The sequence below is a fragment of the Archangium violaceum Cb vi76 genome (assembly GCF_000733295.1).
In the GTDB taxonomy this organism is placed as follows: Bacteria; Myxococcota; Myxococcia; order Myxococcales; family Myxococcaceae; genus Archangium; species Archangium violaceum.
Genome location: NZ_JPMI01000275.1, coordinates 1 through 56055, shown reverse-complemented (window position 1 = coordinate 56055; position 56055 = coordinate 1). Strand labels below are relative to the sequence as shown.

At 68.5% G+C, this 56055-nt stretch carries 52 protein-coding genes, 1 tRNA gene and 2 pseudogenes (1 of these 55 only partly in view); 30 read left to right on the top strand and 25 right to left on the bottom strand.

The window, feature by feature from the left end; translation table 11 throughout:
- On the top strand, positions 1 to 162 hold the final stretch of the coding sequence (locus tag Q664_RS37580; RefSeq protein ID WP_043407284.1) for a DEAD/DEAH box helicase. It extends 1224 nt beyond the left edge of the window; only the last 162 of its 1386 coding nucleotides appear in the window; its start codon lies off the left edge, out of view; the stop codon is at positions 160 to 162.
- The gene (locus Q664_RS37575) at positions 156 to 1340 is read left to right on the top strand and encodes a DUF790 family protein (RefSeq protein ID WP_043407281.1); all 1185 of its coding nucleotides are present in this window, start codon (positions 156 to 158) and stop codon (positions 1338 to 1340) included. Before Q664_RS37580 ends, Q664_RS37575 begins: the two co-directional genes overlap by 7 nt.
- Positions 1341 to 1354: 14 nt before the next feature.
- Here the strand turns inward: Q664_RS37575 and Q664_RS37570 are convergent, their stop codons facing one another.
- Positions 1355 to 1726 carry a helix-turn-helix transcriptional regulator gene (locus tag Q664_RS37570; RefSeq protein ID WP_043407280.1) on the bottom strand — a complete coding sequence of 124 codons (372 nt, stop codon included), beginning with the start codon at positions 1724 to 1726 and terminating at the stop codon, positions 1355 to 1357.
- A gap of 125 nt (positions 1727 to 1851) precedes the next feature.
- Between Q664_RS37570 and Q664_RS37565 the strand changes: the two genes are divergently transcribed.
- Positions 1852 to 2220 carry a response regulator gene (locus Q664_RS37565; protein ID WP_043407277.1) on the top strand — a complete coding sequence of 123 codons (369 nt, stop codon included), beginning with the start codon at positions 1852 to 1854 and terminating at the stop codon, positions 2218 to 2220.
- 27 nt (positions 2221 to 2247) lie between these two features.
- On the opposite strand, the gene Q664_RS37560 is transcribed toward Q664_RS37565, so the two are convergent.
- Both Q664_RS37560 and Q664_RS37555 read right to left on the bottom strand, forming a co-directional pair.
- Positions 2248 to 2463 (bottom strand): MbtH family protein, encoded by a 216-nt coding sequence (locus Q664_RS37560; RefSeq protein WP_043407274.1) that lies wholly within the window; start codon positions 2461 to 2463, stop codon positions 2248 to 2250.
- A gap of 180 nt (positions 2464 to 2643) precedes the next feature.
- Complete coding sequence (locus Q664_RS37555) at positions 2644 to 5859, bottom strand: AAA family ATPase (protein ID WP_075207628.1); 3216 nt, start codon at positions 5857 to 5859, stop codon at positions 2644 to 2646.
- 116 nt (positions 5860 to 5975) lie between these two features.
- Between Q664_RS37555 and Q664_RS37550 the strand changes: the two genes are divergently transcribed.
- The 4 genes from Q664_RS37550 (at position 5976) to Q664_RS37535 (ending at position 10908) form a co-directional block, all read left to right on the top strand.
- On the top strand, positions 5976 to 6800 hold the full coding sequence (locus Q664_RS37550) for a metallophosphoesterase family protein (protein ID WP_043407272.1): 825 nt from the start codon (positions 5976 to 5978) through the stop codon (positions 6798 to 6800).
- Between the two features lie 176 nt (positions 6801 to 6976).
- Entirely contained in the window at positions 6977 to 7945 is a 969-nt protein-coding gene (locus Q664_RS37545; RefSeq protein WP_084610614.1) for a TraB/GumN family protein, read from the top strand.
- A 66-nt stretch (positions 7946 to 8011) separates the two neighbouring features.
- Positions 8012 to 9718, top strand: a complete 1707-nt coding sequence (locus tag Q664_RS37540; protein WP_043407269.1) for a serine/threonine-protein kinase — start codon at positions 8012 to 8014, stop codon at positions 9716 to 9718.
- A 77-nt stretch (positions 9719 to 9795) separates the two neighbouring features.
- The gene (locus tag Q664_RS37535; protein WP_043407266.1) at positions 9796 to 10908 is read left to right on the top strand and encodes a sensor histidine kinase; all 1113 of its coding nucleotides are present in this window, start codon (positions 9796 to 9798) and stop codon (positions 10906 to 10908) included.
- Positions 10909 to 10929: 21 nt separating this feature from the next.
- Here Q664_RS37535 and Q664_RS37530 read toward each other — a convergent pair whose 3' ends face one another.
- Positions 10930 to 11364, bottom strand: a complete 435-nt coding sequence (locus Q664_RS37530) for an organic hydroperoxide resistance protein (RefSeq protein ID WP_043407263.1) — start codon at positions 11362 to 11364, stop codon at positions 10930 to 10932.
- Between the two features lie 136 nt (positions 11365 to 11500).
- Positions 11501 to 12511, bottom strand: coding sequence for an LLM class flavin-dependent oxidoreductase (locus Q664_RS37525; protein ID WP_043407260.1), 1011 nt, complete (start codon positions 12509 to 12511; stop codon positions 11501 to 11503).
- 109 nt (positions 12512 to 12620) lie between these two features.
- On the opposite strand from Q664_RS37525, the gene Q664_RS37520 reads away from it, so the two are divergent.
- From Q664_RS37520 to Q664_RS37495, 6 genes are all read left to right on the top strand, one after another.
- Positions 12621 to 13112 (top strand): MarR family winged helix-turn-helix transcriptional regulator, encoded by a 492-nt coding sequence (locus Q664_RS37520; protein WP_043407257.1) that lies wholly within the window; start codon positions 12621 to 12623, stop codon positions 13110 to 13112.
- Positions 13109 to 14293 (top strand): metallophosphoesterase, encoded by a 1185-nt coding sequence (locus Q664_RS37515; protein WP_052519162.1) that lies wholly within the window; start codon positions 13109 to 13111, stop codon positions 14291 to 14293. Before Q664_RS37520 ends, Q664_RS37515 begins: the two co-directional genes overlap by 4 nt.
- A 28-nt stretch (positions 14294 to 14321) precedes the next feature.
- On the top strand, positions 14322 to 15344 hold the full coding sequence (locus Q664_RS37510) for a pirin family protein (RefSeq protein ID WP_043407254.1): 1023 nt from the start codon (positions 14322 to 14324) through the stop codon (positions 15342 to 15344).
- Between the two features lie 81 nt (positions 15345 to 15425).
- Positions 15426 to 16145 (top strand): hypothetical protein, encoded by a 720-nt coding sequence (locus Q664_RS37505; RefSeq protein WP_063934832.1) that lies wholly within the window; start codon positions 15426 to 15428, stop codon positions 16143 to 16145.
- Between the two features lie 298 nt (positions 16146 to 16443).
- Complete coding sequence (locus Q664_RS37500; protein ID WP_043407251.1) at positions 16444 to 16866, top strand: GtrA family protein; 423 nt, start codon at positions 16444 to 16446, stop codon at positions 16864 to 16866.
- Positions 16856 to 17917, top strand: a complete 1062-nt coding sequence (locus Q664_RS37495; protein WP_235217033.1) for a glycosyltransferase family 2 protein — start codon at positions 16856 to 16858, stop codon at positions 17915 to 17917. Before Q664_RS37500 ends, Q664_RS37495 begins: the two co-directional genes overlap by 11 nt.
- Before the next feature lie 64 nt (positions 17918 to 17981).
- Here the strand turns inward: Q664_RS37495 and Q664_RS37490 are convergent, their stop codons facing one another.
- Positions 17982 to 20087 (bottom strand): prolyl oligopeptidase family serine peptidase, encoded by a 2106-nt coding sequence (locus tag Q664_RS37490; RefSeq protein ID WP_043407463.1) that lies wholly within the window; start codon positions 20085 to 20087, stop codon positions 17982 to 17984.
- Between the two features lie 261 nt (positions 20088 to 20348).
- Between Q664_RS37490 and Q664_RS58370 the strand changes: the two genes are divergently transcribed.
- Positions 20349 to 21245 carry a hypothetical protein gene (locus Q664_RS58370; RefSeq protein WP_043407246.1) on the top strand — a complete coding sequence of 299 codons (897 nt, stop codon included), beginning with the start codon at positions 20349 to 20351 and terminating at the stop codon, positions 21243 to 21245.
- A gap of 300 nt (positions 21246 to 21545) precedes the next feature.
- Here Q664_RS58370 and Q664_RS37475 read toward each other — a convergent pair whose 3' ends face one another.
- Entirely contained in the window at positions 21546 to 22142 is a 597-nt protein-coding gene (locus tag Q664_RS37475) for a hypothetical protein (RefSeq protein WP_043407243.1), read from the bottom strand.
- A 106-nt stretch (positions 22143 to 22248) separates the two neighbouring features.
- Here Q664_RS37475 and Q664_RS37470 point away from each other — a divergent pair, with 106 nt between their 5' ends.
- Positions 22249 to 22710 (top strand): tetratricopeptide repeat protein, encoded by a 462-nt coding sequence (locus tag Q664_RS37470; RefSeq protein WP_084610610.1) that lies wholly within the window; start codon positions 22249 to 22251, stop codon positions 22708 to 22710.
- 59 nt (positions 22711 to 22769) lie between these two features.
- On the top strand, positions 22770 to 24005 hold the full coding sequence (locus Q664_RS37465) for a cytochrome P450 family protein (protein WP_052519161.1): 1236 nt from the start codon (positions 22770 to 22772) through the stop codon (positions 24003 to 24005).
- Here Q664_RS37465 and Q664_RS37460 read toward each other — a convergent pair.
- The gene (locus Q664_RS37460) at positions 23982 to 24965 is read right to left on the bottom strand and encodes a GlxA family transcriptional regulator (RefSeq protein ID WP_052519160.1); all 984 of its coding nucleotides are present in this window, start codon (positions 24963 to 24965) and stop codon (positions 23982 to 23984) included. The two genes, Q664_RS37465 and Q664_RS37460, sit on opposite strands and share 24 nt — an antisense overlap.
- Before the next feature lie 86 nt (positions 24966 to 25051).
- On the opposite strand from Q664_RS37460, the gene Q664_RS37455 reads away from it, so the two are divergent.
- Positions 25052 to 25756: a DJ-1/PfpI family protein gene (locus Q664_RS37455; RefSeq protein WP_043407240.1), complete on the top strand. Its 705-nt coding sequence runs from the start codon at positions 25052 to 25054 to the stop codon at positions 25754 to 25756.
- A gap of 161 nt (positions 25757 to 25917) precedes the next feature.
- Positions 25918 to 26559 (top strand): annotated as a pseudogene (locus tag Q664_RS63145) (8-oxoguanine DNA glycosylase); the annotation flags it as partial.
- Between the two features lie 100 nt (positions 26560 to 26659).
- On the opposite strand, the gene Q664_RS63045 reads toward Q664_RS63145, so the two are convergent.
- From Q664_RS63045 to Q664_RS37440, 3 genes are all read right to left on the bottom strand, one after another.
- Positions 26660 to 27175, bottom strand: coding sequence for a nitroreductase family protein (locus tag Q664_RS63045; RefSeq protein WP_075207626.1), 516 nt, complete (start codon positions 27173 to 27175; stop codon positions 26660 to 26662).
- Between the two features lie 145 nt (positions 27176 to 27320).
- Positions 27321 to 27917 carry a 7-cyano-7-deazaguanine synthase gene (locus Q664_RS37445; protein ID WP_043407451.1) on the bottom strand — a complete coding sequence of 199 codons (597 nt, stop codon included), beginning with the start codon at positions 27915 to 27917 and terminating at the stop codon, positions 27321 to 27323.
- Positions 27914 to 29104, bottom strand: a complete 1191-nt coding sequence (locus tag Q664_RS37440; protein WP_043407237.1) for a PfkB family carbohydrate kinase — start codon at positions 29102 to 29104, stop codon at positions 27914 to 27916. The genes Q664_RS37445 and Q664_RS37440 overlap by 4 nt, the downstream gene beginning before the upstream one ends.
- A 716-nt stretch (positions 29105 to 29820) precedes the next feature.
- Between Q664_RS37440 and Q664_RS37430 the strand changes: the two genes are divergently transcribed.
- Together Q664_RS37430 and Q664_RS37425 are read left to right on the top strand one after the other, a co-directional pair.
- Complete coding sequence (locus tag Q664_RS37430; protein WP_152622571.1) at positions 29821 to 30798, top strand: hypothetical protein; 978 nt, start codon at positions 29821 to 29823, stop codon at positions 30796 to 30798.
- A gap of 21 nt (positions 30799 to 30819) precedes the next feature.
- Positions 30820 to 32532: an SNIPE associated domain-containing protein gene (locus tag Q664_RS37425; RefSeq protein ID WP_152622570.1), complete on the top strand. Its 1713-nt coding sequence runs from the start codon at positions 30820 to 30822 to the stop codon at positions 32530 to 32532.
- Between the two features lie 557 nt (positions 32533 to 33089).
- Here Q664_RS37425 and Q664_RS37420 read toward each other — a convergent pair.
- The 5 genes from Q664_RS37420 to Q664_RS60260 form a co-directional block, all read right to left on the bottom strand.
- Entirely contained in the window at positions 33090 to 33830 is a 741-nt protein-coding gene (locus Q664_RS37420) for an Imm49 family immunity protein (RefSeq protein ID WP_043407229.1), read from the bottom strand.
- Positions 33831 to 33847: 17 nt separating this feature from the next.
- Complete coding sequence (locus Q664_RS37415) at positions 33848 to 34432, bottom strand: imm11 family protein (protein WP_043407227.1); 585 nt, start codon at positions 34430 to 34432, stop codon at positions 33848 to 33850.
- 3 nt (positions 34433 to 34435) lie between these two features.
- A complete protein-coding gene (locus Q664_RS37410; protein WP_052519158.1) occupies positions 34436 to 35470 on the bottom strand; it encodes an AHH domain-containing protein in 1035 nt (344 codons plus the stop codon).
- 20 nt (positions 35471 to 35490) lie between these two features.
- A complete protein-coding gene (locus tag Q664_RS37405) occupies positions 35491 to 36585 on the bottom strand; it encodes a hypothetical protein (protein WP_052519157.1) in 1095 nt (364 codons plus the stop codon).
- A 644-nt stretch (positions 36586 to 37229) separates the two neighbouring features.
- Positions 37230 to 37499, bottom strand: coding sequence for a hypothetical protein (locus tag Q664_RS60260; RefSeq protein WP_052519156.1), 270 nt, complete (start codon positions 37497 to 37499; stop codon positions 37230 to 37232).
- Positions 37500 to 37583: 84 nt separating this feature from the next.
- On the opposite strand from Q664_RS60260, the gene Q664_RS61620 reads away from it, so the two are divergent.
- The 3 genes and pseudogenes from Q664_RS61620 (at position 37584) to Q664_RS61615 (ending at position 39414) form a co-directional block, all read left to right on the top strand.
- Positions 37584 to 37850, top strand: coding sequence for a hypothetical protein (locus tag Q664_RS61620; protein ID WP_052519155.1), 267 nt, complete (start codon positions 37584 to 37586; stop codon positions 37848 to 37850).
- A gap of 551 nt (positions 37851 to 38401) precedes the next feature.
- Positions 38402 to 38632: pseudogene (locus Q664_RS37390) on the top strand (transposase); the annotation flags it as partial.
- A gap of 50 nt (positions 38633 to 38682) precedes the next feature.
- Entirely contained in the window at positions 38683 to 39414 is a 732-nt protein-coding gene (locus Q664_RS61615) for an SMI1/KNR4 family protein (RefSeq protein ID WP_235217031.1), read from the top strand.
- 322 nt (positions 39415 to 39736) lie between these two features.
- Here Q664_RS61615 and Q664_RS37375 read toward each other — a convergent pair whose 3' ends face one another.
- Both Q664_RS37375 and Q664_RS37370 read right to left on the bottom strand, forming a co-directional pair.
- Positions 39737 to 40738, bottom strand: coding sequence for an alpha/beta fold hydrolase (locus Q664_RS37375; protein WP_063934830.1), 1002 nt, complete (start codon positions 40736 to 40738; stop codon positions 39737 to 39739).
- 588 nt (positions 40739 to 41326) lie between these two features.
- Positions 41327 to 41403 (bottom strand) — tRNA-Pro (locus Q664_RS37370).
- A 251-nt stretch (positions 41404 to 41654) separates the two neighbouring features.
- Here Q664_RS37370 and Q664_RS37365 point away from each other — a divergent pair.
- Entirely contained in the window at positions 41655 to 42035 is a 381-nt protein-coding gene (locus Q664_RS37365; RefSeq protein ID WP_043407218.1) for a response regulator, read from the top strand.
- Positions 42036 to 42050: 15 nt separating this feature from the next.
- Here Q664_RS37365 and rpe read toward each other — a convergent pair whose 3' ends face one another.
- Positions 42051 to 42704, bottom strand: coding sequence for a ribulose-phosphate 3-epimerase (gene rpe, locus Q664_RS37360; RefSeq protein ID WP_043407215.1), 654 nt, complete (start codon positions 42702 to 42704; stop codon positions 42051 to 42053).
- 142 nt (positions 42705 to 42846) lie between these two features.
- On the opposite strand from rpe, the gene Q664_RS37355 reads away from it, so the two are divergent.
- A complete protein-coding gene (locus Q664_RS37355; RefSeq protein ID WP_043407212.1) occupies positions 42847 to 44361 on the top strand; it encodes an HD family phosphohydrolase in 1515 nt (504 codons plus the stop codon).
- 126 nt (positions 44362 to 44487) lie between these two features.
- On the opposite strand, the gene pyk is transcribed toward Q664_RS37355, so the two are convergent.
- The 6 genes from pyk to dusB all read right to left on the bottom strand — a co-directional run bounded on the left by pyk (position 44488) and on the right by dusB (position 50463).
- Positions 44488 to 45918 carry a pyruvate kinase gene (pyk, locus tag Q664_RS37350; RefSeq protein WP_043407210.1) on the bottom strand — a complete coding sequence of 477 codons (1431 nt, stop codon included), beginning with the start codon at positions 45916 to 45918 and terminating at the stop codon, positions 44488 to 44490.
- A gap of 101 nt (positions 45919 to 46019) precedes the next feature.
- A complete protein-coding gene (locus Q664_RS37345; protein ID WP_043407207.1) occupies positions 46020 to 46913 on the bottom strand; it encodes a hypothetical protein in 894 nt (297 codons plus the stop codon).
- A gap of 75 nt (positions 46914 to 46988) precedes the next feature.
- On the bottom strand, positions 46989 to 47225 hold the full coding sequence (locus Q664_RS37340) for a hypothetical protein (RefSeq protein ID WP_043407204.1): 237 nt from the start codon (positions 47223 to 47225) through the stop codon (positions 46989 to 46991).
- 37 nt (positions 47226 to 47262) lie between these two features.
- Positions 47263 to 48723: an NFACT RNA binding domain-containing protein gene (locus tag Q664_RS37335; protein ID WP_043407200.1), complete on the bottom strand. Its 1461-nt coding sequence runs from the start codon at positions 48721 to 48723 to the stop codon at positions 47263 to 47265.
- A gap of 85 nt (positions 48724 to 48808) precedes the next feature.
- Entirely contained in the window at positions 48809 to 49009 is a 201-nt protein-coding gene (locus Q664_RS55540) for a hypothetical protein (RefSeq protein ID WP_198956048.1), read from the bottom strand.
- Positions 49010 to 49449: 440 nt separating this feature from the next.
- Positions 49450 to 50463, bottom strand: a complete 1014-nt coding sequence (gene dusB / locus Q664_RS37330) for a tRNA dihydrouridine synthase DusB (protein ID WP_043407197.1) — start codon at positions 50461 to 50463, stop codon at positions 49450 to 49452.
- A gap of 91 nt (positions 50464 to 50554) precedes the next feature.
- On the opposite strand from dusB, the gene Q664_RS37325 reads away from it, so the two are divergent.
- From Q664_RS37325 to Q664_RS37305, 5 genes are all read left to right on the top strand, one after another.
- Positions 50555 to 52012: a site-2 protease family protein gene (locus Q664_RS37325; protein WP_043407194.1), complete on the top strand. Its 1458-nt coding sequence runs from the start codon at positions 50555 to 50557 to the stop codon at positions 52010 to 52012.
- Positions 52013 to 52174: 162 nt separating this feature from the next.
- Complete coding sequence (locus tag Q664_RS37320) at positions 52175 to 53119, top strand: acyl-CoA desaturase (protein ID WP_425117458.1); 945 nt, start codon at positions 52175 to 52177, stop codon at positions 53117 to 53119.
- 160 nt (positions 53120 to 53279) lie between these two features.
- Positions 53280 to 53804: an RNA polymerase sigma factor gene (locus tag Q664_RS37315; RefSeq protein ID WP_043407191.1), complete on the top strand. Its 525-nt coding sequence runs from the start codon at positions 53280 to 53282 to the stop codon at positions 53802 to 53804.
- Entirely contained in the window at positions 53801 to 54556 is a 756-nt protein-coding gene (locus Q664_RS37310) for a DUF1109 family protein (RefSeq protein WP_043407188.1), read from the top strand. The genes Q664_RS37315 and Q664_RS37310 overlap by 4 nt, the downstream gene beginning before the upstream one ends.
- A 95-nt stretch (positions 54557 to 54651) precedes the next feature.
- Positions 54652 to 56055 (top strand): chloride channel protein (locus Q664_RS37305; protein ID WP_052519153.1); only part of this gene is annotated, 1404 nt, incomplete at its 3' end.

Genomic DNA, 56055 nt, shown 5'->3' with positions numbered 1-56055 from the left:
GTGCGCGAGCACGTGCAACGGCTGGGAAGAATCCTGCGCCAGCGCCCGGGCAAGCGCGCGCTGCTGTACGAGGTGTGCTCGGCGCAGACGGCCGAGGCCTCCATCAGCGAGCGGCGGCGCCAGCACCGCGCCTACCAGGAAGAGGAGGGCGAGGCGTGCTGACGCGCGAGCTGCTCCTCTTCCGCGTGCGCGACGGGAAGCTGCGCCCCTCCTTCGTGAAGCGGGAGGACCTGGCGCTGCGGACCCTGGCCACGGAGCTCATCGCCGAGGTGGCGGCGGGAGCCGGACGTTCGCGCGACGACATCGAGGAGACGCTCGCGCTGCGGGCCGGTGCGCACACCCGTCCCAAGGTGGCGCGGGGGCTGGTGAAGCTGCTGGTGGACCGGATGCTCTTCGACGAGCCCTCGGAGGGCATCGCCGAGGCGCGCGCCACGGCCTTCCGCGAGGCGGCCCGGGTGCTGCGCTCACTGCCCTCGGACGCGACGGTGGAGGCCTACGAGGCCCGGCTGTCGGAGGCCTTCCCGCGCCCGCTGCCCGAGCTGCGCGAGGCCCTCTACGCCGACCTTCCAGGCCATCGCAGGTTGCGGGGCTGGGAGGCACTGACGTCCGCGGAGCTGCTGGATCGCTACAACCTGGCGCTGGCACAGGGCCCCCTCTTCGACGCGCGGCGGCTGACGCTGCGGGCGAAGGCACCGGAGCTGCTGCGGGTGCGCAAGGTGCTGCGCTGGCTGAAGTTCTGCCGGCTGGTGGCCGAGGTGCGGCGCGAGGGCGAGGACTGGGTGCTGGAGGTGGAGGGCCCCGGGGCCATGCTCGCGCTCCAGAAGAAGTACGGGCTGCAACTGGCGAGCTTCCTGTCCGTGGTGCCCGTGCTGGAGCGCTGGCAGCTCACCGCCTCCCTGGAGAGCCCCCGGCGGAGGGTGACGCTGGTGCTGGACGAGAAGGATCCGCTGGTGTCACCCCACGGCTCCGCGCTGGGCCACATCCCGCCCGAGGTGGCCACGCTGGCCGGGGGCTTCGACGACGCGGACTGGGAGCTGGACCTGCTGCCCCTGCCCCGCCACACGGGAGCAGCCGGGTTGTGCGTGCCGGATCTCACGTTCCGTCACAAACAGACGGGACGCGAGGTGGCACTGGAACTCTTCCACGCATGGCATGCGGGCCCGTTGTCGAGGAGAATGGAGGAGCTGCGCTCGCGTCCAGACGCGGGACTGCTGCTGGGGGTGGATCGGGCGCTGGCGAAGGATGCCCAGGAACGCGCGCTGTTGGAGGCACATCCACAAGTGGTGCTCTTCCATGGATTCCCATCGGCGAAGCGGCTGCGCGCGAGGCTCTCACCGTGAGACAGGCTCCCTCCCTACCCCAACTTCTGCCCCAGATGCGCGGCCACGAGGCTCAGCACCCGGAGCGAGTTGCGATCCAACTGGCGGGCGCGCCGCAGCAGACGGCGCAGCTCCGCGGGCTCACTCGCCTCGGGAGAGGGAGCCGGAGGCGTCCAGGGCAGGGGATTCTCGTTGGTGAGACCCAGGGCCTCGTCCGCGGACAGGCCGAGCACGGCGCACAGCTTGCGAAAAGTGGGAACGCTCGGAAGCATGTTGCCTCGCTCCAGCCGCCCGTACACCTCCGTGGCGATACCTATGCGCTCCGCCACGTCTTCCTGTGTGAGGTTGAGGCGCTGCCGGGCTGCGCGCGCGCTCTCTCCCAACCTGGTTGCGAGCTTTTTTGCCATTGTCCCGGGACCCGAGTGGTTCACCGGTGGCAATATGACTCGGGAGGTTGGTTTCCCAGGACGACTGGGGTAGTATCTACGTCCGAGGACCCGTCACGTTACATACCGGGTCCTGGAGGTCCCGGATGACCGTGGACACCCTGCCCTCCTACCTCTTCGTCGACGAGGATCCGCTCCAGCTCTCCGCGCTGCGCCGGCTCCTGCGGGACATGCCGGGCACCAAGCGCATGGCGACCAGCGGTGAAGAGGCGCTGCGGATGGCGGAAGAAGAACCGCCCTCGGTCGTCATCGCCGCGTACATCCTCCCGGGCATGGACGGGCTGTCCTTGCTGGCCGCCTTGAGGGCCCGCACGCCCCACCTGCGCTGCGGCCTGCATACCACCCAGCTGCCCTCGCGGGACATCATCCCGCCCCACGTCACCGTGCTGCTCAAGCCCTGCCCTCCGGAGCGGCTGCGCGCCTTCCTGATGTCCGGCACCGCCACTCCGAAGTGAACCCGGAAGCGAGCCCGGGCGGGCGCGTCAGGAGCCCTTCTGCGCGTCCATCTTCTTGCGCAGGCTCAGCGGACGCATGTCCGTCCACACCTGCTTGATGTGCTCGAGGCACTCGGCCTTGGTGCCCGACTTGCCGGCGTCCTTCCAGCCGGGGGCGTTCTCCCGGTCGGCCGGCCAGATGGAGTACTGCTCCTCGTGGTTGACCACGACCTTGTACTGCTGGGTGTCCTCGGTATCGCTCATGGCCTCAATTTCACCCGGCGGCCCCCGGGGGGTCAATGTGCGTCTGAGCGACCGGGAAGGGGTACCCCCCGCCAACCTCAAAGGTTGGGCCGGAAGCGCGGAGGGCCGCGAAAACCTGGGACCTACCAGGTCGGAAACGGGCAGAAAACCAAGATGCACCTGGCAGGTCTTGTCGGGGGCTCACCGGACACCGCGCGCGAGCGCCCGCGCGTACGCGAGTGACGTCCGTGTGAAGCGAGCCCCGGCGAGCCCGCTCACGTACTGGCGCACCATGGCCCGCGTGGCTCCCACGTAGAAGAGCGCGCGGCGCGTGCGCTCCAGCTCACGCTCCGTGCGCCCCGGCTTCGTCTCCAGCCACGACATGTCGTCCAGCGCGTCCACACCACAGAAGAACACCACCGGGCTCTCGTGCCCCTTGCACGAGAAGGCCGTCGTCACCCGGATGTAGTCCACCTTCCCCACGCTGAAGCCGGACACGTCCTGGCCACTCCGCCCGCCGAAGGCCACCGCCTTCAAGCCCTCGCGCTCCAGCGCCTCGGCCAGCCGCGCGGGCCGCACCGGCGCCACCACCAGCACGTCCGAGGGCTGCACGCCCTCCTCCTGGCTCAGCCGCTTCACCTCGCGCACCAGCCAGGCCTCCTCCGCCTGCGCCGAGTCGAAGACCTTCACCACCGGCAGCACGCCCTCGCGCTCGGTGGCTTGCAGCCGGTACAGCCCATCCACTCCCGGTACCGGCTCCTCCAGCAGGCCCTGCTCGCGCAGCTCGTGGGCGCGCATGAACTCGCGCATGCCGGGGTTGGCCACCCGGTGCAGGCCGAGGGGATCCAACACCACGTTGAAGGCCAGCTCGGACACCTGGCGCGTGGAGCGGAAGGCCTCGTGCAGCACACGCACCCGGCCGGTGAAGTCGAGGTCCGGCAGCTCCTTGCGCAGGGCCTCCACGGAGCTGTTGCCGTACACGTTCTGCGAGTCGTCCGCGAAGAGCAGGAAGGCCTTGAGCGGAGGCCCCTCGCCACGCGAGAGCGGACGGGCCAGCGAGTACAGGTGCGCGAGCTCCGGGGCGCTCAGGTCCTGCGCCTCGTCCACGAAGACGGCGTCGAAGCTCTCCGGCGCGAAGGAGCCCGTGCCCGTCATGTGCATGAGCGTCACCCGCTGTGTCATCAGCGGCGCCCGCTTGCCGAGCCGCTGCCGCATCGCCGCCACCAGCAGCCGCGAGAGCAACGGCGTCAGCGCCTTGTTGAAGAAGGACACCAACACCCGCGCGTCCGGGTGCTCGGCGAGGTAGCGCGCCACCCACTGCGCCAGCACGTACGTCTTCCCACTGCCCGCCACCCCGCGCACCAGGTGGTGCCCCTCGTCGAAGCGGCGCTCGAAGAGGGCCACCTGCTCCTGGGTGAAGAGCGGCCCCATGCCCCGCAGTGAGTCGATCTCCTGCCCCAGCCCCTCGGGCCGCTTCGCCACCCGCGCGCGCACGCCCGGCATCACCAGCAGGGGTTGCAGCGAGAAGCGCGGCTCCAGGCTGGGAGCCACGGGTGTCAGCAGCTCCAGCAACTGCGAGGGGATGGCCGCCTCGGACTCGGCGCGCGAGGAGAGGACGAAGAGGTACTCACGGGCGCGGCTGGCCGCCACGTTGAGCATGGGGGTGAGCTCGCTCGGCGGGAAGGGGCGCCCGGCGGCCACGGTGTCCACCACGACGACGTCGTACTCGGTGCCCTGCTGCCGGTGGATGGTGGAAGCCTGGAAGCGCGACTCGCTCCACCCCTTCTGCTGCGCCAGCGCCCGCAGCAGCGCCGCCTGCGCCCGGTACGGCGTCACCGCCAGCACCTTGAGCCCCGCCTTCAGCGCGGGCGCGGCCAGGGCCACCAGCAGCTCCGCCGAGAAGGGCCTCCGGTAGCCCCGGCCCGACTCGCCCCGCTCGTGACAGACGCGGCGCGCGTCCCGCGTGGCCTCGTCCAGCACCACCCAGCACGCTCGCGCCGCCGGGTACACGTCCACCGTCTTCGGCTGCCGGGTGCGCGGGCCCTCACCGTCCTCCAGCATCCCCGCGTAGCTGAAGTGGCTCACCACCGAGCCGATTTGAGGGTGCATGCGGTGCTGCGTCCGCAACAGCAGCACGTGCGAGGACTCCACCGCCGCCTTCGCGTCCTCCAGGTGCGACAGCGGCGAGCCGCGCATCCACGTCTGCACCGGCCGCTCCACGCCCTCCAGCGCGCGGCTCACCGGGCCGATCTGCTTCGGGTCCCCTCCCAGCAACACCTTGCGCGCCATCGGCGCCAGCAGCCCCACCGCGGCGCGCGACACCATGCCCGCCTCGTCCACCACCAGCCGGTCGAAACGCTCGGCGCCCTCCAGCTCGGACACGAGCCGCAGCGCCCGGTGCACGGTGAGCACCATGAGGGTGGCGTGCCCCTCGCGAGCGACGAAGAGCGTCTCGTCCGTGAGGCCGTCGCGCACCTTGCGCAGCTCCGCCTTCACGGTGGCCAGCCGCGAGGGAGGCGCCCCCTCGAGGTACTCGCGGCGCACGCGCTCCTCCATGTACTCGATGCGCGCCGCCTGCTTCTGGTAACGCGAGTCCTGGAGGACGGCGGGAAAGGCGTTCGTCAACTCCGGGCCCACGCCGATGCCACCCCGGAAGATGCGGCACGTGGTGTCCGGCGCGTGCAGGGCCCCGGCCTTGGACAGCATGCGCGCCACCCGCAGCGCGAGCGTGTCCGCGGCACGGTTGGTGGGCGCCACCGCGAGGATGCGCTCCTTGGGGTTGCGTTGAATGGCCTGCGCGAGCAGCCGCGCCACCGTCTCCGTCTTGCCCGTGCCCGGAGGCCCCCAGAGGAGCGCCCACGGCTTCTCCCAGAGGTCCTCGGGCCCGGGCGAGGGACCGGCGCCATCGTCGGGGATGGTGCCGCGGACCCGGTCCAGCGCCTCGCGCACCCGGGGCCCGCGCGAGTCGTAGGCCCGCGAGGCCGCCAGGAGCGCCTCGGAGAAGTCATAGGGCTGGAAGGCCCAGCGCTCGGCGGAGAGCACCTCGGGAGGGATGTGGCTCAACGAGCGCGTGGAGAGGAAGACGCGCCCGTTCGTGGGGTCCACGTGGACGATCTCCCCCACGAATTTGCGCTCGTCCGGGAGGAAGCCGATGAGCTGTCCCCCACCCCAGCTCGCGTCCGCGGCGGGCTGGGGGGTGAGGCCGAGCATCGACTCGTCCTCCAGCCGCACGTCCTCGGCGCCCTTGAGCATCACCCAGCGGTACAGGGAGCGCTCGCTCTCCAATGCCACCAACAGGTCCTCCGGCAGCACCGAGCGCACGATGAGATCGGCGGGCTCGGGGGTGGGAGCCGGGGACTGCGGAGCCTGGGAAGCAGGCTTCCGGGCATGACGTGCCTGGGCTGACTCGTTCGTCATTCGGAAGGCCGGAGCGCGAGCCCCATGGTGCCCTGAGGACGCCCGAAGGAAAAGCGCACGCGAAACGACCACGCCGCCCGGGAGTCCAGTAATGTGGACGGTCCGCGCCCCCCACCATGAAGCTCTTCGCCCTCAGTGATCTCCATGTGCGCTACGAGCACAACCGCAAGGCGCTCGAATCGCTCGCCCCCCACCCCGAGGATTGGATCATCGTCGCCGGAGACGTGGGCGAGACGCTGGAGCACATGGAGTTCGCCTGGCGCACGCTGACGGCGCGCTTCCAGAAGGTGGTGTGGGTACCCGGCAACCACGAGCTGTGGACCATGACGCGCGAGCAGCCGGCCCTCCGAGGCGAGGCGCGTTACCAGCAGTTGGTGGAGCATTGCCGCTCGCACGGCGTGCTGACACCCGAGGACCCGTATCCTCGCTGGCCAGGCGAGGGGCCGCACCGGGTGCTGGTGCCGATGTTCCTGCTCTACGACTACTCGTTCCGCCCGGACCACGTGGCCGAGAAGGACGCGGTGGCCTGGGCGATGGAGCACCACATCCTGTGCACCGACGAGGCCGTGCTGCACCCGGACCCGTATCCGAGCCGGTCCGCCTGGTGCGCGGCGCGCGTGGAGCAGACACTCGCCCGGCTGGAGCAACTGCCGGCGGACTGCTCCACCATCCTCATCAACCACTTCCCGCTGCGCTACGAGCACGTGCGGCTGCCGCGCATCCCCCGCTTCTCCATCTGGTGCGGCACGAAGAAGACGGAGGATTGGCACCTGCGCTTCCGCGCGGAGGTCGTCGTCTCCGGCCACCTGCACATGCCCGCCACGCTGTGGCGCGACGGGGTGCGCTTCGAGGAGGCCTCGCTCGGCTATCCCCAGCAGTGGAGTTGGCGCGGTGACATCTCTCGCTGCCTGCGCGAGGTGTTGCCCGGGCACACCCCATAGTGGCACCTGCCTCTCTCCGCTCAAGGGGATGCCATGAGCGCCCCGAATCAACGCCTTCTCCGATGGCACTCCAGGAACATGCCCGGAAGGCCCTCGAAGCATTCATGGGAGCACCATTGCCTGAAAAGTCGCCCGAGTGAGGTGCAGCGGACTCCGTTCCGCGCTCTCACTCGGCCATGATGCGCACCACCCTCAACGGACCGAACATGCGCCCTACCCGATTGCTCCTCGCGTTCCTCGCCCTCCTCGGCACCGCCTGTGCCACGACCTCCGCGGAGCGCCCCGCCTCCACGCCGAGCTCCACCGCCGTCGCGGAGCAGCGCGCCTTCCTCTGGGAGGTGACGCGCCCGGGCGCTCCGGACAAGCGGCTCTACCTCACCGGCTCGGTCCACCTGGGCCGGCCCGGCCAGTTCGTCTTCCCGCCTTCGCTGGAGGCCGCGCTCGCGCGCTCCCAGGCGCTGGTGGTGGAGCTGGACCCGGACAAGGCCGACCCGGGGAAGACCCAGCAGCTGATGCTGAGCCTGGGCACCTTCACTCCTCCCGATGCGCTGAGCGCGCACCTGAGCGCCGAGACGAAGGCACTCCTGCCCGAGACGCTCCAGAAGGCGGGACTCCCTCCGGTCGCCGCCGAGCGCATGCGGCCCTGGCTGCTGTCCCTCACGCTCTCCCTCCTGGAGATGCAGAAGGCGGGTTACTCGGAGACGGGCGGTATCGACCGGATGCTGCTGACGAAGGCGCAAGGCACCCAGCGCATCGTGGAGCTGGAGACGATCGAGGAGCAGCTGCGCATGCTCGCCGGCCTTCCTGAAGCCGTGCAGGACCTCATGCTGCGCGAGCAGCTCCAGCAGTCCGGGGAGACGGCGGTGCACATGGCGAGCATCGCCACCGCCTGGGAGGGCGGCAACCCCGACGCCCTGGCCAAGGTCCTCTTCGAGCGGGTGGACGACCCCACCATGCGGCCCTTCTACGAGGCCCTCTTCTTCACCCGCAACCGGCGGATGGCGGACCAGCTCGCCGCGATGCTCGAGCAGCCGGAGACGCACTTCGCGGTGGTGGGCGCGGGACACCTCGTCGGAGAGGAAGGCATCCTCGCCCTCCTCTCCCGGAAGGGCTTCCACGTCCGTCAGCTGCCCCGCGAGCCCTGAGCCCGCCAAACACGGTAAAGTCTGGATTCGCCTTGCCGCCCCGGCTGCAAGAGAATGAGGCCTCCCATGCCTCACTCCGACCCACCAGGCCACGCGGCGCCGCTCGGCACACAGCTGCTCGCGGAACACTTCCGGGCGGACGTCGCCGCCCGCGAAGCGGCGGTGACCCGGTTCATCAGCCTGATCGCCAGCCTCTTCATCATCTCCACGCTCTCGCTGGGCGCCCGCATCGGCTGGCCCCGGGCCCTGTCCGTCGCGGGCCTGTGTGCCTTCTTCGCCCTCTACTACGGGTGGCAGACCCGGATGCTGCGGCGCGGCTGGTTCCATCCCGCGCTCCACTGGATCAACGTCGGCCTGGAGACCTCCACCGGCGCGTACCTCTTCGTCTGCGACATCGCCTTCGGGACCGTCGAGCAGGCGCTGACCAACCCCATGGCCGTCCTCTGGAGCGCGACCATCGTGCTCGCGGCCCTGCGGGGCAACCGCCACCTGGCCCTCTTCGCCGGTGGCGTGGTGGCCGCCGAGACGGTGCTCCTCTACGCCCTGCTGGCCTGGCCCCGGCTGGCCGAGCCCATCCCCCTGATGTTCACCCCGCCGCTCATCGCGCTGCGGGCCACCTACTACTTCATCACCGGTTGGCTGGCGGCCATGGTGGCCAGCTTCCTCACGCACCGCGCCGAGGAGGCCCTGCAAGCCATCCGGGAGAAGGATCTGCTGGGCAAGTACTTCCTCCACGAGCGGCTGGGAGTGGGAGGCATGGCCGAGGTCTTCCGCGCCACCTACAGCCCGGAAGGCGGCTTCGAGAAGGTGGTGGCCGTCAAGCGCATCCTCCCCGCCTATGCCGAGGACGAGGACTTCGTCACCCTCTTCCGCCGGGAGGCGGAGCTGGGCTCGCTGCTGTGCCACCCCAACATCGTCCAGGTGCTCGACGTGGGCCGGTTCGGGGACACCTACTTCATGGCCATGGAGTACATTGAGGGCCTGTCCCTGCGCGAGCTGCTCAAGAGCCACGGGCCCCTGCCTCCCGAGGTGGTGGCGTACCTCGGGGCCGAGCTCGGCGAGGCGCTCGACTACGTGCACCGGCGCACCTCGAGCGAGGGCATCCCGCTGAACCTGGTCCACCGGGACGTGAATCCCCCCAACATCCTCCTGTCGCGAATCGGCGAGGTGAAGCTGGGAGACTTCGGGGTGGCCCGGGCGGCCATCCACGTCCGGCTCACCGAGGCGGACCGGGTGCGCGGCAAGCTGGGGTACCTCGCCCCCGAGCAGGCAAGGGGCCAGCCCTTCGACGGCAGAGCGGACCTCTTCGCGCTCGGCCTCACGCTGCATGAGGCACTCACGGGACGGCGCGTCTTCCAGGGGGAAGATGCCTCCGACATGGTGCGTGGCGAGCCACCGCCCTTCCTCGTGCGGCCCTCGGTCCACCGCCCGGACGTCCCCGCCGAGCTGGATGCCGCCATCATGGGCCTGCTCCAGTGGCGGATGATGGAGCGCACGCCCCGAGGCCATCAGCTGCGCGAGCAGCTCTGTGCCATGACGGGAGCGCTCGCGCCCCATCCGCATGGGCAGCGGGAGCTGGCCCGCATCGTCCAGGAAGCGCTCGCGCACAAGGGAGGCCGCGCACCGGCGCGGAGCTCGGAGCAGGTGACCCGGCTGGAGCCCACCCCGCTCCGCACCCGAGAGGAGGAGCCCACGGCGGTCCTGCCGGGGGGAAGCGTGCTCGCCAACGGGCCCATGGCGGCCGTGGCCAGGGAGGAGACCCGGGAGGATTGAGCCGGGTCGCATGGCCCTGGGGGGGCGGTCCTGGTACGCTCGAGGCGAGACGCGCGCCTTCGCGCCCCGGTGACGCAGTGCCCCAGTCCAAGGAATCCATCGAGGAGTTGCTGTATCTGGTGCTCGACCTCACCGACAGCCTCGTCTTCGAGTTCGACGCGGGCGGCCACTTCCTCTCGGCGTGGACCCAGAACGACGCGCTGCTGGTGCTGCCCCGGGAGGCCTTCAAGGGACGCCACATCTCCGAGGCGATGGACCCCCAGACCGCCGCGCTGACCCTGGAGAGCATCCAGCGTGTGCTGGCCCGGGGGGAGCCCGAGCGCTTCGAGTACTCGGTGGAGGTGGCGGGCGGACGCCGGTGGTTCTGCGCGGATGCGATGCTGGTGCCAGACCGTCCGGGCGTGGCCTTCCTGGTCCGCGACATCACCCGGCAGAAGACGCTCGAGCTGAGCCTGCTCCAGGCGGACCGGCTGGCGGCCCTCGGGACGTTGGCCGCGGGCGTGGCGCACGAGGTGAACAACCCCCTGGGCTACATCTCCTCCAACCTCCACTTCATCGAGGAAGGGCTGGCCGAGGTGCGGCAGGCGCTTGCCGGCAAACCCGAGTTCGCCCCGCTGGCGGGCCGGCTGGAGGAGTGCGTGGAGGCCATCGAGGAGGCGAGGCAGGGCACCACGCGCATCCGCAATGTGGTGGGCGACCTGAAGATATTCGCGCGGGGCGAGGACTCGGGCCCGGAGAAGGAACAGGCGGATGTCCGGCGGGCGCTGGAGATGTCCATCAACATGGCCATGCCGGAGCTCAAGCACCGGGCCCGCATGCTGTGGCACGTGGAGGAGGTGCCACCGGTGCGCGGCAGCGAGTCGCGCCTGGGGCAGGTGTTCCTCAACCTGCTGCTCAACGCGGCCCAGGCCATCCCCGAGGGCGCCCCCAAGGAGAACACCGTGGAGGCGCTCGTGCGCGCCGAGGGCGGCAAGGTGCTCATCGAGATTCGCGACACCGGCCAGGGCATCACGCCGGAGAACCTGAAGCGCATCTTCGAGCCGTTCTTCACCACCCGGCCCGCGGGCGTGGGAACGGGCCTGGGGCTGGCCATCTGCCACAGCATCGTCATCTCGATGGGGGGCGAGCTCACCGTGGAGAGCACCGTGGGAAAGGGCACCTGTTTCCGCGTGCTGTTGCCCACCATCTGAAGGCGCGTCACCCGGCCCCACTCAGGCGAGGCGCAGGTCCACGACGATGTTGCCGCGCGTGGCGTTGGAGTACGGGCACACCTCGTGGGCGGCGCGCAACAGCGCCTCGGCCTGCTCGCGCGGCAGCTCGGGGATGGAGGCGAGGAGCTCCACGGCCAGGCCGAAGCCCTTGCCCACGGGCCCGATGGTCACGTTCGCCGTGATGGAGACCGGCCCCGTGGTGATCTTCTGCGCGCGGGCCACGTGCCCGAGGGCGCTGCCGAAGCACGCCGCGTAGCCACCCGCGAAGAGCTGCTCGGGGTTGGTTCCGGCGCCGCTGCCACCGAGCGCGCGCGGCGGCACCACCGCGACATCCAGGTGGCCATCGTCGCTCTTCACCCGGCCGTCACGCCCCGCCGTAGCGGTGGCCGTCGCGGTGTAGAGGCGCTTCTCGAGAATCGTGGGGCTGGTGCTCATGTGCTTCTCCTTGAGGTGCCGACGTCATTGGGTCGCGGGGATTTGAATAGGTCACAATCAAATTGTGCGCAATATATTTGTCCCGAGAAAGAGGCCGGGGCGGGCCCGGCCCCGTCTCATCCGTTGGGAAGGAGCCTCAGCTCGCGCGGGCGAGCAGGTCGCGGGCCTCGGCGGTGATCTCGTACGAGCGCAGGCGCGCGGCGTGGTCGAAGATCTGGGACGTCACCATGAGCTCGTCGGCGCCGGTGCGGGCGATGAAGTCCGCCAGTCCCCGGCGCACGCTCTCGGGAGAGCCCACGACGGAGCAGGACAGCGCCTGTTCGAGGCCCGCCCGCTCCATGGGGTGCAGCCCCTCCTCGAAGTGGTCGACCGGAGGCAGCAGGGGACCCGGCTGGCCACGACGCAGATTGAGGAAGGCCTGCTGGATGGAGGACATCAACCGGCGGCCCTCCTCGTCGGTATCGGCCGCGAAGACGTTGAGGCCCAGCATGACGTGGGGACGCTCGAGCTGCGCCGAGGGACGGAAGCGGCTGCGGTAGACGTCGATGGCCTGCATCATGTGGCCCGGCGCGAAGTGCGAGGCGAAGGCGTACGGGAGACCCAACGCCGCGGCGAGCTGCGCGCCGAAGAGGCTGGAGCCGAGGATCCAGATGGGGACGTTCAAGCCGGCGCCGGGTACGGCCCGGACCCGCTGGCCGGGCTCGGCGGGACGGAAGTAGTTCATCAGCTCGACGACATCCTGGGGGAAGGAGTCGACGTCGCCGGCCAGGGTCCGCCGGAGCGCGTGGGAGGTAACGGTGTCGGTGCCTGGAGCGCGGCCCAGACCCAGCTCGATGCGTCCGGGATAGAGCGACTCCAGCGTGCCGAACTGCTCGGCGATCACCAGCGGCGCATGGTTCGGCAACATGATGCCTCCGGCGCCGACGCGGATCGTCGAGGTGCCACCGGCCACGTAGCCGATGACGACCGAGGTCGCGGCGCTCGCCACGCCGGCCATGTTGTGGTGCTCGGCCAGCCAGTAGCGGCGATAACCCAGCCGCTCGGCATGCCGGGCGAGCTCGAGCGTGTTGCGCAGCGCCCGGGCGGCGTCGCCCCCTTCGACGATGGGCGAGAGATCGAGGACGGAGAGAGGGACGGTTACCGGCATGGGAGTGTCCCTCGTATGGAGACCAGGGGAGCGGGAAGAAAGACGCGCGATTCCATTGCACCCCATATAATGGCGCACTACGAGAAGCGCATCAGGTCCGAGAGGCAGCATGGCTGAGAAGAAAAAGGGCGGGGCCGCACGCGCGGAAGAGTTGGCGGAGCTCTGCCGGCTGGACAATCAACTCTGCTTCGCCGTGTATTCGGCGAGCAATCTGATCACCCGCCTGTACCGGCCGCTGCTGGAGCCGCTGGGAATCACCTATCCGCAGTACCTGGTGCTGCTGGTGCTCTGGGAGCACTCGACGCGCACGGTGGGTGAGCTGGGCGAGGCGTTGGGGCTCGACTCCGGCACGCTCACGCCGCTGCTCAAGCGGCTGGAGGCCAATGGCATCGTGGCCCGCAAGCGCGCCCCCGAGGACGAGCGCCGGGTCCTGGTCGAGCTCACGCCCGCCGGGCAGAAGCTGCGCACCCGCGCGGCGTCCGTTCCCATCGAGATGATCTGCAAGCTCCGGCTTCCGCCCGAGCAAGCGGTGGAGCTGCGGGACGCCCTCAAGCGGCTCACCCGGGACCTGCGGGCACTGCCGGAAGGAAACGAAGGATGAACAGGGTGTTGGGTCTGGTGTTCTTCTCCTTGCTGCTCACGGCGCTCGCGTTCCTCGTGCTGCGCGGCCTGTGGCCCGCCCTGCGCACCCGCCGCGGGTCCGGCGTGTTCTGGGCCACCGCCGCGCTCGTACACCTGGCCTTCCTGGGCGGTTGGGCCGCACGGACGGGCCCCGGAGTGCCAGGCACGGTGACACGAGGGGCACTCACGGCGTGGTCCGTGGCGGCGCTGGTGTCCCTGGTGGTGGGAGGCCTGCTGCGGCTGGCCGGAGTGGCACACGCGCGGCTGCGCCCCACTCCCGCTCCGGCACTGGCCGCTCCCGGCCGGCGCGAGTTCATGCATGGCCTCGCGTTGCCGGCGGTGGCGGCCACCCTGGGCACCAGCGGCACCGTGGCGGGGATGAGCGGCTTCGAGGTGCGGCACGAGGAGGTGCGGCTGCCCGGGTTGCCCCCGGCGCTCGACGGTTTCCGCATCGGCCAGCTCACCGACGTGCACGTGGGCGAGTTCATCGACGTGGAGCACGTGCGCGGCGCGGTCCAGGCCCTGGACGCGGCCGGGGTGGACCTGCAGGTGATGACGGGCGACCTCATCGACGACCTGACCCAGCTGGACGCGACCCTGGAGGCCCTGCAGGCCTGTAAGGCGCCCCACGGGATGCTCGCCATCCTGGGCAACCACGAGAAGTGGCGCGGGCTGCACGAGGTGCTCGCGGGCTACGAGCGTGCCGCGCCCCGGGGCCGCCTGCGGCTGCTGGTGGACCAGAATGAAGTCCTCGTGCACCGCGGGCAGCCCCTGCGCGTGGTGGGCGTGGACTACCCCATGGGCGAGCGTGGCCGGCACCGGCTGCCCCGCGAGCAACGGCTGGAGAAGATGCGCGCCTCGGCCGAGCGGGCCTGGGCGGGCGTGGGCCCGGACGAGACGGTGCTCTGCCTCACCCACCACCCGGACTTCTTCCCGCTGGCCGCCGAGCGCGGCGCGCGGCTGACGCTGGCCGGCCACACCCACGGAGGACAGGTGGGCTTCTGGCGCATCCCGCTCTTCAGCTTCGCCTTCGAGCACATGCTCGGCCGCTACCGCCGGGGCACTTCACACCTGTACGTCTCCAGCGGGACGGGGCACTGGTTCCCCTTCCGCATGGGCATCCCCGCGGAGGTGACGGTGCTCACCCTGCGTGCGGCATAGCGGCGAGCGCGTTACCTCTGGAGCCATCATGAAGAGCCCCATCATCGAGATCCGTCCGCTGGGCTTCCCCTGGGTGACCGCGGATCCCTTCCTGTTCTGCGTACACCACGACGACGCGTACCCCGCCGGCAACGAGCACCTCGGGCCCCAGGCCTCGCTCACGGGCCGCAACATCGGCCAGGACTTCGACGGCAAGGACGGCTGGAACATGTACCACGGTGAGGTCGTCCCCGGCTTCCCGGGGCACCCCCACCGGGGCTTCGAGACGGTGACGATGGTGCGCAAGGGCCTCATCGACCACTCGGACTCGCTGGGCGCCGCGGCACGCTTCGGCCACGGCGACGTGCAGTGGCTGACCGCGGGCGCGGGCGTCGTGCACTCGGAGATGTTCCCGCTCGTGGACGCGAGCCGCCCCAACCCCACCGAGCTGTTCCAGATCTGGCTCAACCTGCCCGCCGAGGACAAGCTCGCGCCGCCGCACTTCGCGATGCTCTGGAGCCAGGACATCCCCCACGTGTCCTTCACGGACGAGGCCGGCCGCCGCACCGAGGTCACCGTGGCCGCGGGGCAGTTGGAGGGCCGCCGCGCACCAGCGCCGCCGCCCCGCTCGTGGGCCTCGCGCCCCGACACGGACGTGGCCATCTGGACCCTTCGCCTGGAGGCCGGTGCGGTGTGGACGCTGCCGCCCGCCGCGAACCCGCGCGCCGTCCGCACGCTCTACTTCTTCGAGGGCGGCGCGCTCAAGGTGGCGGACCAGGACATCCGCGCGCACCAGGCCATCGTGGTCCGGAGCGACGCGGCGGTGCGCCTCGAGGCCGTGGGCAGCGCGTGCGAGGTGCTGATGCTGCAGGGGCGCCCCATCGGGCAGCCGGTGGTGCAGTACGGCCCGTTCGTGATGAACAGCCGCGCGGAGATTCAACAGGCCTTCACCGACTACCAGCGCACGGGCTTCGGTGGCTGGCCATGGCGGTCCAACGACCCGGTCCACCCGCGTGAAGAGGGGCGCTTCGCCCGCCACGCGGACGGCCGAATCGAGCGGCCCTCGCGCTGAATCCACGAAGTGCACCCGGGGCTTGAATAAACGGACCCCGCTGACGTCGGGGTTTCGTCCCTTGCATCCCGGGTGCCCTCCATGCTCCTCACGCTCCTCGGCATCACCCTGCTCGCCAGCACGCCAGCGATTCCTCCCGTCACGTGCCAGTACGTCAACGACAAGACGGCCTGTGGCTACTCCTGTCAGAGGAGCACCGACGACGTGCGCTGCGCCAGCACCCCGTATGGGACGTGCGGCATGTTCAATGGCGAGGTGTACTGCTTCGACCCGACGCTCGCGGCCATCCACCACCCGCCCGACGAGGGCCTGCGCCCCGAGTGCAAGGCGCTCGGCAACGAGGTGGCCTGTGGCTTCAACTGCCTCGTGGCGCAGGGGAAGATCGCCTGTGCGCGGACGCCCTATGGCGTGTGCCGGGAGCACTTCGGCGAGCTGAAGTGCTGGGACCCGCTGGAGACCACCATCCACGAGCTGGGCGCGAAGACGCCACTGCCTGGCTGCCTCACGGCCTCGACGGCCATCGCGTGCGGCTATGACTGCAAGAGCAACCGCACGGAGGTGAAGTGCGCGGCGACTCCTCGCGGCCGGTGCGAGAAGAACGACTTCCGGCTCGAGTGCTTCGATCCACCCTCCCTCCTGGAGTGCGCGCACACCCAGCCGCCCGACCCCGCCGAGGTGCGCAAGCCGAAGTACAAGCGTCGCGAGGAGAAGCCGGAGGAGAGCGGGCAGACCTCACGCGGAGTGTCATCACCTGGACGCGCGCCAGCGCCCCTCCTTCCCCTGCGCTCGCTCACGGTCTGAGAAAGGCCGCTCCACACACAGCCAGCGTCCAGCGGTGAGCTCCTAGCGGCGCGAGGAGAAGCCGGAGGAGGGCGACAAGGCGGCGCGCGGGCCTGTCCCGGGCCGCGGCACTCCGGATGACCAGGCCTGATGGCGGCCCACCGTCCATGCGCGGCAAGCAGGGCAGCGGGCGCGTGCCCGCCCATTGGGTGGCTCGCCTTCGGTCGGCTCCCGGGCGGCATGGCAGAGGCGCGGGCCTTGTTGCCCCCCTCTTTTGCAGGTAGATGTCCGCCCTTCAGCACTGTCCAGTAGGACCCCCGTGGCTCGCCTCTCGCAAAAGACCTGGCTCCAGCTTCTCGCCTTCATGGGGGTGGGTGGAGTGCAACTCGTGGTGGATGCGGCGGTGTTCCACGTCCTCGTGCAATGGGGCGCCCCCACGGTGCCGGCGAATTTCACCGGTCGCCTGGTGGGAGCCTGTATGGGTTTCGCCCTCAATGCGACCCTGACGTTCCGCTCCGCCATGCGGGGAAGCATGAGCTGGCAGGCGTGGAAGCGATTCTGGGTGTTCTGGTTCGCCATGACGGTGCTCAGTTCGGTCCTGGTGCGCTCGGGCCAGGCCCTGCTGCCAGACGACCCGCGGGCGTCTGGATGGTTGACGGCGGTCAAGCTCGGCGTGGAAGCGACACTCGCGGCGCTCAGCTTCATCATTTCCCGGCAGTGGGTCTTCCAACATGTCCCTTGAATCGACCGCGCCTGGCGCGCGCCTTGCCCTCATCCACAATGCGGACACCTCCCTGGCCATGACCGGTGAGAGCGCCTCACAGGCGCGCATCGCCGTGGTGATTCCCTCCTACAAGGTGACGCGGCACATCCTCTCGGTGCTCGCGCGCATCGGCCCGGAGGTCTCGGCCATCTACGTGGTGGATGACTGCTGCCCGGAGCAGTCCGGAGCCCTGGTGGAGCAGGAGTGCGGGGATCCCCGGGTCAAGGTGCTGCGCAACCCGGTGAATCTGGGTGTGGGGGGAGCGGTGATGACCGGCTATCGCGCGGCCATCGCGGATGGCTGCGATTGCATCGTGAAGATCGATGGCGATGGGCAGATGAAGCCCGAGCTGTTGCCACGCTTCGTGGCCCCCATCCTCTCGGGGACGGCGGACTACACCAAGGGCAACCGCTTCTACCACATCGAGGACGTCGTCACGATGCCGCGGGTGCGGCTGTTCGGAAACGCGGTGCTCTCGTTCATGAACAAGATGTCGTCCGGCTACTGGCGCGTCTTCGATCCCACGAACGGCTACACCGCGATCAGCGCGCCGCTCGCGGCCTCACTGCCCTACGAGAAGATCAGCAACCGCTACTTCTTCGAGTCGGACATGCTGTTCCGGGTGGGGTTGATGCAAGCCGTGGTCGAGGATGTCCCGATGCGGGCGGTCTACGGCGATGAGCAATCCAACCTGAGAATCACCCGGATCCTTCCCCAGTTCCTCAAGGGCCATCTGCGCAACCTGATGAAGCGCATTGGTTATGAGTACTTCCTGAGGGACTTCTCCGTTGCCTCCATCGAGCTCGTGTTGGGATGCGCGTTGGTTCTCTTCGCGCTCATCTTCGGCACGACCGAGTGGTGGAAGTCGGTGACGAGGCAGATCCCCGCCAGCAGCGGCACGGTGATGTTGGCGGCACTGCCCCTCATCCTGGGCGTGCAGTTCCTGCTCTCGTTCCTCGCCTATGACATCCGGGCGCGAGGCCAGACCGTCATCTCCAAGCGCCTGCCCAAGACCCCAGACACACGATGAGCACCGGCCTCTTCGTGCCACGGGAGCGCGGCATGCGCCTGGCTGCTCCGCCGCCCCCTACCCGTCAGGGCACATTGCCCCACATCCGCTCGGGCTCGGGTGTGACGTCGAGCGCCTGGCAGTAGAAGCACAGCTCGTCGACGTCCTGTTCGATGAGCGCCGACAGCGTGGTGCCGCCACCGTGTCCCGAGTCCCGAAGCGGCAGCAGGAAATAGGGTCCGCCTCCCGTGCCTTCCGCCTGGAGCCTGGCGACCATCTTGAGCGGATCATGCGGCGGCGCGGTCCGGTCATTCAACGCCGATACGAAGGTCATCACGGGGTAACGGCGATCGGCTCGGACGTTGTGATAGGGCGAGTACCCGGCGAGATACGGGCCCTCCAGGGGATGCTCGGGCGAGCCGTATTCGACGGTCGCCGAGCTCAGGAAGCCGAACCTCGGAAAGCGCAGCATGTCGAGGGTGGGCGCGCGGCAGAAGACGGCGCCGAAGGCCTCGGGCGCTTGCAGGGCGGTGACGGCGACGAGCAGCCCCCCGTTGCTGTTGCCGCGCGAGGCGAGCCGGGAGGGCGTCGTGTAGCCCGCCGAGACGAGCCAGCGCGCCGCCGCGATGTAGTCGTCGAAGGCGTTCTGCCGCCGCGTCTTGATGGCCGCCTCGTGCCAGGCACGGCCGTATTCGCCACCACCGCGCACGTTGGCGAAGGCGAGCACCCCACCCAGCTTCAGCCACGCGGCATGGAGGGCCGTGAAGCGCGGCTCCACCGAGATGTTGAAGCCCCCGTAGCCACTCAGACGCACGGGCTGGCGCCCGTCGCGCGGTAGGTCCTTACGGTGGATGATGAACATCGACACCCGCGTCCCGTCGAGCGACTCGTACCAGACCTGGTCCGTCACATACTCGGACGCATCGAGCCCGACGTCGGGGACGTGGTACGGCACCAGGCGGTCCGCCGCGTAGTCGTACCGATAGACCGAGGGTGCCTGCACGTACGACGTGAAGTGCACCCACACCTCGTCGCCGCTCCAGGCGCCGCGGATGCCGCTGACGATGCCTTCCCCCTCGTTGCGATTCACCGAGCCCAGGGCTGGCAGCACGAGGTCGCGGAGCCAGGTGCCGTCCTCGGCGTGGATGCGCACGCGATGCGACGCCGCCCGCGAGTAGACGGCGTAGAGCCGGCCGCCGACGCCAGCGACCGTCTGCAGTGTGTCCGGGCCCTCGGGGATGAGCGTCCGCCACTCCGCCGGTGCCGACAGCGGTGCGACGCAGAGACGGCCGCGTGGCGCATCGAGGTCGGTGTGGACGAGCAACGAGTCGCCGATCACCTGCACCTGGTTGAGCGAGCGCATGGAGGGAGCCACCGGCACGAGCGCGTCATCGGCGAGGCGCAGGAGGTAGACGACGTTGGCGTGCACGTAGTCCCACTTGGAGAGCACGGCGAAACGGCGGCACTCGCTGACCTTGACGGAGCACCAGTACTCCTTCACCCGGTCATCGCCGAAGACTCGGCGGGCCGGAGTGCCCGACCCGAGCCGGTGCTCGTAGATGGCGTTCCAATGCGCCTCGTCGCCCGGGGGCACCTCGCCCGGTTCGGGACACGCCGCATAGAAGAACCCGGAGGAGTCGGGCCGCCAGGCCAGGGACGAGTGGCTCGTCCCACGAGGCCGGTCGGGAAGCAGCCGCCCCGTCTCGACGTCGAGCACGTGGATGACGGCGTCATGGGTGCTGCCCACGGCCTTGCCGAACGCGACCAGGGCCCCGTCGGGTGACGGCACGGCGAACACCAGGGCCTCGTTGCCCGCCCACGTGTTGGGGTCGAGCACCGTCTCGAGCGGCGCGCCCTCACGGCGCCGGAGCAGGAGCTTGAGCTTGTCGTCGCTGGCATCCGCCCGCCAGAGGAACTCGCGTCCGTGCGGTCCGGCGGGAATCGGCGGCGAGAGCCGGGCATGGCGTGCGGAGCGAGCGACCGATTCCCGCAGCGCCTCGCGCCCCGGCACCGCGCGCAACACGGAGTGTGTGACGGCTTCCTGCGCGGCGATCCACGCCTGGGTCTCCGGAGCGTCGAGCCGCTCCAGCCAGGCGTAGGGGTCATCGAACCGCCTGCCGTGCAGCGTGTAACCACTCTCCGGATCGCGTCGCGTCGTGGGAAAGTCCAGGGCCCGATCCAGGTTCCTCATCCGGAAATCCTCCACCAGCGCATCTCCTGCGGGCAGGCGACATCGGGCTGCGTCTCCGCCAGCCACTCCAGCAGGCGTAGCAGGCGATGGGCCACGCGAGAACACCCCCATGGGGCACACGGCGGACCTGGCCGCCCTGGCTTGGAGGAGAGCGGCAGGGAGTTGTGGGTCGCGGCTTCTCGAGGCTCGCGTGGGTAACCACCTGCTTGGGGAAGCACTTTATCCTCCGTCACGGCCAGTTCTCTGGCGTGGAATGATGGAATGCCCGTGCACCTCCGCTTCGCCCCTCCATCCAGCATCCCGAGACTCCTCGTCACCCCCGCGCCCGCGGTCATGGTCGGCGTCTATGTGATGCTCCGGCACGGCGTGTCACCCGCGGTCATCGGGCTCCAGGTCGCGGCCGCGCTCCTCGCGGCGTGGGGCGGCGCGCGGGTTGCCCGCCTCCCGCGGGACAAGGTGCTTGCGTGGGCCCCCGCACTTGCCTTGGGCGGGCTCCTCTGCGGCTTCTTGACGCTCGTGTCTCCCGGCCTGGAGGGCGTTCATCGATGGTGGGTGTTGGGGCCCCTCCGGCTGCATGCGTCGTCGCTCCTCGCCCCCCTCGTTCTTCTTGGGTCCGCGGTCCTGTTCGATGCCGGGAGGCCCCTCGCCGCGGCAGGCGCTGTCCTCTTGATGCAGGCGCTTCACCTCGTTCAGCCGGATGCGGCCCAGGCAACCGCATTGGGAGCCGCCTCGCTGGTGCTCATCACCCTCTCCCCCGGAGGACCCCTGCCGCGCTGGAGTCTCGGCTCGGTGGTGCTGCTGTCCACCGCGCTCGCCTGGGGGCGCCCGGACCCGCTGCTCCCCGTGCCGCACGTCGAGGGCATCGTTCGGCTCGCGGCCGAGGCGGGCCTGCTCTGGGGCATCGCGGCCCTCGCGTCGCTGGCGGTCATCCCGCTGGGATTGGCCCTCGTGGGTGTGAGCAGGTGGAGTCGCGCCTCCCCGATGGAGCGGCGGGTGACCGCCAGCCTCGCGATGTACCTCGGGATTCAGGCGCTCACCCCCGCTTTCGGTCATTTCCCCGTGCCTGTCCTCGGCTTCGGCGTCTCTCCCCTCCTCGGCACCTGGCTGTCGCTGGGTATCGTGGGCGTACTGGGGCCACGGAAGGAGGAGCAGGATTGAAGAGAACCCGTGCCTGCGGGCGGGCGAAGGGACGTCTCGTTGAGCAGGCCGCGTGGGCAGTTCCAGGTGCTCCAGAATAGTGCGCACCCCACCGGGTGCCGGCAGATACACCAGCACCCGGCACATGCCTCCACAGCGGCCTCAAACGACCTCGCGCAAATGCATGCGCGAGGCCAGGGCCTGACCAGGAGCCTCCTCCAGGCAGGGGAATTCGCCGCGCGGGCCTGCGAGAACGCGGAGAAGCGGCACTGCGCCCTGCTGCCGGAATTCCCCTTCGAGTGAGGTGAACCTACAGGGGCCTCACGGAGGGCCGTGGTTCTGGACGCGCGAGTTCAGTTCCACCGCGGTGGCGTAGATCTGCGCCCAGGCCTTGAACTTGATGCGGTTGCCCAGACCCTTCTGGTCATTGGCGTAGTGGAAGAGATCCTCGCGGAAGAGGGCATCGGCGGCCTTGCGCGCCTCGGGCCCGAGCGGCGTGCCCTTCTTCGCGTAGTAGCGGAGCAGGTCGTAGCCGTAGTCGTGCGTCTTGGCCGCGGGGTCGAACTCCTTGTCCGGGCCAATCTTCCCCGGAGCGGAGGCCGAGCCGTGCGGGTCCTGCATCCGCTGGCCGTGCTTCGTCTGGATGGCGAAGGGCTTGTAGCCCATGACCTGCTCGAAATCGGCGGGGGGCGGGCGGGCACCGGTGAGGTACTCGCGCATCAGCGTGCCGTGGTTGCCCGCGGGGGCGGCTCCCACCTTCGCCGTGCGCTGCAGCGCGCTGGCCGCGCCGGTGAACGTGTCCTGCGAGACGGGACGCGTCTGCGCCTGGGCCACCGCCTGGGACGGCGCCTCGGCGGACGTTTCCGGAGTGGAGTTGACCGGGCGGCGGGGCGAGACTGGGGAATTGCGGACGAGCATGGGAACCTTCGGGGGAACGCTTCCTCTCGATTTATCGGAGTTTGCCGTCCGGAAGTTGCGGACCCGTGATTGACGCGCCGCGTGGTGCGAGGAGAGCTCGGTGGGAATGGACCTGTATCGCGACGGAATGGCCCGGCTGGAAGCGGGAGACGTGGAAGAGGGGCGCCGGCTGCTGGAGGAGGCGCTGCACAAGACCCCCGGAGACGTGAAGGTGATGCACGGGCTGGCGCTCGCGTTGGAGCTGGCCGGAGAGCGAACCCGGGCGGTGGAGCTGCTGGAGTTCGCGCATGCCCGGGCGCCGTACGAGCCGGAACCGGCCTGCGAGCTGGCCATGTCACTGCTGGAGCGGGGCGAGGACGCACGGGCGGAGCAGGTGCTGGCCCCCGTGCTGGCCGCGCATCCCGGCCACCCCCGCGCGAACCTCTACCAGGCCATGGCCCTGGCCAAGACGGACCCGGCCCGCGCGCGCGCCCACGTGGCGAAGGTGCTGGAGGACGCGGACCCGGAGCTGCGCCGGGAGGCGGAGGCGCTGGACCGCGTGCTGACGGAGCACGCGCCCGCCACCTGACCGGACCGGATTGGCGCCGTTCGGCGTCGGATGCATACCACCCGAGAACCTGGAGAAGAATGATGAGTCGCCGAGCCACCCACGAGGTCCCACGCCTCTCCGTGAATGTGACGTCGCGGCAGTTCATCGAAGACAAGTTCCGCTACTACCGTTGGATGCACGAAGAGGCGCCCGTCTGTCAGGGGCGGCTCAGCGTCCTGCGCGTGTTCTTCCTGGCCGGTTACGACGACTGCGTCAGTGCGCTCAGGGACCCTCGCCTCGTGCGCAACCGGACGACCGCGACAGGAGGCGGGCGGCTCCCACTCCCTCTGCCCAAGGGGCTCACGCCGATGATCTCGAGCATGATCACGAATGACGACCCCGTGCACCGCCGGCAACGGACCCTGGTCGCCAAGGCGTTCACCCCCAGGGCCCTGGGCAAGCTGTCCGAGCGCATCGAGAGCTTGACCCACGAGCTGCTCGACGAGGCCGAGCGACAGAACACCGTGGATCTCCTTCAGGCCTACAGCCTCCCGATTCCGGTGACCGTGATCCGCGAGATGCTGGGCCTCGACGAGGCGGACATGCCGAAGTTCAGGTCGGGGCTGCGCGCGCTTTCGGAGGGGTTCAATGGATGGGCGATCCTTCGCACGCTGCTCTTCGACATGCCCCGGACAGTCTCCCTCGTCGAGGAGCTCATCGAGCGCAAGCGCTCGGACCCGCGAGACGACATCCTCACCGGGCTGATTCAAGCGGAGGCGGATGGCGAGAAGCTTTCCCGCGAAGAGCTGGTCAGCATGGCCATCCTGCTGATCGTCGCGGGTTATGAGACCACGGTGCATCTCATCACCAACGCCGTGCTGACCCTGCTGCAGCACTCCGAGCAGCTCGAGGCGCTGAAGGCCGACACGACCCTCCTCGACCCGGCTGTAGAGGAGCTCCTGCGGTACGCGGGGCCGGTTCATGGCACGAAGCCCAACTACGCGGTGGAGGACATCGAGATACGCGGGGTCCGCATCCCGAAGGGCGCCCCCGTGATTCCGATTCTGGGCGCCGCGAACCGGGACCCCGCGGTGTTCGCCCACCCCGAGGTCTTCGACATCCGGCGGCCGCCCAAGAAGCAACTGGGGTTCGGACATGGGCCCCATCACTGCCTGGGTGCCGCACTCGCCCGGCTGGAGACACGGGTCGCGCTCAAGACCCTGTTCGAGCGCTTTCCCAACATGCGCCTGGCCGTCCCCGCCGGGGAGCTCAAGCTCCAGAGCCTCCCCCTGTGGCACCGGTACGAGCGTCTACCTGTCGTTCTGCGGCCCTGAGGACGGCGCCCCATCCAGAGTGCGCGCCGCGCGCCGGAGCGCCTGGGGAGGCTGGCCGAACACACGCAAGAAGGCCCGGCGCATGCGCTCGGGGTCCGAGAAGCCCACGGCCCGCGCCACCTGCTCGATGGGCTCGGCGCTGGTCTCGATGCGCACCCGGGCCGCCTCGGCGCGCAGCTGCTCGATCGCCTTGGCCGGTGTCTGTCCCGTCTCCGCGAGGAACGCCCGCCCGAATTGACGGGGACTCAGACACGCCACCCGGGCGAGCCGCTCGACATTCAAGGGCTCATGCAGGTGCTCGCGGGCGAAGCTCAGCGCCAGGCGGATGCGGTCCGAGGGCGGCTCCAGGTCGAGCAGCGTGGAGAACTGGGACTGGCCCCCGGGCCGGCGATGGTAGACGACGAGATCCCTCGCCGCGGTGCGCGATACCTCCAAGCCCAGGTCCTCCTCGAGCAGCGCGAGCGAGAGATCGATGCCCGAGCTGACCCCCGCCGCCGTCCAGATGGGGCCGTCCTGGATGAAGATGCGCTCGGCGTCGACGTGGACGCGGGGAAAGCGCCGTTGCAGCCCGGCGGCGGTGCGCCAGTGCGTGGTCGCGCGCCGGCCATCGAGCAGGCCCGCGGCGGCCAGCAGGAAGGCGCCCGTGCAGATGCTCGCGACGCGCCGGCAGGAGCACCGCGAGGCCCTCAGGAAGTCCAGCAGCGCGGGAGAGCCCATGGCCTCCTGGGTCCCGGGTCCGCCCGCGACCACGAGCGTGTCCAGCGGCGGCGCCTCGTCCATCCGCCGCGCCAGCATCTGGACGCCCGCGGAGCTCTCGACGAGGCCGCCGTGCTCGGACAACAGCCACATCCGATAGGGCGCCGGTCCGTGGATGGACGGCACCTCGAAGACGGACATGGGACCGGTCAGGTCCAGCAGTTGGAACGCGGGGAAGATGAGGAACCCGATGTCGCGGACCATGGCGGAAAACGAGGGAACTACGTCCTTTCCGCCACGAGTCTGAAGGCGGAGAGTGCCACCGTCAAACCCAGACACGGAGCCACACCATGGCCACATCACTCGTCATTGTCTTTCCGCTCTACGCGGGCGTGTCGTACCTCGACTTCATGGGACCGCAGGCGGTGTTCTCGCTGCTCCCCGGTGTGAAGCAGATCTTCGCCACGGTGGGAGGGCAGCCCGTCACCGAGGGCGCATTGCGGCTCGACCCCCTGGCGCGGCTGGAGGACCTGGAGCGGTGTGACGTGCTGTGTGTGCCGGGAGGCCCCGCGTCGCGTCCGATGCAGGATCCGGTCTTCATGGCGGCGATCCAGCGCCTGGCGGCCACGGCCCGCTTCGTCACGTCCGTGTGCACGGGCTCGCTGATCCTGGCGGCGGCCGGGCTGCTGGAGGGCAAGCGCGCGGCGTGCCACTGGGGCTTCCGCGACCAGTTGTCGCTCTTCGGGGCCATTCCGGACGCGGGCCGTGTGGTGCGCGATGGCCGGCTGGTGACGGGCGGAGGCGTCACGGCGGGCATCGACTTCGGACTGACGCTCGCGGCGGAGCTGGCGGGCCCCATCGTCGCCCAGGCCATCCAGCTCGTGCTCGAGTACGCGCCGGAGCCCCCCTTCAACGCCGGACGGCCCGAGGCGGTCTCGAAGGCCGTCCTGGCGCAGGTCTCCACCCTCACGACGGACGGGGGAATGGACCTGGCCGAGGAGGAGACCACGGTGCGGCGCCTGGGCGCGGACTACCGCGCACGCGGCGCCGCTTGAAGCATCTAGTGGCGAGCCCCCACCGCTTGCTGCTCGGACGATGATCAAAATCCACCGTGATGCGGCAACAAGGTTTCGCGGAACGCGAAGACTGTGGTGCACTGCCGCGCCGTCGCGCTCCTTCGTCATGAGGAGCCCACCTCGGAGACGCCGTGCAGGTCATGTACTCAGTCCTGGATGGCGCGGTCCAGAAGCTGCCCCTGCCCCGGCCCGACTCGGATGTGCTACCAGGAATTCCATGGGGCACATTCGACGAGCTCCTGACACCCGCGTTCTGGCGCGGACAGGCCTGGCAGCACGAGAAGCTCGGCAGCTATCGCGACTTGCGCCTGGGCCGGACGCTGTCAGAGGAAGTGGCGGCCTGCATGCTGGGTGGCTTTGGCATGAAGGCCGAGCTCGGTCTCGCCGCGTTCGCGCGGCTGCGGGACCAGGGGCTCCTGGTGGGAACGCCCACGGCCGCGGCTCTCGAGCTCGCGCTGAGCAGGCCTTTCGTCATCCATGGCCGGACCTACGGCTACCGGTTCCCCCGGCAGAAGGCGCGCTACCTGTCGGCGTGTCTCGCCCAGCTCGCGGAGCTGGAGCTGCATGACAGCGATACGGTGCTGAGGGACCGTCTGGCGGAACTCCCCGGCATCGGGCTGAAGACCGCATCGTGGATCGTCCGCAACTACAGGGGCTCCAGCGAGGTCGCCATCATCGACGTGCACATCCTCCGAGCGGGACGGCATATCGGCCTCTTCGCCCAGGACCAGGAGCCGCAGCGCCACTATCGCGAGCTCGAGACGGCGTTCCTCTCGTTCGCCGCCGCGCTCGAGGTGCCAGCCGCGATGCTCGACGGGCTGATGTGGGACTACATGCGTCGTCTTCCGGCAAACGTCCTGGTGTCCACATCGACGCGAACGCTCAAGGGGAACGTCCCATCAAAGCAGCGCCCGTCGCGAGAGCATCCACGGGAAGTCCTAGGGCCCGCACAATCTCATGTCCGAGGATACCGAGCGGACAGAAGGCCAGACGGAAGGCTGTCGCGGTGAGAAACAGCGTCTGCGTCAGGGCTCCCGCGTCGCGCCACAAGAGGGAGGCCGCCGTTTCGTACACCGCCGCGACCCGTGACGCATGACCGATGAGGACGAGCGCGGTCCCCTGGGCTTCGGGAAGCAGGTCGCCGTAGGCGCGAATGAATCGCCTGAGCGCTTCCGGGTCGGAGACGGTCAGGAGTTCGAGCTGGTGTGAAAATGAGTCGTAGCGCATGACGCGCTGGCTCCCTCGCCAGTCCACGAGGACGAGCTCGATGGGATGGAGCGCACCCGCCGAGGGGCTGGGCCTTCGCGACCGCATGAGGACATCCCCCTCACGCAGGGCGCGTGGGCGTGTCGCGAACGCGAGCGCGTTGACGATTTCACGGAGCGGTGCCCGCCGCATGACTCGAATCGAGCGCCGTGCCTCCAGGACGTCGGCGAATGCCTGGGGGATGGGCGGCACCACCGGTGGACAGCCGACACGGGACCGGACGGGCCAACCGAGAGGAACCGGCGTTCCGGCGTTCCGTCTCGGTCGTGGCTCCTCATCAATAGGGGTCGACACCGAGCTCCGCCAGGGTCTGATAGTGTTTCTGACACCCCCGGCACTGGCCACAGGCATGGATACCCACGTGGCAGGAGTGTGCCCAGGCGAGCACCTCCATGGGGATGCTCGAGGTGCGGATCAGCTCGGCGGAGGTCAGGGAGATTGCCGGTGCTTCCAGCCGGAGTCCGCCCTCTTGCAGGCGCAGCAACGCGTCCAGGGTCGTGACGAAGTCCGGCCGACCATCCGCATGAAGTCCATCGGTCTTCAGGGTTCCGATGAGCAGACGCTGGACGCCATGGGCCACGGCCTTCATGGCCGCGAGCGTGACGAGCATTTGATTCCGGAAGGGCCACCACTCCGTCACAGGAGCCAGGGACAGGGGCTCGGCTCCAGCCATGTCTCCGCTGCCCAGGGCGCTGAGGTCGGCCTTCACGGTCAGGTGCTCGATTCCCATGGCCTCGGCGGCCGACGCCGCGGCGCGGAGCTCCGCCAGGGCGGGACGCTGGCCGTAGTCCACGGTGATGGCCAGCTCTGGCCGTCGCCACCAGGCGATGGCGATCGAGTCCATTCCACCGGAGAGAAGCAGCGCCGTCTTCATGTCCGCCACGCCGTGTGGTGCAGAGCCGTCACGAAGTCATCGAAGAGGCGGCAGCCGGAGCCCTGCACCATCTTCAAGTCCTCCTCCGTGACAGTCTGGGCGAGCGCATAGACGGGCTTGCCACGGGCACGCGCGTAGCCGACTTCGAACAGGGTGCCGCTGTCCGTGCCATCGAGGATGGCGAACACCGCGTCGCAGGCGTCGAGCGCGGCGAGGTCGGCGGGCGCCACCTGGTCCGCCGGGCCGGCTCCCACGTCGTGAACGGGGGAGAAGACGTCGAGGCCCAGCTCACCCAGGCCGCGCCGGGCCTCGTCGACCAACCAGCGCTGGCCGAGCGTGAAGAAGGGAGCCGCGAGGTAGACCTTCCCGCCAGCGGCCACGGTCTGGGGACGGGAAGCCTGGAGCAGTACGGGCGGCAGCGGAACGGGGAGCGCCATCGACTCGACGTATGCGGCGACGGCGCGGGAGGCGAGCTCGGCGGCATGGACCGCGGTGTCTCCGTGAGCGCCCCAGTAGGCGGCGAAGATGGCCGCGAAGACATCCCCAGAGCCAACCGTCCAGACCCGGTCCGTCCAGTAGGCGGAGACGTGGGAAACGCCGCTCGCTTCCACGATATAGGCGCCTTTCGCTCCGGACTTGACCACCACGACCTCGGCACCGCGTTTCAACAAGGACCGCGCCGCCGCAATGGGGTCGGTGCCGCCTCCCAGCGCGAGCGTCTCTCCCTGGTTCGCGACAATCGCCAGGTGCTTCGCGGTACTGCCATTGGCGTTGAACGGTTCCGGACGAAAAGCGGATTGTGGGTCATAGACACAGCGCTCGGCCTCGACCCGGGCACTGCCCTCCAACATTCCGAAGCGCAAGACGACTGGCGCGGACACCGGAATGGGAGGATTGGGCGAAATCATCACCGGAGCTGGCCGGATGAGGGGCACCGACAGGCTGTGGATGTACTCGAACGAGACCACCTGCTCGGTGTGGACGGGGTCGAAGGTGAAGCCGTACTGGTTGGCGTACTGCGAGAAGCGGGTGGCGACGTCCGGTCGGGCATAGCCGCGCAGGGTGATGGAGCCGACGTGGCCGGAGAGCGCCGCGGCGGCACGCCCCGCCGACCCGTAGAGTTGGTCCCAGTCAGGCCAGATGCACCGCTCGTGATAGACACCTCCTGCAATGGTGATGGCTGTCATTTCGGCTGCACCCGGACCTGGCACACGGCTCCCCGAACGCTGAGGACCTCCGCCGAATACCCGACGTTGGCTTGGGTGATGCACTGGATGAACTGCAGCAACGAGGGTGACGTGATGGCGCCCGCGACCGCACCCGCCGTCGTCCTGGCGACCAGCCGTCGGGGAGGGCCGAGCTCGAACACGACTTCCAGAACATCCCCGGCCCGGAGCCCTGAGATGACCGTGCGGTTGGCAGAGTTGAGGGTGGTCGTTTCCTGGATGTTGCATGCGTCGGGGATTCCGCCGCCTCCACCACCTCCTCCGTCTCCCTCCTTGGGCTTCGTGATCGGCTTTGGTTCAGACCACGACGGGCCTCCACCACTTCCCCCTGACATGCACTCCTCCTCGCGCAGGGCACGAAGGCGACTGTTCGCGACTCAGGACCGGACCGGGCTCGCGAGCGCCTCGTGCGCTCATCTCTCTCGCAATGATTAAGCGTCCTCGGCTGGGGCGGCCATACCACCCAGGTGGTAGGTTCTGAGCCTGCCCCGATTTCGTGGCGCTCCCGCGCCAACTGGTGGGGTGGGCCGCTCGGGCCGGCGCACAGCCCGCGCCTCAAACAGGGCCCTCATTCCGCCTATAGTCTATGTCCAGTCCTTGGCCAGTTTCCCAGGACTCACACTGCGGGTAGCCTGGAGACCGAGGGTGCATCAGCCGATTGGCGACTGAAAGGGGAAATGATGGGCCGCTATTCCTACGCGTCGACGCGAAAGAGAGAGGCAAAGGAACAAGAGCGACAGGGTCAACTGCGCCTTGCGCGCGAATCCGCGGAGGAGAGCAAGGCGCGGATCGAGGAACTGAAGTCAGCGCACAAGGCCTGTAGCGCTCCTATCGATTGGCGAGCGCTCGCGGCCAGCCTGCCTCCTGCGCCGGTGACCCTCACCCACTGGGCGGAACGCTCAGCCGACCGCCGAACCCGTCTACTCACCCTTTTTGAGGTCCCCTCGGCACAATTGCCGAACATGGTGTCTGCCGTGGCGGAGGATTCAGACCGGTTCCATTCCGCACAACAAGCATTCCAGGAGGAAGCACTGGAGCAGGCCGATTCCTTCGCATTGGCGCAAGGGATCCTTCAGGGGGACTCTAAAAGTTACCGGCGCGTCCTACGGGAGATTTCCTATAACTCCATGGCACCTCCTGGCGGAATCGCAGTGGATTTCGAAATCCACTCGCCCCATCTGGTGGAGGCAAGGATTACGGCTCAGGGTTCGGCCATTCTACCTCCTGAGGTTCAAACATTGACCTCGACCGGCAAGCTGTCGACGAAGGCCATGCCCCGCATCCAATTCGTCGAACTCTACCAGGACTACGTGTGCTCATTGGTCTTGCGAGTGGCGCGTGAGGTTCATGCGCTCCTGCCGGTGAAGGCAGTCCTCATTACCGCGTATTCGGCTGACGGTCTCCCGGCGCTTTCCCCCGTACTCTCCACGATCATTCACCGAAAGCAGATGGAGCGTCTACCCTTCGACACCCTCGATCCATCGGACGCGTTGGACGGACTGCAAACTCGAACGAATTTCAAAGCCTCTCGCCGCACCGGCGCATTCCAACCCATCGTCGCCTTCTCTCCATCAGACGTTCTCTTCACCGAACCCGCCAGTTCGCTTCAGTCGATCATCGAAACCGCGAATCGGCTCTTTGAGGAACTCGAGTAGACACCTTTGGGGAGGCTCATCATGGAAATCCTATTTGGATTGATATTCGTTGCATGCGGGTTCGGGTTCATCCCGGTCGCGATTTGGGCGTTCGTGCTGCGCACGCGGTGGCAAAAGACCCAGCGGTCACTATCGGAAGTCGAACAGGAACTCACGAAGGTCCGGGCCGATTCCCTCGCCGAACGGGAGCGTCTCAAGCGGGAGGTCAGCAAAAGACTCGATGACGTGGACGCGGAGTTGTCGCGCGAGCGGGAAAACGCGCAAGCCGAAGCAGAGAAGGTACGCGCCCATTTTGAAAATGAATTCAGAAAGGCGATGGCGACCTTCGAACCACTGTTGAGATTCCAAGGGCTCGCGAACGCGGAAGAGGAAACCAAACGAGCTCTCGACGAGGCGCTCAAACTAGCAAGTACGCTCAAACAGCAAGCGGAGACCTTTTCCGCATCATCCAGAGCCCGAAGCGACATCGAACTTCGTGAGGCAAGCAACAAACTCAAGGAACTGCGGTCAGAAGCGGACTCCATCCTTGGCAAGGCAACCCAAGATGCGCGAAGGATCCTGGACGAAGCTCACAAGAGCGCCGAGCGGATTGCGGGAAATGCATACATTGCCCTGCGAGAGAAGGATACGCTGGAGCAGGCCATTCGCGCGATCCGCAACGTGATCGACGGCTATGGAGACAAGTACGTCGTTCCGACGCGAAGCCTTCTCGATGAACTGGCTTCGGACTTTGGTCATCTGGAGGCAGGAGTCAAGTTGAAGTCGGCCCGGGAGCAGTCCCAGCGAATGGTAGAGGAAGGCCACGCCGCGGAGTGTGACTATGCGGAAGCCAAACGGAAGGAGACCGCGATCCGATTCGTCATAGACGCGTTCAATGGCCGCGTGGATGGAATTCTTTCAAGAACCAGGAGCGACAATTATGGGACGCTCGAGCAGGAGATTCGGGACGCATTCGCCTTGGTCAACCTGAACGGAGAGGCCTTCCGAAATGCACGGATCCTGGATGCGTATCTGGCGGCAAGGCTGGACGAGCTGAGATGGGCAGTAACTGCTCAGGAACTACGCCTTCGTGAGAGGGAGGAGCAGCGCCGGATCCAGGAACAGATTCGTGAAGAAGAGAAGGCGCGGCGCGAAGCGGAGCGCGTCATGAAGGAGGCGCAAAAGGAGGAAGAGGTCTTGGCCAAGGCACTGGAGAAGGCACGTGCCGAGGCCGAGTCTGCGTCAGCTGAAGAGCGTGCTCGCTTTCAGCAGAAGGTCGACGAGTTGAACCAACGCCTGGCGGAGGCAGAAGCCAAGAACCTCAGAGCGAAGTCGATGGCCGAGCAGACACGTTCCGGTAACGTGTATGTCATCTCAAACGTGGGGTCCTTTGGGGATGGGATCTTGAAGATCGGGATGACCCGCCGCCTCGATCCGATGGATCGCATCTACGAATTGGGTGATGCGTCCGTTCCATTCGAGTTCGACGTGCATGCGATGATCACGACCGACGACGCCCCCGGCCTGGAGCGCGAACTTCACAAGCATTTCGAAGATCGAAGGATCAATCGTGTCAACCTCAGGAAGGAGTTCTTCCGGGTTTCTGTCCTCGAACTGCGGGAGCTCGTGGCGGCCAAAGGACTCGAGGCAGCATTCACGATGGCGGCAGAGGCGCGTGAGTACCGGGAATCATTGGCGATAGCTCAACGCGGCGCGGAGAGAACTGTTGGCGCACCTACCGCTGAGCTCAGTTGAGCTGAGGAAAGGAAAGGCAGCGGCGGAACCAGGCAGCGAGCTTCACGAGGGGCGTTGCGGCGCGCGGCTGCCGCAGCACATGGACCTGCTCGCTGGGGACCACGACCTGGCCGTGCGTACCGCAGGCGCACAGCGCCCGAGCCAGCCCCAACCGAGTCATCCCAGGAGCCGCCGGAGGTGAACCCTCGCCGCTTGCTGCTGGTTTGCTGCTGGCCTCCTGGTCCCGGAAAGACGAAGGGCGCGGACCCGAGGATTTCTCCAAGGATTCCGCGCCCTTCTGATGGTCGGGGAGACAGGATTTGAACCCGTGGACGAGGGGGCCCCTCAACCCGCGACGGCACACGCCTTTTGAGGAATCGCGAGTGAATCCAGGCACTTCGAGTCTACGGACCAGTCCCTGGTTGTCCCACCTGTCTCCCGAAGTCCCCTCCAGCCCTGGAGACATGTTGGAGACGGAAACAGAGGCGCACCCGAGTGCTCCCTCGCTTGAGGTCGCTGCTGCGGCGTGAACTCGACGAACCCTCTCTGCGGCACCCGCCGGGAGCACTCAATTCTACCTATGCGACCGGGTCCTCCAGGGCGGGCTCGGGGAGGGTCCGGTACGCGCGGAGCGTCTGCAGTCCCCGCCGCCGCGCAAGCCTGACGAGGGCGATACCTTCCACGAAGATGTGAGCCTCCGTCCGGTGGAAGTAGGGGTCGAAAAGCCCGGACTTCCGCTCTGCCTCAATCGCCTTGCAGCGTTGCTCGATGATGGCCTTGAGCGCTGCGTTGAAGGCCTCGGCTTCGCCCGTCACGAGGGCACGGGCGGCGTTGAAACGCTCCGACTCGCCTCCATCCAGGGAGCGTTCGAAGGCCTGCATCACCCCCTCCAGGTCCCCAGTGCCGCTCGCCAAGCAGGAGAGCGCCATGTGGTAGTGGAAGTGCTCCTCGGGCTCCATCCGACGCATCCATTCCCCTGGCAGTAGGGGAAGCATGCGCTCCACCAGATCGTTGGCCTGGGCCGCCACGGCGTCGAAGAAAGGGGCGGCCTTGCTTCGCGCCAGGTAGTACGTGTCCCGCTCGGAGCAGTCGCTCCGCCGCTCCAGCAAGTCCAGGTAGATGGCCGCGCTCTGGTGCAGGGCCTGGAAGAAGACTCGCGAGTCCATGTTGGCCAGCAGCTCGCTGCATCCGACCTGCCGGATGAATGCGGCAGCCTCCAGCGCGAGCTTCGCATCCGGCCGTTCCGCCAGCGCCTCCAGCCGCTTCGCCGCGAGAAATCCGAGATTGCCCTGGAGGGTCTCTGTCTGACGCAGTCCCATGGGTGGCTCCGAAGTGTTCAGCTCACGTCCGCGCCGAGCGGCAGCACGGCCAGTCCGGTGAGCCCCGCCTTCTGGATGGCCTCCACCAAGTCGGAGCGGATGATGATGAACCGCGTGTACTCGGCGAGTCGGAAGAGCTTGGCGTCTGGGGGGATCTGGTCCTCGCGCAGGTGGATGCTCCGGATGCCGTAGATCTTCCCGGGCTTGTTCGGGTAGGTCTTGTACTTGGACTTCGCCAAATCGAAGCAGGCAACGCTGCTCAGTAGGTTGACGACGAAGTACCGCTCCTTCACCACCCGGCCCTGCTTGTCGTGGAGGATGAAGGGGAGGTACTCGGCGGCATTCTCCCCCACGCCGTGGGCCATGAGCACTTCCCGAGCGTTCGCGGAGACCTCAAGCACCGCGTCCGAGTTGTCGATGAAATCGGTCAGCATGTCCCCGGATCGTGGGTGGACAGAGAGCACCGTGGAGGGGGGAAACAGGTTTCCCACCGGAGTGGCATCGGTCAGCCTGTAATAGTGCTTGACCTGATCCGGAAGATCATGGACTTGGATGGCGCGCTCGTCCCGACTATTGGACACCGTGAAGTAGCTGTATGCCATGGCTCACCACTTTACTGCGCTGAGCTTACGCCCGGCAGTCATCCCCTTGACCTTCTCGAAGAGGGTCTCGGAGATTTCGTCGAATTCGAGCTGAACCTCCTCCGGCTCCGGATGTTCCTTGCCGCCCTCAATAGCTCCGTCGATCTTGGAGCGAATGGCCTTGAGTTTCTGCATCAGCGAGTCCTGGTATTCCGTGTGAGAGGGGATGCCCCAGGGACAGTGCGCGGGCAGCCCCACCACCTCGGCGACGATTTCCTGCTGCGGCAGCAGCATCATGTTCAGGCGCTTGTGGATGTTCCAGCGCGACATCAGGACGATCTTGATGACCTGCTCGGAGCGCGCCGTCTCGCCGCCGGCCTTGCCGACGATGCACTCCTCCACCGCGCCAATGGGAATGAGGTGGTGGTAGTTGTGGTCATACGGGTACCAAGCGCCGTGTCCGCCTCGCTTCTCGTCCTGCCGGGGCAGGAAGTTGGGCTGGTCCTTCTTGAGTGGGTTGCTGGGCCCAGGAACGGGGCAGACGTTGATCTTCCAGCCGTCCTCCCTCTTGAGCCAGTAGAAGGCCGTCTTGGCGAGATTGATGTACTTCTCGATGTTGAAGCCCTCGGACTTGCGCACGCCTTCCGCGATGACACGCGCCCCGGCTGCATTGACGTTCCGCAGTGCAGCATCCGTGATGTATTCGCCTTCCTTCACGTAGCCCAGTGTCTCGGCCTTGGAGCGGAAGTCCCCCGAGTACAGCGCGTAGCGGTCACCAACTTCATCCGCCGAGGCGTAGAACCCATTGAGCGGATAGTTGCAGGGATTCTTGTCCCAATCCCCGTCCTCGATGTGGTGCCGCCAGATGCAGCCGTAGCCGTCTGTGTTGGACTTATGATTGTTGGAGGGGCCGTCCCAGGTGGTGTGGTCGTCCTTGGGCCCGGTCTTCTGCTTCTTCTTTTTCGGCGTCTCTTCGGCCGGGACGGCCTTGCCCTTCTTGGCGGGAGTCCCCTTGCGCTTCCTAGGGTTCGGCTGCTGCGGCTTCGGGTTGTTGTCCATCGGCCCGTTCCCTTCAGGACTCAAGTGTTGGTGTTGCCGTCGGCCCGGCGGACGAGCGCCGAGGCCACCGCACCCGAATCGGCCTGGGACCACACAAGAGCGGTGTCCCCGCTGGCTGGATTCCGGAGGAAGGTCCGGCAGGCCAACGCCAGGTGGATCGCTCCGCTGGCGGCCCCAGTATCGCCCAGGGAGGTGGCCGGCCAGGACTGGCGCACTCCCTGGAAGGGGGGATGTTGAGCGAAGCGCACCAGAGCCGTTCCCCACTGGCGCGCCCTCCACTCCTCGCCATTGAGATCCCCGTAGGTGGTATGGACGCGGGATACCTGGGCGACCGTGGCTTCGATTGCACGGGCCAACAGGAGTCCCGGTGGCTCGTCCCGGATTTCCCGTGGAGGATTCAGGACCTCCACGGCGGTGATGAGACCGGCGGGAACGGCTTGGCGCCGCCGTGCTTCCGTCTCTGTCTCGAGCAGAAGCGCAGCTGCGGCCTCTCCCGGCATCAGCCCCACGGGCCGCTCGGGCGTCTTCAGCCTCCGGTGAAAGGCTAGCCACCGCAGCTCGTCCTCGCCCACGAGGCTGTCCACTCCCAGCACGAGGGCGCGGCGAACATGCCCGTGGGCGAGGGCTTCGGCGGCCTCGGCTACCGCGCTCAGGACGGACGTGTGTCCCCGTGGCACGAGCCGCTGGTGGTCCGGGGAAATGGCAAGCCCCACTCGGCGGACCAGTTCGGCGCACAGGCGCGCATCGAGAAGCCGCTGGAGTGCTTCCCTGTCCGCATCCTCCGCGATCCGAGGCGGGGAGGTGCCCACCCACAACGCGGTGTCCCGCCAGAAGCGGGGGTCCGAGGCATCCAGCCGCCCATAGGTGAGTAGGTCACGGAGCGCAAGCGAGGCCAGGTGGATCTGGAGCCCAAGCCCCGAGAAGCCATCTGTCACCCCCACCAGAGGGTGTCCCGTGACGGCATCGACGGCGAGGTCCTCGCTGGAAGCCACCTGGAAATCGAGCGGGGCTGGCCGGGTGATGCCCGCCCTCAGTGAAGCACAGGCCGACACGACGTCGTATCCGACGGTGCTGACCATTCCCAGCCCGGTGATGGCGAGACGCACGGGAGCCATGGCGGTCCGCAGGATACTACACGGAGCCTTGTAGTTATAGGCGGAAGCAGTGAGGGCCCCGGTGGCGCGGACTGCTATACAACTGCGGGAGAGCCACGCAATGGGGGGCAAGTCCAGCTCTCGGCAACGGCCTTCGTGGAGTTCATCAAAAGCGCCCGTGCTTCGGCATAAGAACCTTGGCGGTCATCCCCGCTGACGTCCTGGCTGGTAGGCCAGGGTGTCCTCATCCAATCAACCCGAGGAGGAACGCAGATGCAACACATCAGCCTCTCGGCTGAGCTGGGGGAAATTCGTTACGCCATCAAGGGCGCCCACTGGATCGCGGACAGCGTCGCCATGGGCGCGGTGCCCGACCCGGAGCGGACGCACAGCGCGCCCGTCATCATCAGCGCCATCCTGACTGGCGTGCTGCTCGCCGGATGGTCCCCGAAAAAATCGAGCTCCACCCCATACCCGGGGGGGTCCTCGATGAAGACGGGGGCCTTGGGAATTGGACCCGAGACAAGGGAACCACTGTCCCCCTGGGGTGGGGGGCCTCTCCCGGATTCGATAGCCCTAGCAATTGGCGAGGAGGGCGAAGTTGGCCGGGAAGGGCCAGCAAAACGAACCTGGGGCCGTCAACTACGGCTGTTGCAACCGGGCTTCTACTTCACGAGGCGCAGCTTCACCCTCAACGCATGGGCCTCGGGCGTGTTCTCCGTCTTCGTGTTCGCCAGCTCGGCGCGGAGCTGGTGGAAGATGGCGAGCTGGCGCTGCATGGTGCCCTCCAACGTCCGGCGGGCCCTCTCCAGCTTGCGCAGGTCCGCGTCCTCCAACAGCAGCACCTCGGCGGCGAGTCGTTCACGGACTGGCCCGAGGGCGGCTTCTTCTTCGGCCAGCTTCATGGTGAGGGCGCCCTTCACCACCTTGGCCATGTTGCCCAGGTTCTCGTAGCTGGCCGCGTCGAGCTGTTCCGTCTCCCCGTTCTCCTGGGCCGCATTGAGCGCGAAGGCCGGCTGGTGACGGGCGGAGGCGTCACGGCGGGCATCGACTTCGGACTGACGCTCGCGGCGGAGCTGGCGGGCCCCGTCGTCGCCCAGGCCATCCAGCTCGTGCTCGAATACGCGCCAGAGCCCCCCTTCAACGCCGGGCGGCCCGAAGCCGTCTCGGAGGCCGTGTTGGCCCGGGTCTCCACCCTCGCGGCGGCCGGGGGAATGGACCTGGCCGAGGAGGAGACCACGGTGCGGCGCCTGGGCGCGGACTATCGCGCACGCGGAGCCTCTTGAGCGGGGGCAAGAGCCTCGCGGCGGGTCCTGGCCCCAGGAGATTGTCGGCGAATCAACCAGGAGTCCGGCTCACCTTCCCCATCATCCGATCGGAATGGGTGAGGGCGGGCCGCCAATGAAACCCGTCGGCGTCGCCAGGAAGAGCAAGAAGAGCACGGACGGCACTCCGAACAGGAGGAGCGCCATGGCCAGCCCGGCTCGCCGTCGCGTTGGCGAGGTCAGGAGTGAGCACAGATGAACGGCACATCTCCGTGCTGGAACCGAAGGGCCGCGGAGATGGCCCTTGAGCGGAGGGCACTGGCGCCTCAACGAAGCGCCGGAGTCCAGGTATTGACCTCGACTTCCTTTCTTCTTGTGCTGACACTTCATTTCCTCCTCGGGGCAGATGAGCAGGGGAAGTAAGAAGGCTCGGAAAAATAAATGTTCCAATTGAGTCGGATCCCAACTCGGAGTGGCAATTGCTTTCGAAATACTCTTTCTTCCGAGCCTCCTAAGCCTGCCCCGGTTTTGTGGACACACCTCATAAGTCGACTACACGGGAGGTAGTGTTCATGGAGCGAAGGAAGAGGCGGAGTTTCACCCCGGAGTTCAGGGCCGATGCAGTCAAACTGGTGCGCGAGGACGGCAAGAGCCTGCCCCAGGTGGCCAAGGAGCTGGACCTGACCGAGTCAGCCCTGCGCAACTGGGTGCGAGAGGCCAACGGTGACAAGGGCAAGGAGCCAGCGGGCGTGCTCTCCACGGCCGAGCGGGAGGAGTTGGTGCGGCTGCGCAAGGAGAACAAGTCCTCACCCCAGAGATGCTGTGTGACAACAGCGAGCAATGCGCCTGAGCCATGGACGAACTGTTAGCACTGCTCGATCGCTACGCTCCCGGCTACGACGGTCGAATCGAGGGCTACCCGGACGTGCTCCTGGACGAGTTGGAGGAGGTCTTCAGCCGTCCGCTCCCGGAAGTCTATCGGAACTTCGCCCGGTGCATGGGGACGCATGGAGGGCCGCTTCTGGCCCCAGTGCGCTCCTTCGATCCCATCCTCGATGTCGCCGAGCTCTACCGGCTCGCGCCGAAGGGAGAACTGCCGCCAAGGCGGTTTCTCTTCATCTTCGGAGACCCCAATCCCCTGGCCCCCCATCATTACTGGCTCGATCTGGAGTCCCCTTCCGAGGAAGGAGACTGTCAGGTGGTACGAATGCCCTTCGGTGCAGACGCATGGAAGACGAAGTTGCACAGGGAGGCCCTCGGCTTACGGGAGCTGCTCTTCCTCTGGGCCATGGAGCACGTCCACCTGCCAACCCTCCCTCATCAAACCAGTTATCTGCGCCGAGAGGGACACACGACGCCCAGTGCCGAGGAGCTCGCGCGACTCCTCGAGCAGATGGGCTTCGTACGACTCCCCTATCCCCGATACAGCATGCTCTTCGAGCGAGAGGGGGCAGCGGCACGGCTGTATCGGCCTCCGGACAGCCCTCATTTCAATCTTCGCGTGGGCATGCACCGCCCCGAGGAGCTGAAGCGCTTCCAGATGCTCCTCGAGGACAACACGGACCTGGGAAAGTCCCCGTTCTAATCGAGGGCCCGGCCATCACCTCGGAGGAGTACGGCCACCTCGACGTGGAGGACATGCGCAAGGGCCTCGATCAGCTCGACTTCACGGTGCCCGAGCCGACCACCCTGGCCGAGTAATCCCAAGGGCCACCGGAGGAGAGCCCTCTGGGGCGTGGCCACCGAACGAAGCTCGAAAGAAGGGGACCTCCCGGGCGCGGTTTCGAGCAACTGGTCCGACAGTCGGACCAGTTCGCGCCAAGCGCGGTCGGAAGGTCTCGCAGGCAGCGCCCTTCAGCGACCTGGCTGAAGGGGATTGGAGCGTGGCCCGGTAGAGCTCACCCCGGTCATGAAGATGTCCCGAGGAAGGTCATCATCTCGCGCAGCACTTCGTCGTGGTGGGTGAGCCAGAGGTAGTGCCGCGCGTGCTCGAGCTTGACGCCCTTCCAGTTCGGCATGCTCAGCACCCTCTCCATTTCGGCGTCCCGCTCGAGCTTCCTGGGGACCAGGGTCCTCAACGTCTCCTGCTGGGGAGGGGTCATCTGGGGGAAGCCGGGGATGTCCTCCGCCCGCTGGGGCCGGGGCGGAGGCTCGCCCGCGGAGAAGAAGAGCACGGGCGCGCGCACGGCCGCGAAGTCCACCTTCAAGAACCCCTTCATCACCCGCTCCTCCGCGTGCGGCCACTCGTGGTCGCGCAGGTAGCGCCCGGTGTTCGGATCGAACTCGCTCGTCTCGTCGATCTCGTGTTCGGGCAACGCCCCTCCGACGTGGCGCGCGGCCGCGGCGGCGACGGCGGCACGCGAGGCCACGTCCTCGGGAGCAGGCTCGCTCGGAGGCGGCATGGGCAGGACCGTCAGGAGCTCCGCCAGCAGGTCGCCGTCGGTCCGCACGTCCAGGTAGACCACCTTCTCCACGCGCTCCGGGTGATGGGTCGCCACCCAGGTGAGCTCTGGCCCGGCGGCGGAGTGGCCCACGAACGACGCCTTCGCGAGCCCCAGCCCATCCAGCACCCGGACGACGTCCTCGCCCAGGGTGGCGGTGTCGTAGCCCTGCTCGGGCCAGCTCGACGAGCCGAATCCCCGGCGCGTGACGGAGTAGACGTGATGCGCCGCGGTGAATTCCGGCGCGAAGGTGTCGAAGACGTGGCCCGTGTCGCCGAGACCCGGCAGGAAGACGAGTGCGGGCCCTCGGCCGCCGAAGTCGAGAACCTCGAGCTCGACGTTCTCGGCCACCTTCACCCGCTTCACCTCATGCAACGCGCTGGAGCCGGCCGAAGCCGGGACCGGGACGGACGCCGTCGTCGCACAGGCCACCAGCGACAAACAGCAGAGGAGGAAGAGTGTTCGCATGGACCGACTCAACTACGGAAACGCGGCAACCACCATTCCGGGACCCTGGACACGCCGGAAGGGATGCGCGCTCGGTCCCCCCCATGTGCCGAGGGTGAGCGGGCGTTGCCGCCACCCTCCGGGCGCCCTACCGTGTGAGACCGAGGAGGCACCCCACCGCGTCGGGGCGCTCCGCCCGCATGCCTCGAGAGCCCCCCGTCGTCCTGCCCGTTTCCCTGCCCCTGCTCGGGCACGCCAACCCCTGGGCGCTCCTGCTCGCCAGGGAGGAGGGCTATTCACTCTCCACCGCCTCGCTCCTGTCCGAGCGCTACGCCTTCAAGAGCGATGAGAAGCCCTTCGTGCGCAAGCTGCTGCGCCGCAAGCGCAACCCATGGGTCTTCCGCTGCGATCAGCGCCGCTTCGCGGGGGACTTCGTGGTTCTCGCCCACCAAGTCATTGCACCAGGAGCGCTCGTCGAATCCGAGCGTCCCCGTGTCCGCCGAGAACAGGCTCCCTCCGCTTGCTGCTGGTTTGCCGCTGGCCTCCTGGCCCCGGAAAGACGAAGGGCGCGGACCCGAGGATTTCTCCAAGGATTCCGCGCCCTTCTGATGGTCGGGGAGACAGGATTTGAACCTGCGACCCCTTGGTCCCGAACCAAGTGCTCTACCAGGCTGAGCCACTCCCCGATACCGCTCTGCGCCTCGACGGAACTGCTCTCGGGCCGTCGAAGTGGGCGGGGATGTACAAGACCCGCCCGGCCTAGTCAACGTCCTTGGATCAGCTTTTCATTCCTGAAACCCGTCAGGGGTTTCCCAGGACTCGTGGGGCCCCCGGGACCCGGCCTCCCCGCTCGTAACCCGTCCATTTTCCTGGGGGATGCATCGGGAACACCGCTTGCTTGACCCTCCCCCGTACAGCGAAGGCACCCCGGGGTCCCATGCTTCCTCCAGTCGTCCTGATCTCCGATGACGAGCCGCTCGTTGTATCCGCCCTCACCCGCGAGGCCCGCCGCTCCGGCCTCGCCTCGGTGGCGGATACCACCTCCCACCATGTGCTCTCGTTGGCCCGGCGACACCGCCCCGCGGTCATCATCCTGGACATCCATCAGCACCAGGACGGCCGCGACCTGCTCGCTCAGCTCAAGCAGGACCCCGAGACGCGCGACTGCAAGGTCGTCATCCTCAGTGGCGTGGAGGACCAGTTCACCCGCCACGTGTGCTTCGAGCTCGGCGCCGAGGCCTACGAGGTGAAGCCCTTCGACCACACCTTCATGACCCGGGTGGCGCGGATGGCTGGCCTCGACAACACGGCCCACTGAGCCCGAGGCGCTCCCTCAGGGCCGCAGCGAGCGGATGGCCGCGGCCTGGTCCTTCGAGCCGAACACGTACGAGCCCGCCACCAGCACCGTGGCCCCGGCGTCCACCACCCGCCGGGCCGTCTCGGCGTTGATGCCCCCATCCACCTCGATGTCCGTGGACAACCCTCGCGCATCCATCATCGCGCGCAGCCGGCGCACCTTGTCCACCGTGGACGCGATGAAGCTCTGGCCCCCGAAGCCGGGGTTCACGCTCATCAGCAGCACCATGTCCACGTCTCCCAGCACCTCCTCCACCGCCGACAGCGGCGTGGCCGGGTTGAGCACCACCGCCGGCTTCGCTCCCGCGTGGCGGATCTGCTGAATCACCCGGTGCAGGTGCGTGCACGCCTCCACGTGCACCGTGAGGATGTCCGCCCCCGCCTTCGCGAAGGCGTCGACGTACTTCTCGGGCTCGACGATCATCAGGTGCACGTCGAGCGGCCGGGTGGCCGCCTTCTTGATGGCCTCCACCACCACCGGGCCGATGGTGATGTTGGGCACGAAACGCCCATCCATCACGTCCACGTGGATCCAATCCGCCCCGGCGGCTTCCACCGCGCGCACCTCCTCGGCGAGGCGGCCGAAGTCGGAGGACAGGAGCGAGGGGGACACGAGAACGCGGCGGGTCATGGGGCGCTACATAGCCACTTCCGCTCCCGGGTGGTACCCGCTTGGGGGGCGAGCGAGCAGGGGGAGGGGCGGTCCACGTATTTCCCGTGCTAAGAAGATGACTCCCAGGCCGTGCGCCGCCGCCCTTTGGAGTCCTATTCCGGTGCTTCCACAGACCCCGCCCGATCCTCCAGACCTCACCCGGCGCCTCAAGAAGCTCACGTCCATCCTGGACGTCACCAAGGCCATGAGTGCCGAGCGCGACCTGGACCTGCTGCTGCCCCTCATCCTCTACGAGGCCAGCAAGGTGGTGGAGGCGGACCGGTGCTCGCTCTTCGTGCTGGACCGCGAGCGCAACGAGCTGTGGAGCAAGGTGGCCCAGGGCTCCAAGAATGAAATCCGTCTGCCCGTGGGCAGCGGCATCGCCGGCCAGGTGGCCCAGACGGGAGAAATCATCAACCTCCCGGATGCCTACGCCGACGAGCGCTTCAACCGCTCCTTCGACACCCTCAGCGGCTACCGCACCCAGAGCGTGCTCTGCGTACCCATGCGCGACGCCAACGGTGAAGTCACCGGCGTCATCCAGTCGCTCAACAAGCTCAGCGGGCGCCCCTTCGACTCCGAGGACGAGGAGCTGCTGCTCGCCCTGGGCGCCCAGGCCGCCGGAGCCATCGAGAACGCACTGCTCCACGAGGAGATCAACCGCCTCTTCGAGGGCTTCGTCTCCGCCTCCGTGGTGGCCATCGAATCGCGGGATCCCACCACCGCCGGTCACTCGGGCCGCGTGGCCGACCTCACCGTCACCATGGCCCGCGCGCTCGAGCACGTGCACACCGGGCCCTATGCCCACACGCGCTTCACCGCCACCGAGCTCCAGGAGGTCCGCTACGCCTCGCTGCTGCACGACTTCGGCAAGGTGGGCGTGCGCGAGCCCGTGCTCGTCAAGGCCGAGAAGCTCTACCCCCATGAGATGGAGGGGCTGCGCTCCCGCTTCCAGCTGGCCCGCAAGGACCTGCAACTGCAGAGCTACCGCCGCCGGCTCGCCGCCGTGAAGTTGCGCGGCGTGCAGAACATGGCGGAGATCGACGCCGAGGAGGATGAGCGGCTCCTCGAGGACCTCAAGCACCTGGACGAGGTGCTCGAGTTCGTCCTCACCTGCAACCGGCCCACGGTGCTCGCCCAGGGCAACTTCGAGCGGCTCCACGAGCTGCGCCACCTGCACTTCGAGGACTCCTTCGGAAAGGAGCAGCCCCTGCTGCTCGACCGGGAGATCCACTCGCTCTCCATCGCCAAGGGCACCCTCTCCGAGGAGGAGCGCCGGGAGATCGAGAGCCACGTGGAGCACACCTACCGCTTCCTGTCGCAGATTCCCTGGACGCGCACCCTGCGCCGCGTGCCGGAGATCGCCTACGCGCACCACGAGAAGCTCGATGGCACCGGTTATCCGCGCGCCATCCCCGAGCCCACCATCCCCGTGCAGTCCCGGATGATGTCCATCGCGGACATCTACGACGCCCTCACCGCCAGCGACCGGCCCTACAAGAAGGCCGTTCCTCATCAGCTCGCGCTCGACATCCTCAAGCGCGAGGTGCAGAGCGGACAGCTCGATAACGAGCTGTTCCGCATCTTCGTCGAGGCCGAGGTCCCCAAGCGCGCCCTCAAGGACTTCCGCGGGTAGGCGCGCGGTAGACCCTCACCCCGACCCTCTCCCAGAGGGAGAGGGACTGACTCCAGTGTTCACCGTGCAAGTCCCCTCTCCCCTTGGGAGAGGGATAGGGTGAGGGTCTTCCCTCCGTGGACCCGCTCAGCTACCAATGGTGTGCAGCCGCAGGCTGTTGATCTTGCCCGGCTGGCCCACCGGCGCGCCGTACACGATCACCACGCGGTCACCCTTCTGCGCCAGGCCCCGCGCCACCAACTCCTCCTCCACGCGGCGCACCATCGCCTCCGTCTCCTGGATGGGCTCCAGCACCCGCGGCACCACGCCCCACAGGAGCGCCAGCCGGCGGCGCACTTCCTGGTTCGGGCTGAACGCCACGATCGGCACCGGCGGCCGGTAGTGCGCCAGCAACCGCGCCGTCACGCCCGACAGCGTGAACGCCGCGATCAGCGACGCCCCCGCCTGCCTCGCCGCGTAACACGCACTCGCGGCAATCACGTCCGGGAAGTGCGTCGGCAACCCCACCGGCGACTCCGTCGGCGCGTTCAGCCCCTGCGCCCGCATCGTCGACTCGGCCGCCAGCACGATGCGATCCATCATCTCCACCGACTCGCGCGGGAACTTGCCGCTCGCCGTCTCGCCCGACAGCATCACCGCGTCCGCCCCGTCGAACACCGCGTTGGCCACGTCGCTGGCCTCCGCTCGCGTGGGCCGCGGGTTGTCGATCATCGAGTTGAGCATCTGCGTCGCCACGATGACCGGCAGGCCCCTCATGTTGCACCGGCGCACGATGTCCTTCTGCACCGAGGGCACCTCCTCGGGCGGAATCTCCACGCCGAGGTCACCTCGCGCCACCATCACGCCGTCCGTCTTGTCCAGGATGGCGTCCAGCCGGGCAATCGCCTCCGGCTTCTCCAGCTTCGCGATGATGGGCACCGACCGTCCCACCTCCGCCATCGCCGAGCGCGCCATGTCGATGTCCGCCGGATGCCGCACGAACGACAGCGCCAGGAAGTCCACTCCCGCCTTGATGCCGAACACCAGGTCCTCCCGGTCCTTCGGCGTCAGCGCGTCCGCGCGCACCGCCACTCCCGGCAGGTTGATGCCCTTGTTGTTCTTCAGCGTGCCGCCATGAATCACCTTCGTGCGGATCAACTGCTTCTTGTCCGTCTCGAGGACCCGCAGCTCCAGCAAGCCGTCATCCAGCAGGATGCGGTCTCCCGGATTCACGTCCGCCGCCAGGAACGGATACGTCGTGGACACGATCTCATCCGTGCCCTTCACCGACTCGTCCGTGGTGATGTGGAACTCGCCACCTTCCTTCAGCTCCGTGCTGCCGGTGATGAAGCGGCCGGTGCGGATCTTGGGGCCCTGGAGATCTCCCAGGATACCCACCGCCTTGCGGACCTTCAGCGAGGCCGCCCGGAGTTTGGCGATGTTCTCGGCGTGGTTCTCGTGGCTGCCGTGAGAGAAGTTGAGCCGGGCCACGTCCATCCCAGCTTCAATCAGGGCCTCGAGCATTTCCTGACTCTGAGAGGCCGGACCAAGGGTGCAGACAATCTTCGCGCGTCGCATGGGCAAAAGAGGATTGGGTCGGGCGACGCGCAGGGTCAAGCAGCGTCCGCACGCGCCCTTCGATTGGTAAATTGGTAAAGCAGCGAGCAGGGAACCGCGTCTCAGCCTCGCAGCAGCAGGTTGAGGTTCTCCCGCTCCCAACGCAGTGCGGCGGAGTAGAGCGGGAAGGCTTTCTCCCGCTCACGGAAGGCCCGAGGGTGATGCACCCGGCGGCCCGTCCCGTTCGAGCTGGGGAAGAGCTGGTGGAGCATCTCGTGGAAGATGATGAATTCCACGAAGTACGAGGGCACCTCGGGGCGATCCAACCCGGGGTGGATGCGGATCTCCCGTGTCTGATGGTCGTAGACGCCCAGACGGATGGACTTGCGCCGCCGCCGGGGAGGCATGCGGCCCCAGCCAATGCGCGCCTGGATGCTCCCGTGGAAGTAGACGCGGTTGAGCTGATCGAAGAGCACCTGCAAGTCGAAGCAGCGGCCCCGGGGCTCCAGGTCCGCCTCGGCCGCGTGGCGCTCCTGACGGATGCGCGGCTGCTGACCCCGGATGTAGTCGTCCAGCACGCCGCCCGCCAGGCGGTTGCCCCGGCCCGCGTAGTCCGCCACCGCGCGCACCACCGGCTCCGGCGCGTCCAGGAACATGTGGTGCAGCCGCAGTTGCAGCGCGTTGGCGCTGCGCCGGAAGGACACCATGGTGGAGCGGTTGTCCGTCACCGCCAGCCGCACCGGCATCCGCAAGTCCGCCGACAGCCGGAAGGCCAGCGCCTCGGCCCGGGCCCACAGCTCCTCACGGGTGGACGCGCCGAGGTTGGGCTGCGGGCCGCGCAGCGCGTTCTCCCGGTGGAAGTTCTCCGCGACCGGCACCTCCTCCTCGTGGAGGGCGGTGGCCAGACGGTTGGAGGACTCCACCGCGCGGGTGCGCGTGGGCAGGGAAGTGCCCCCCTCACGAATGGGAGCGCGCGGGAAGAGGTGCATCTGATGGTGGGGCGGAAGCGACGACACGCGGACGGCATCGTACCCAGTGGCCTCCCGGACTCAAGGCCGGCGCAAGCCGCTCGCCTGCCCAGCGTCGCCCCGTCAACCCCGCCCATGTGCCCTCGTCTCCTCCGCCAGTTGCTCTCCGAGCGACTCCACCGACTCCCGTGTCGTACCGAAGGCCGTCAGCACGTCCTCCATCCGCTCGGCCTCCTCCACTCCCAGGCAGGCTCCCCCGCCCGCTCTTGCCTCGGCCAGGTCACCGTAGCGGCTCATCTGCACGCTCCAGCTTCCGTCCGGCCAGCGCTCGAAGGGATAGAGCCGGCAGAACGGGCGCATACCGGGCCCGTCGGGGTGCCCATCGGGGACTTCACGCTCATGGGACGGGCGGCGCCTCGCCTCCGCGCGTCTTCAACAACCGCTCCAGGCGCTCCTGCTCCAGGCGCACCACCAACGTCTTCTCCCGCGTGTACTGCACCCGGCCCGGCGCTCCACCCTTCACCTTCTTCACGAACTTCACCGGCACCCAGCTCACCTCCCCCCGAGGCTCACCCTTCGCCCCCGAGTGGTGCAGCGCCAGGTGCGCCGCGTCCAATAGCACCTCCTGCGCCACCTCCACCCCTTTCTCCAACGGCACCACCACGTGGCTGCCCGGCAGCCCCCTCGCGTGCAGCCACAGGTGGTACGGCCTCGCCACCTTGAAGGTGAGCGTGTCGTTGTCCTCGCCTCCCTTCCCCACCCAGATGCGCTGGCCTCCGTGCCCCACGTACTCCTTGAAGGGCCTCGCCTCCGGTGGGCCCGCCTCGGCCGCCGTCAGCTGCAGCACCTCCGCCTGCGCCAGCAACGAGGCCTCGTCCAGCGCCTCGAGCTGCTTCAGCGCCGCCTCCGCGTGCGCCACCTCGCGCGCCAGCTCCGCCTCGCGCTGCCGCGCATGCTCCACGCCCCTCAGCAACCGCCGGTACTGGTGGAAGTTCCAGTCCGCCTCCTCCTTCGGCGTCCGCTTCGGGTCCAGCTTCACCTTCACCTCCTCCATCCCCGACTCGGTGTACGCCGTGAGCGTCACCTCGGTGGCGCCCCGCTTCAGGCGGTAGAGGTTCTGGGTGAGCAGCTCGCCCAGTTGCCGGTGCTTCTCGGCCTCGGGCCCCCGCGCCGCCTCCGCGCGCACCTTCTCCAGCGTACGTCCGGAGCGCTTGAGCCTCGCCCGGTACGGCAACGCCAGCCTCCGGCGGATGGACTCGGCCCGGCTCGTCTTGTCCTTCGGGCCGATCAACCGCTCGGCTGCTTCCGCGTACACCAGGAAGTCGCCCGGGAAGGGCAGCAGGCGCGATGTGGCCGCCCGGGCCTTGGCGAGGGCGTCCGCGGGCAGCGGCTCCGGCGGCGTCCACTGCGCGCCCGGGTGTAGCGAGCGCCGCTGCGCCAGGCCCTCGCCGGAGAGCATCAGCACCCGGCCGGGCTCCGTCAGCAGCATCAGCCCTCCCGGCGAGCCCAGTTCCAGCACCAGCCGGCGCCGCGTGTCCTCGCTCTGGAAGTCGAGCGTCACCACCCGCTCCGCCTCCCGCCACGCGGCCCCCGCCAGCTTGAAACCCACCAGCTCCTGCCGCAGCCAGCGCTGGAAGGGCGCCGGCTCTCCCGGCGTGGGGAAGCGATCCTCCGCCACCGAGAGGCGCGAGAGCTCGCCTTCCGCGCACAGGCACAAGAGGACGGAGCGCCCGGGCACGCGCAGCTCCAGGTAGGCCAGGCGCGGCAGCGGACACCACGCCTTCTGCACCACCGCGCCCGCCAACTGCGCGGACACCTCCGCCACCACCTGCTCCAACTCCGAGGATCGCAGTGACACCCCAGTCCTCCTGACGGAAAAAACAAGAACGGCCCGGCGGAAGTCCGCCGAGCCGTTCAAACTGCGCGAAGTCACTGGCCTACGTCTACCCCTCGGACGGGGCGGCCTCGGGGGCCTTCGCCGCGGTCTTGCGGCGGGTGCTCTTGCGGGCCGGGGCCTTCTTCGCCGCGCCCTTCTTCGCCGCCGCCTTCTTCGCGGTGCGCGGAGCAGCGGTCTTGCGGGTGGTCTTCTTCGCGGCGGCCTTCTTCGCCGGCGCCTTCTTCGCGGTCTTCTTCTTCGCGGCCATCTAAACCCTCCGTTGGTTCAACTCCACCTCCACTCATCCGAGTGGGGCCTGCACTCGCAGAAGGAGTGCTTGTGATGAATGGTAGAGATGCCTTGCCAGTGTGTCAACGCATGGTGATGTAGTGCAACGCGTGGCGCGCCGATTTTTCGGCATCGCGCGCGTTCGAAACCCCCGAATCGGCCACCACCCCCACCTGCTCCGACCTCGCGCGAGCCGATTTCTCGGCCTCCGCCGCGTTTCGCTCCGCTCCGAGGGAAAACGGCGTCTCCGCGAGCCCGCGCGAGCACGCGACGACGCACGCAACGCGGGCCGCGAGCGCACCCGCAACCGGTGCCAGCGCGCACGCTCGCACGGAGTGCTCACGAGATGACCTTCCGCAGTGCGCACGCACGAAAACGCGGGCGCTACAGGCGTGTCGCAGGGGTGAGGAAGAGGAGCACTCAGCCGAGCGCGGCCCGGTAATCGACGTCCTGCTCGCCCTCGGAGGCACTCGGGTCGGCGTGGGCGGAGACGAAGAAGCGCCTCACCGCGTCCCGCACCGCCTCGAGCGTGTCGAGCTGGTTCACCTCGGAGCGGAAGAGCGCGGCGCCGTGCAGGCCGTGGCCGTACCAGGCCAGGTGCTTGCGGAAGGAGCGCACCGCGGCGAGCTCCTCGCCCACGAACTCGAGGTGGGCGGCCAGGTGGCGCAGCACCAGCTCAGAGCGCTCCTGCGGCGTGGGCGGCGGGCCCCCGAGCAGCTCGCGGAAGATCCACGGGTTGCCCAGCGCGCCGCGGCCAATCATCACGAAGTCGCAGCCCGTCGTCTCCAGCATCCGGCGGGCGTCCTCCGGCGTCTTCACGTCCCCGTTGCCGATGATGGGCCTGTCCGGGAAGTGACGCTTGAGGTCCGCGATGACGCTCCAGTCCGCCTTGCCCGAGTAGCCCTGGGCGCGCGTGCGCGGGTGGATGGCGAGCGCGGCGCACCCGGCCTCGAAGAGCTTGCCGGCCACCTGGAGGTAGTTGCGGGTGTGCTCGTCCCAGCCCGAGCGGATTTTACAGGTGACGGGCAGGCCGGTGGCCGCGTGGATTTCGCGCACCAGGGCGGCGCCCCGGTCCGGCTCGCACAGCAGGGCGCTGCCGGCGCCGTTCTTCGTCACCTTCTTCACCGGGCAGCCCATGTTGATGTCGATCATCTGCGCCCCGTACTGCTTGCCGATGACGGCGGCGCGGGCCATGGACTCCGGCTCGCCCCCGAAAATCTGGAGGCTGTAGGGCCGCTCCACCTCGGCGTCGTACCGGAGGTACTTCAGGGTGCGCTGGTTGGTGCGCATGAGCCCCTGGGAGCTCACCAGCTCGGTGGGGCAGAGAGCGGCCCCCATCCCGAAGGCGATGACGCGGAAGGGCTTCTCGCTCACCCCCGCCATGGGCGCGAGGATGAAGGGGTTGGGGAGCGTGTAGGGACCAATCCGCAGCATGCGGCGGGGGAACCTAGCGAATCAGGGAGATTGTTCCAGGGTCCAGGCGTTGGCCTGCACGGCTGGCCTCCTTTGGTTAAGGTCAGGCCCCATGTTGCGCTTCCGGCTCGGGGCCATCCCCGTCGAGGTCCACCTCTCGCACCTGCTCTTCTCGTCCCTGTTGGGCGTCCTCATGGTGCTGACGGTGCGGGAGAGTCCGGCGGCGCCGCACCTGGACTTCTGGCCCTACCACCAGCTCGTCCAGGAGCCCGGGAGCCCCGAGGCCCTCCAGGCGGCCGTGCTCGTCGTCCTCTCGTGGATGCTCATCGTCTTCGTGTCGGCCCTCGGCCACGAGGCGGGCCACGCCCTCATGCTCCGGGCCTTCGGCTACCGGCCGAGCATCTCGCTGCTCTGGCTGGGGGGCACCACCCGGCCCAACTCCCCCACCCCCATCCCCTGGCACCAACGGACGATGATCGCCGCCGCGGGGCCCCTCTCCGGGTTGATGCTGGCCCTGGCGGCCCTGGGGCTCCAACGCTTCGGACTGCCGGAAGACGCGCTGTCCGCGCGCGCGCTCATCACCTGGTTCTGCGTGGCCAACATCTTCTGGGCCCTCTTCAACCTCCTCCCCGTCCCCACGTTGGATGGGGGCACCATCGTGAGCGCCGTGGCCACCCGCTTCTTCGGACAGGCGGGCTTCCTCGGCGCGCAGTTGCTGGCGCTCGTGCTGTGCCTGGCCGTGGTGGCCTTCGCCTTCGCGATGGAGCGGCCCATGCCCCTGCTCGCCGTCCTCTTCGGCATGTACGGGCTGCACGCGCTGCGGCTGGTGCTGGCCGTGTTGCGCGGCGACATGAAGGTGTCCTCGGGCGTGGTGCCCCCGCCGCTCCAGTTGGAGTTGCAGCGGGCCCAGGCGGCCCTCGCCCAGGGACGGCTGGACGAGGCGCGCCAGCACGGCCTCTCCCTCCTCGACTCGGAGGAGTGCACCCCGGACCTCGCCTCGCGCGCCCACCACCTGCTCGGCTGGGCCGCCCTCAAGAATGGCCAGGGCCGCGCGGCGCTCGACCACTTCTCCCAGGTGCGGCGCCGGCCCGTGGAGACCCAGGCCCTCGCCGCGGCCTTCTCGCTCATCGGCGACGAGCTCCGGGCGCTCGCCCTGTGGGAGATGGCCTGGCACGAGACGCACGACCGCACCGTGATGCACGAGTACGCCGGCTCCCTCATCCGCTCGGAGCGCGTGCCGAAGGCGCTGCGGCTCCCCGGGGTGGACCTCGAGGCCGCCTTCCTGTGCGCCCAGCGTCCCCTCTTCATCCGCGGCGCCTACTCGGAGGCGGCGGCCCTCTGCGAGGCGGGACTCGCCCACGTCCGCTCCTCACGGCTCGCCTATGACGCGGCGTGCGCCCATGCCCGCGCGCGTCACCTGAATGACGCAATGCGCATGCTGCGACGCGCCACGGAGCTGGGCTTCCACGATGGCTCCTACGCGGACTCCGACGAGGACCTCGCTCCGCTGCATGGCCACCCGGACTTCGAGCACTGGCTGGCGGGCCTGCGGAAATCTGCGTCCGCCTGACAGAGCCATGACACGGGGGGGTGTTGATGCGGGATGAGACTGAGCACCTTGCCGCTCGGTCTGATTCCAGCCGAGGCACCCTTGACTGCTCAAGCCGCCACTCCCGCCCAGGAAGAGAAGATCAACTGGCTCTCGTCCATTCCCTTCGTGGGCGTGCACCTGATGTGCCTCTTCGTGTTCTACACGGGGGCGAAGCCGGTGGACGTCGCGGTGTGTGTGGGCCTCTACATCTTCCGGATGTGGGGCATCACCGCCGGCTACCACCGCTACTTCAGCCACCGCGCCTACAAGGCCGGCCGCGGCTTCCAGTTCTTCCTCGCGCTGGCGGGGACCCTCGCGACGCAGAAGGGTGTTCTCTGGTGGGCGGCCCACCACCGGCACCACCACCGGTACTCGGACCAGGAGCAGGACATCCACTCGCCCCTGCAGAAGGGCTTCTGGTGGAGCCACGCCGGGTGGATCCTCTGCGACAAGTACAACGAGACGCGTTACGACAGCATCAAGGACTTCGCGCGCTTCCCGGAGCTGGTGTGGCTCAACCGCCTCTTCGTGGTGCCGCCCGTGCTGCTGGCCGTGGCCCTCTACTTCATCGGCGGCTTCTCCATGCTGGTGTGGGGCTTCTTCGTGAGCACCACCCTGCTCTACCACGGCACCTTCACCATCAACTCGCTCAGCCACGTGTTCGGCAAGCGCCGCTACAAGACGACGGACACCAGCAAGAACAACTGGTTGCTGGCCCTCGTCACCCTGGGCGAGGGGTGGCACAACAACCACCACTTCCACCAGAACACCGCCAACCAGGGCTGGTTCTGGTGGGAGGTGGACCTCAGCTACTACTCCCTCAAGGCGCTCTCCTGGGTGGGCCTGGTGAGTGACCTGCGGCTGCCGTCCGAGCAGACGAAGTACTCGTACCTGAAGTACTCGGCCGAGGACCGGGCGGCACTCAACCCGCCGAGCCGCTGGTTCGCCCCCCTGGCCGCCCAGCGCAAGGCCGCCGAGGAGAAGATGAAGGCCGCCGAGGAGAAGGTGCGCGAGGCCCTGGCCAACGCGGCCGACAGCCTGCCCTCCTCCGCGCCCACGCCCCAGGCGCTGCTCAAGCGCCAGTAGGGCGAGCAGGGAAGCACCCCCGGAAGGCTCCGGGCTGGGGTAGGGTTTCCACCCCGCCCCGCCCGTGACACCTCCTTCGTTGAAACCAGGAACCGCCCCCGCGCGTACCGCTGACGCACCGACGCCCACCCCGGCCGCCGGTGAGTCGGACGAGGTACTCATGACGCGCTTCTGTCAGGGCGATTCCCGGGCCTTCGATGCCCTCTTCCAGCGCTACGCGAGGCCCATCCACGGCTACCTGGCGCGGTTGACGGGCAGCCCCGCCGCGGCGGAGGACCTGTCCCAGCAGACCTTCCTGTCCATGGTCCGGGGGCGCGGCCGCTTCCAGGAGGGCGCGCGGGTGAAGCCGTGGCTGTACGCCATCGCCACCAACGCGGCGCGTGACTGGCAGCGGCGCAAACGCCCCGAGGACCTGACGGACGAGGGCGAGCTGCCCACCAGCGTGGCCGTGGAGGAGCCGGGCCCCCGGGACGCGGGGCTCGAGCGCGCGGTGCAGCGGGCCCTGGAGCAACTTCCCGAGGGCCAGCGCATCCCCATCGTCCTGCACCGCTTCGAGGGCATGGGCTTCGCGGAGATCGCCGAGTCGATGGGGCTGACGGAGTCGGCCGTGAAGGTGCGGGCGCACCGGGGCTATGCGCGGCTGCGCGAGCTGCTGGCCACCCTGCGAGAGGAAACGAACGGATGAGTCCCGAGTGCTCGCGCGTGCTGGACGCCCTGGGCCAGCCCCTTCCGCCGGAGCTGGCCGCGCATGTGGCCTCGTGCGCGGAGTGCCGCGCGCTGGTGGAGGGCTTCGACGCGCTGGAGCCCGTGGAGGCCCCGGCCATGAAGGTGGCGGTGCCGGCCCGGGCCCTGGAGGAGCTCGCGGCCCACCCGACGCCCACGCCCTGGTGGCGCGAGGTGCTGATGCTGATGGGCGCGTACGTGGGCCTGACGGCGCTCGGCGCGCTGGCGCTCACGCCGCTGGGGCTGATGCTGAACTCGGCGCCGCCCGGGGTGGTGGCGGGGCTGGCCCTGCTCGTGCTGCTGGCCATGGTGGGCGGAGCGGTGGTGGCGCTGGCCCCCATGCGGCGGATGGCCTGGGGACTCGTGGGCACGTGCACGGCCGTGGTGGCGCTGTCCGTGGTGCTGGGAGGCTCGGGGCTGGCCGTGAAGGGCTTCCTCGCGGGCGCCATCGGCTGCATGCGGACACACATGCTCCTGTCCGCGCTGCCCCTGCTGTCCGCGCTGGTGATGCTGCGGCGCTCGGCGTACCACCCGGCGCGAGCCGTGGCCGCGGGGCTCTCCGCGGGCGCCGTGGGCCTGCTGCTGCTCCATGTGCACTGCCCGGATGGGAGCGCCGCGCACCTCGCGGCCTCGCACGTGGGCCCCTGGCTGCTGCTCGGCGGACTCGCCCTCCTGGTGCGCTCCCGCCTGCCCACGGACAATCACACTCCGTGAAAACCGCGCCCTCTCTACTCGCACCTCGAGTCTCATCGTTGAATCATCAAGCGCCTTGAATTTTCCGGCGCGGCGGTGGGTACTATGTGCTCCAAATGAAGGACGAGCCTCCGCCCATCACCCGCACCTCGCTTCGCGAGGCCTCGCGGCGCTTCATCCATGCCTGCCTGCAAGCCTCCAATCGAATCCACCTGCCGGGTCCGTCGGTGCTGCCGGTGGCGGGGGCCATCGTGGGCCTCTACAGCGGACTGGCCGCGGGCATCTTCGTCAACCTGATTGGCCTGGTGAGTGGCATCACCTTCAGCAGCGCGTGGCTCGGCGAGGCCCTGCGCCGGCCCGGCTCGCGCACGTTGGTGTCGGCGTGGGAGACGTTGCGCACCACGAACTGGCACCTGGAGCTCGCCATCATCGGCCTGCCGCTGGCGCTCGGGGCGCTGCTGCTGGTGCGGATCATCGAGCCCGGTGGGCCCCGTGACGAGGTGAAACGCCGGCTGCGCCTGCTGGCCCTGCTGGTACTGGGCGCGCTCGCCCTCTACTACCCGCTGGTGGCGCTCACCGCGCTCAACCGCGTCTTCGGCCAGGCCCACGAGGTGACGGAGATCCTCCCGCACCTGCCCTGGTGGGTCTTCCTGCTGGCGCCGCCGCTGGGTGGGCTCGTGGTGGGGCGGCTGCTGCGCGACTACCCCAACACCCATGGCCACGGCGTGCCCGAGGTGGTGCGCGCGGTGAAGGGCAACCAGGAGCTGCCCGGACAGTTCGGCCTGCTCAAGCTGGTGGCCAGCGCCATCACCATCGGCAGCGGAGGCTCGGCCGGGCGCGAGGGTCCCATCGTCTACGGAGGCGCCGCCTTCGCCTCCACCGTGGGCCGCACGCTGGGCTTCTCCCGCCGCGAGCTGGCCATCCTGCTGGCCTGCGGCGCCGGGGCCGGCATCTCCGCCTCCTTCAACGCCCCCATCGCCGGCGCCGTCTTCGCGATGGAGATCATCCTGCGCGAGTTCGAGCTGCGCGTCTTCTCGCCCATCATCCTCGCCAGCGTGGCGGGCTCGCTGGTGAGCCGTGGCACCATGGACGCGGCGCCCATGCTCCACCGGCTCGACTACCAGTTGGTGAGCAGCTTCGAGGTCGTCTTCTACGGGGTGCTGGGGCTCATCTGCGGGCTGCTCGCGTACGCCTTCGTGCGGCTGATGCACCACGCGGAGGACTTCTTCGCCGGGCGGATGAAGGGCGAGCGGCTGTCGGTGTGGTTCGGCCAGCGCTCCCTGCCGCTGCGCGCGGCGTGCGGCGGGTTGTGCGCGGGCCTGCTCGCCCTCCTCAGCCCCACCGTGTGGGGCAGCGGGCATGCGTACATCAACCTGGCGGCCATCGGGCAGCTCAGCTTCGTCTTCCTCGTCATCGCGTGCGTGGCGAAGCTGGTGGCCACCGCGCTCACGCTGGGCTCGGGGGGCTCGGGAGGCACGTTCTTCCCCTCGGCGGTGATTGGGGCCATGGCCGGCGGCGCC

Coding starts and splice junctions, on each gene's coding strand:
- Q664_RS37570 (WP_043407280.1), bottom strand. CDS start 1,726: ATGGCAAAAAAGCTCGCAACCAGGTTGGGAGAGAGCGCGCGCGCAGCC.
- Q664_RS37565 (WP_043407277.1), top strand. CDS start 1,852: ATGACCGTGGACACCCTGCCCTCCTACCTCTTCGTCGACGAGGATCCG.
- Q664_RS37560 (WP_043407274.1), bottom strand. CDS start 2,463: ATGAGCGATACCGAGGACACCCAGCAGTACAAGGTCGTGGTCAACCAC.
- Q664_RS37555 (WP_075207628.1), bottom strand. CDS start 5,859: ATGACGAACGAGTCAGCCCAGGCACGTCATGCCCGGAAGCCTGCTTCC.
- Q664_RS37550 (WP_043407272.1), top strand. CDS start 5,976: ATGAAGCTCTTCGCCCTCAGTGATCTCCATGTGCGCTACGAGCACAAC.
- Q664_RS37545 (WP_084610614.1), top strand. CDS start 6,977: ATGATGCGCACCACCCTCAACGGACCGAACATGCGCCCTACCCGATTG.
- Q664_RS37540 (WP_043407269.1), top strand. CDS start 8,012: ATGCCTCACTCCGACCCACCAGGCCACGCGGCGCCGCTCGGCACACAG.
- Q664_RS37530 (WP_043407263.1), bottom strand. CDS start 11,364: ATGAGCACCAGCCCCACGATTCTCGAGAAGCGCCTCTACACCGCGACG.
- Q664_RS37525 (WP_043407260.1), bottom strand. CDS start 12,511: ATGCCGGTAACCGTCCCTCTCTCCGTCCTCGATCTCTCGCCCATCGTC.
- Q664_RS37520 (WP_043407257.1), top strand. CDS start 12,621: ATGGCTGAGAAGAAAAAGGGCGGGGCCGCACGCGCGGAAGAGTTGGCG.
- Q664_RS37515 (WP_052519162.1), top strand. CDS start 13,109: ATGAACAGGGTGTTGGGTCTGGTGTTCTTCTCCTTGCTGCTCACGGCG.
- Q664_RS37510 (WP_043407254.1), top strand. CDS start 14,322: ATGAAGAGCCCCATCATCGAGATCCGTCCGCTGGGCTTCCCCTGGGTG.
- Q664_RS37505 (WP_063934832.1), top strand. CDS start 15,426: ATGCTCCTCACGCTCCTCGGCATCACCCTGCTCGCCAGCACGCCAGCG.
- Q664_RS37495 (WP_235217033.1), top strand. CDS start 16,856: ATGTCCCTTGAATCGACCGCGCCTGGCGCGCGCCTTGCCCTCATCCAC.
- Q664_RS37490 (WP_043407463.1), bottom strand. CDS start 20,087: ATGAGGAACCTGGATCGGGCCCTGGACTTTCCCACGACGCGACGCGAT.
- Q664_RS58370 (WP_043407246.1), top strand. CDS start 20,349: ATGCCCGTGCACCTCCGCTTCGCCCCTCCATCCAGCATCCCGAGACTC.
- Q664_RS37475 (WP_043407243.1), bottom strand. CDS start 22,142: ATGCTCGTCCGCAATTCCCCAGTCTCGCCCCGCCGCCCGGTCAACTCC.
- Q664_RS37470 (WP_084610610.1), top strand. CDS start 22,249: ATGGACCTGTATCGCGACGGAATGGCCCGGCTGGAAGCGGGAGACGTG.
- Q664_RS37465 (WP_052519161.1), top strand. CDS start 22,770: ATGATGAGTCGCCGAGCCACCCACGAGGTCCCACGCCTCTCCGTGAAT.
- Q664_RS37460 (WP_052519160.1), bottom strand. CDS start 24,965: ATGGTCCGCGACATCGGGTTCCTCATCTTCCCCGCGTTCCAACTGCTG.
- Q664_RS37455 (WP_043407240.1), top strand. CDS start 25,052: ATGGCCACATCACTCGTCATTGTCTTTCCGCTCTACGCGGGCGTGTCG.
- Q664_RS63045 (WP_075207626.1), bottom strand. CDS start 27,175: ATGCGGCGGGCACCGCTCCGTGAAATCGTCAACGCGCTCGCGTTCGCG.
- Q664_RS37445 (WP_043407451.1), bottom strand. CDS start 27,917: ATGAAGACGGCGCTGCTTCTCTCCGGTGGAATGGACTCGATCGCCATC.
- Q664_RS37440 (WP_043407237.1), bottom strand. CDS start 29,104: ATGACAGCCATCACCATTGCAGGAGGTGTCTATCACGAGCGGTGCATC.
- Q664_RS37430 (WP_152622571.1), top strand. CDS start 29,821: ATGATGGGCCGCTATTCCTACGCGTCGACGCGAAAGAGAGAGGCAAAG.
- Q664_RS37425 (WP_152622570.1), top strand. CDS start 30,820: ATGGAAATCCTATTTGGATTGATATTCGTTGCATGCGGGTTCGGGTTC.
- Q664_RS37420 (WP_043407229.1), bottom strand. CDS start 33,830: ATGGGACTGCGTCAGACAGAGACCCTCCAGGGCAATCTCGGATTTCTC.
- Q664_RS37415 (WP_043407227.1), bottom strand. CDS start 34,432: ATGGCATACAGCTACTTCACGGTGTCCAATAGTCGGGACGAGCGCGCC.
- Q664_RS37410 (WP_052519158.1), bottom strand. CDS start 35,470: ATGGACAACAACCCGAAGCCGCAGCAGCCGAACCCTAGGAAGCGCAAG.
- Q664_RS37405 (WP_052519157.1), bottom strand. CDS start 36,585: ATGGCTCCCGTGCGTCTCGCCATCACCGGGCTGGGAATGGTCAGCACC.
- Q664_RS60260 (WP_052519156.1), bottom strand. CDS start 37,499: ATGGCCAAGGTGGTGAAGGGCGCCCTCACCATGAAGCTGGCCGAAGAA.
- Q664_RS61615 (WP_235217031.1), top strand. CDS start 38,683: ATGGACGAACTGTTAGCACTGCTCGATCGCTACGCTCCCGGCTACGAC.
- Q664_RS37375 (WP_063934830.1), bottom strand. CDS start 40,738: ATGCGAACACTCTTCCTCCTCTGCTGTTTGTCGCTGGTGGCCTGTGCG.
- Q664_RS37365 (WP_043407218.1), top strand. CDS start 41,655: ATGCTTCCTCCAGTCGTCCTGATCTCCGATGACGAGCCGCTCGTTGTA.
- rpe (WP_043407215.1), bottom strand. CDS start 42,704: ATGACCCGCCGCGTTCTCGTGTCCCCCTCGCTCCTGTCCTCCGACTTC.
- pyk (WP_043407210.1), bottom strand. CDS start 45,918: ATGCGACGCGCGAAGATTGTCTGCACCCTTGGTCCGGCCTCTCAGAGT.
- Q664_RS37340 (WP_043407204.1), bottom strand. CDS start 47,225: ATGCGCCCGTTCTGCCGGCTCTATCCCTTCGAGCGCTGGCCGGACGGA.
- Q664_RS55540 (WP_198956048.1), bottom strand. CDS start 49,009: ATGGCCGCGAAGAAGAAGACCGCGAAGAAGGCGCCGGCGAAGAAGGCC.
- dusB (WP_043407197.1), bottom strand. CDS start 50,463: ATGCTGCGGATTGGTCCCTACACGCTCCCCAACCCCTTCATCCTCGCG.
- Q664_RS37325 (WP_043407194.1), top strand. CDS start 50,555: ATGTTGCGCTTCCGGCTCGGGGCCATCCCCGTCGAGGTCCACCTCTCG.
- Q664_RS37320 (WP_425117458.1), top strand. CDS start 52,175: ATGTGCCTCTTCGTGTTCTACACGGGGGCGAAGCCGGTGGACGTCGCG.
- Q664_RS37315 (WP_043407191.1), top strand. CDS start 53,280: ATGACGCGCTTCTGTCAGGGCGATTCCCGGGCCTTCGATGCCCTCTTC.
- Q664_RS37310 (WP_043407188.1), top strand. CDS start 53,801: ATGAGTCCCGAGTGCTCGCGCGTGCTGGACGCCCTGGGCCAGCCCCTT.